Origin of the sequence: Streptomyces sp. NPDC059668, assembly GCF_042734135.1 — a bacterium.
GTDB lineage: Bacteria > Actinomycetota > Actinomycetes > Streptomycetales > Streptomycetaceae > Streptomyces.
The window spans coordinates 107,338-158,685 of the sequence record NZ_JBHWEL010000006.1; the positions used below are offsets into that span (position 1 = coordinate 107,338).

Annotated in this window: 44 protein-coding genes and 1 riboswitch; of the genes, 21 read left to right on the forward strand and 23 right to left on the reverse strand. The window is 69.4% G+C overall.

Going from position 1 to position 51,348, the window contains the following annotated elements:
• Positions 1-305: 305 nt before the first annotated feature.
• The 5 genes from ACFV2J_RS07385 to hisC all read right to left on the reverse strand — a co-directional run bounded on the left by ACFV2J_RS07385 (position 306) and on the right by hisC (position 9,490).
• Positions 306-1,997 carry a GAF domain-containing protein gene (locus ACFV2J_RS07385; protein ID WP_385083876.1) on the reverse strand — a complete coding sequence of 564 codons (1,692 nt, stop codon included), beginning with the start codon at positions 1,995-1,997 and terminating at the stop codon, positions 306-308.
• Positions 1,998-2,023: 26 nt separating this feature from the next.
• Complete coding sequence (gene cydD / locus ACFV2J_RS07390) at positions 2,024-5,593, reverse strand: thiol reductant ABC exporter subunit CydD (RefSeq protein WP_385437659.1); 3,570 nt, start codon at positions 5,591-5,593, stop codon at positions 2,024-2,026.
• A 60-nt stretch (positions 5,594-5,653) separates the two neighbouring features.
• On the reverse strand, positions 5,654-6,661 hold the full coding sequence (gene cydB, locus ACFV2J_RS07395; protein ID WP_385095782.1) for a cytochrome d ubiquinol oxidase subunit II: 1,008 nt from the start codon (positions 6,659-6,661) through the stop codon (positions 5,654-5,656).
• A 20-nt stretch (positions 6,662-6,681) separates the two neighbouring features.
• Complete coding sequence (locus tag ACFV2J_RS07400; protein ID WP_385095785.1) at positions 6,682-8,199, reverse strand: cytochrome ubiquinol oxidase subunit I; 1,518 nt, start codon at positions 8,197-8,199, stop codon at positions 6,682-6,684.
• 214 nt (positions 8,200-8,413) lie between these two features.
• A complete protein-coding gene (hisC, locus tag ACFV2J_RS07405; protein WP_385083703.1) occupies positions 8,414-9,490 on the reverse strand; it encodes a histidinol-phosphate transaminase in 1,077 nt (358 codons plus the stop codon).
• 538 nt (positions 9,491-10,028) lie between these two features.
• On the opposite strand from hisC, the gene ACFV2J_RS07410 reads away from it, so the two are divergent.
• The 3 genes from ACFV2J_RS07410 (at position 10,029) to ACFV2J_RS07420 (ending at position 13,576) form a co-directional block, all read left to right on the forward strand.
• The gene (locus ACFV2J_RS07410) at positions 10,029-11,141 is read left to right on the forward strand and encodes a LacI family DNA-binding transcriptional regulator (RefSeq protein WP_385083704.1); all 1,113 of its coding nucleotides are present in this window, start codon (positions 10,029-10,031) and stop codon (positions 11,139-11,141) included.
• 301 nt (positions 11,142-11,442) lie between these two features.
• The gene (locus ACFV2J_RS07415; RefSeq protein ID WP_385083705.1) at positions 11,443-12,525 is read left to right on the forward strand and encodes a metallophosphoesterase; all 1,083 of its coding nucleotides are present in this window, start codon (positions 11,443-11,445) and stop codon (positions 12,523-12,525) included.
• 181 nt (positions 12,526-12,706) lie between these two features.
• The gene (locus ACFV2J_RS07420) at positions 12,707-13,576 is read left to right on the forward strand and encodes a hypothetical protein (RefSeq protein WP_385083706.1); all 870 of its coding nucleotides are present in this window, start codon (positions 12,707-12,709) and stop codon (positions 13,574-13,576) included.
• Positions 13,577-13,691: 115 nt separating this feature from the next.
• Here ACFV2J_RS07420 and ACFV2J_RS07425 read toward each other — a convergent pair whose 3' ends face one another.
• Both ACFV2J_RS07425 and thiC read right to left on the reverse strand, forming a co-directional pair.
• On the reverse strand, positions 13,692-15,137 hold the full coding sequence (locus tag ACFV2J_RS07425) for a VWA domain-containing protein (protein ID WP_385083707.1): 1,446 nt from the start codon (positions 15,135-15,137) through the stop codon (positions 13,692-13,694).
• 155 nt (positions 15,138-15,292) lie between these two features.
• The gene (thiC, locus tag ACFV2J_RS07430) at positions 15,293-17,122 is read right to left on the reverse strand and encodes a phosphomethylpyrimidine synthase ThiC (protein WP_385083708.1); all 1,830 of its coding nucleotides are present in this window, start codon (positions 17,120-17,122) and stop codon (positions 15,293-15,295) included.
• Positions 17,115-17,271, reverse strand: a riboswitch (TPP riboswitch). (Overlaps the previous gene by 8 nt.)
• Before the next feature lie 71 nt (positions 17,272-17,342).
• Here thiC and ACFV2J_RS07435 point away from each other — a divergent pair.
• Positions 17,343-18,887, forward strand: coding sequence for a YibE/F family protein (locus tag ACFV2J_RS07435; protein ID WP_385083709.1), 1,545 nt, complete (start codon positions 17,343-17,345; stop codon positions 18,885-18,887).
• 87 nt (positions 18,888-18,974) lie between these two features.
• Here the strand turns inward: ACFV2J_RS07435 and ACFV2J_RS07440 are convergent, their stop codons facing one another.
• The 4 genes from ACFV2J_RS07440 to ACFV2J_RS07455 all read right to left on the reverse strand — a co-directional run bounded on the left by ACFV2J_RS07440 (position 18,975) and on the right by ACFV2J_RS07455 (position 21,341).
• Positions 18,975-19,412, reverse strand: coding sequence for an SsgA family sporulation/cell division regulator (locus tag ACFV2J_RS07440; RefSeq protein ID WP_168529012.1), 438 nt, complete (start codon positions 19,410-19,412; stop codon positions 18,975-18,977).
• A 99-nt stretch (positions 19,413-19,511) separates the two neighbouring features.
• A complete protein-coding gene (locus tag ACFV2J_RS07445) occupies positions 19,512-20,309 on the reverse strand; it encodes an IclR family transcriptional regulator (protein ID WP_385083725.1) in 798 nt (265 codons plus the stop codon).
• Between the two features lie 335 nt (positions 20,310-20,644).
• On the reverse strand, positions 20,645-20,857 hold the full coding sequence (locus ACFV2J_RS07450) for a DUF5326 family protein (protein ID WP_148009254.1): 213 nt from the start codon (positions 20,855-20,857) through the stop codon (positions 20,645-20,647).
• A 166-nt stretch (positions 20,858-21,023) separates the two neighbouring features.
• A complete protein-coding gene (locus tag ACFV2J_RS07455; RefSeq protein ID WP_385083710.1) occupies positions 21,024-21,341 on the reverse strand; it encodes a cupin domain-containing protein in 318 nt (105 codons plus the stop codon).
• A 79-nt stretch (positions 21,342-21,420) separates the two neighbouring features.
• Here ACFV2J_RS07455 and ACFV2J_RS07460 point away from each other — a divergent pair, with 79 nt between their 5' ends.
• From ACFV2J_RS07460 to ACFV2J_RS07480, 5 genes are all read left to right on the forward strand, one after another.
• Positions 21,421-21,804, forward strand: a complete 384-nt coding sequence (locus ACFV2J_RS07460) for a phage holin family protein (protein WP_385083711.1) — start codon at positions 21,421-21,423, stop codon at positions 21,802-21,804.
• Positions 21,805-21,813: 9 nt separating this feature from the next.
• Positions 21,814-22,305, forward strand: coding sequence for a low molecular weight protein-tyrosine-phosphatase (locus tag ACFV2J_RS07465; protein WP_385437665.1), 492 nt, complete (start codon positions 21,814-21,816; stop codon positions 22,303-22,305).
• Complete coding sequence (locus ACFV2J_RS07470; RefSeq protein WP_385083712.1) at positions 22,302-23,447, forward strand: cystathionine gamma-lyase; 1,146 nt, start codon at positions 22,302-22,304, stop codon at positions 23,445-23,447. The genes ACFV2J_RS07465 and ACFV2J_RS07470 overlap by 4 nt, the downstream gene beginning before the upstream one ends.
• A 270-nt stretch (positions 23,448-23,717) precedes the next feature.
• Complete coding sequence (locus ACFV2J_RS07475; protein WP_385083713.1) at positions 23,718-24,623, forward strand: LysR family transcriptional regulator; 906 nt, start codon at positions 23,718-23,720, stop codon at positions 24,621-24,623.
• Between the two features lie 151 nt (positions 24,624-24,774).
• Positions 24,775-25,257: an NUDIX domain-containing protein gene (locus ACFV2J_RS07480; protein ID WP_385083714.1), complete on the forward strand. Its 483-nt coding sequence runs from the start codon at positions 24,775-24,777 to the stop codon at positions 25,255-25,257.
• Between the two features lie 53 nt (positions 25,258-25,310).
• On the opposite strand, the gene ACFV2J_RS07485 is transcribed toward ACFV2J_RS07480, so the two are convergent.
• Both ACFV2J_RS07485 and ACFV2J_RS07490 read right to left on the reverse strand, forming a co-directional pair.
• Positions 25,311-26,891, reverse strand: coding sequence for a globin domain-containing protein (locus ACFV2J_RS07485; protein WP_385083715.1), 1,581 nt, complete (start codon positions 26,889-26,891; stop codon positions 25,311-25,313).
• 415 nt (positions 26,892-27,306) lie between these two features.
• Positions 27,307-27,939, reverse strand: coding sequence for an HAD family hydrolase (locus tag ACFV2J_RS07490; protein WP_385083716.1), 633 nt, complete (start codon positions 27,937-27,939; stop codon positions 27,307-27,309).
• Positions 27,940-28,090: 151 nt separating this feature from the next.
• Here ACFV2J_RS07490 and ACFV2J_RS07495 point away from each other — a divergent pair, with 151 nt between their 5' ends.
• Positions 28,091-28,957 carry a GNAT family N-acetyltransferase gene (locus ACFV2J_RS07495; protein ID WP_385083717.1) on the forward strand — a complete coding sequence of 289 codons (867 nt, stop codon included), beginning with the start codon at positions 28,091-28,093 and terminating at the stop codon, positions 28,955-28,957.
• A gap of 89 nt (positions 28,958-29,046) precedes the next feature.
• Here ACFV2J_RS07495 and ACFV2J_RS07500 read toward each other — a convergent pair whose 3' ends face one another.
• Positions 29,047-29,478, reverse strand: a complete 432-nt coding sequence (locus ACFV2J_RS07500) for a heme-binding protein (RefSeq protein WP_385083718.1) — start codon at positions 29,476-29,478, stop codon at positions 29,047-29,049.
• A 104-nt stretch (positions 29,479-29,582) separates the two neighbouring features.
• Entirely contained in the window at positions 29,583-30,791 is a 1,209-nt protein-coding gene (locus ACFV2J_RS07505) for an MFS transporter (RefSeq protein WP_385083719.1), read from the reverse strand.
• A 142-nt stretch (positions 30,792-30,933) separates the two neighbouring features.
• Between ACFV2J_RS07505 and ACFV2J_RS07510 the strand changes: the two genes are divergently transcribed.
• Both ACFV2J_RS07510 and ACFV2J_RS07515 read left to right on the forward strand, forming a co-directional pair.
• Positions 30,934-31,392, forward strand: coding sequence for a MarR family winged helix-turn-helix transcriptional regulator (locus ACFV2J_RS07510; RefSeq protein ID WP_266700257.1), 459 nt, complete (start codon positions 30,934-30,936; stop codon positions 31,390-31,392).
• A gap of 41 nt (positions 31,393-31,433) precedes the next feature.
• Positions 31,434-31,886: a GNAT family N-acetyltransferase gene (locus ACFV2J_RS07515; protein WP_385083720.1), complete on the forward strand. Its 453-nt coding sequence runs from the start codon at positions 31,434-31,436 to the stop codon at positions 31,884-31,886.
• An 87-nt stretch (positions 31,887-31,973) separates the two neighbouring features.
• Here the strand turns inward: ACFV2J_RS07515 and ACFV2J_RS07520 are convergent, their stop codons facing one another.
• A complete protein-coding gene (locus ACFV2J_RS07520; protein ID WP_385083721.1) occupies positions 31,974-33,359 on the reverse strand; it encodes a serine hydrolase domain-containing protein in 1,386 nt (461 codons plus the stop codon).
• Between the two features lie 174 nt (positions 33,360-33,533).
• Between ACFV2J_RS07520 and ACFV2J_RS07525 the strand changes: the two genes are divergently transcribed.
• On the forward strand, positions 33,534-34,100 hold the full coding sequence (locus ACFV2J_RS07525; protein ID WP_385083722.1) for a dihydrofolate reductase family protein: 567 nt from the start codon (positions 33,534-33,536) through the stop codon (positions 34,098-34,100).
• Between the two features lie 35 nt (positions 34,101-34,135).
• On the opposite strand, the gene dnaB is transcribed toward ACFV2J_RS07525, so the two are convergent.
• The gene (gene dnaB / locus ACFV2J_RS07530; RefSeq protein WP_385083723.1) at positions 34,136-35,611 is read right to left on the reverse strand and encodes a replicative DNA helicase; all 1,476 of its coding nucleotides are present in this window, start codon (positions 35,609-35,611) and stop codon (positions 34,136-34,138) included.
• Positions 35,612-36,070: 459 nt separating this feature from the next.
• On the opposite strand from dnaB, the gene ACFV2J_RS07535 reads away from it, so the two are divergent.
• Complete coding sequence (locus ACFV2J_RS07535) at positions 36,071-37,408, forward strand: MATE family efflux transporter (RefSeq protein WP_385083724.1); 1,338 nt, start codon at positions 36,071-36,073, stop codon at positions 37,406-37,408.
• Between the two features lie 230 nt (positions 37,409-37,638).
• On the opposite strand, the gene rplI is transcribed toward ACFV2J_RS07535, so the two are convergent.
• From rplI to rpsF, 4 genes are all read right to left on the reverse strand, one after another.
• Entirely contained in the window at positions 37,639-38,085 is a 447-nt protein-coding gene (rplI, locus tag ACFV2J_RS07540; protein WP_148009270.1) for a 50S ribosomal protein L9, read from the reverse strand.
• An 18-nt stretch (positions 38,086-38,103) separates the two neighbouring features.
• Complete coding sequence (gene rpsR, locus ACFV2J_RS07545) at positions 38,104-38,340, reverse strand: 30S ribosomal protein S18 (RefSeq protein WP_003949403.1); 237 nt, start codon at positions 38,338-38,340, stop codon at positions 38,104-38,106.
• 57 nt (positions 38,341-38,397) lie between these two features.
• Positions 38,398-39,000: a single-stranded DNA-binding protein gene (locus ACFV2J_RS07550; protein ID WP_385088993.1), complete on the reverse strand. Its 603-nt coding sequence runs from the start codon at positions 38,998-39,000 to the stop codon at positions 38,398-38,400.
• A gap of 77 nt (positions 39,001-39,077) precedes the next feature.
• On the reverse strand, positions 39,078-39,368 hold the full coding sequence (gene rpsF, locus ACFV2J_RS07555) for a 30S ribosomal protein S6 (RefSeq protein ID WP_005482942.1): 291 nt from the start codon (positions 39,366-39,368) through the stop codon (positions 39,078-39,080).
• Positions 39,369-39,669: 301 nt separating this feature from the next.
• Here rpsF and ACFV2J_RS07560 point away from each other — a divergent pair, with 301 nt between their 5' ends.
• The 3 genes from ACFV2J_RS07560 (at position 39,670) to ACFV2J_RS07570 (ending at position 42,496) form a co-directional block, all read left to right on the forward strand.
• Complete coding sequence (locus tag ACFV2J_RS07560) at positions 39,670-39,984, forward strand: hypothetical protein (protein WP_385088989.1); 315 nt, start codon at positions 39,670-39,672, stop codon at positions 39,982-39,984.
• 215 nt (positions 39,985-40,199) lie between these two features.
• Positions 40,200-41,321: a peptidoglycan bridge formation glycyltransferase FemA/FemB family protein gene (locus ACFV2J_RS07565; RefSeq protein WP_168529031.1), complete on the forward strand. Its 1,122-nt coding sequence runs from the start codon at positions 40,200-40,202 to the stop codon at positions 41,319-41,321.
• A gap of 143 nt (positions 41,322-41,464) precedes the next feature.
• Complete coding sequence (locus tag ACFV2J_RS07570) at positions 41,465-42,496, forward strand: alanine racemase (protein ID WP_266700264.1); 1,032 nt, start codon at positions 41,465-41,467, stop codon at positions 42,494-42,496.
• Positions 42,497-42,597: 101 nt separating this feature from the next.
• Here ACFV2J_RS07570 and ACFV2J_RS07575 read toward each other — a convergent pair whose 3' ends face one another.
• A complete protein-coding gene (locus ACFV2J_RS07575; protein ID WP_385088986.1) occupies positions 42,598-44,103 on the reverse strand; it encodes a glycosyltransferase family 87 protein in 1,506 nt (501 codons plus the stop codon).
• Between the two features lie 183 nt (positions 44,104-44,286).
• Positions 44,287-46,977 carry a transglycosylase domain-containing protein gene (locus ACFV2J_RS07580; protein WP_385088982.1) on the reverse strand — a complete coding sequence of 897 codons (2,691 nt, stop codon included), beginning with the start codon at positions 46,975-46,977 and terminating at the stop codon, positions 44,287-44,289.
• 374 nt (positions 46,978-47,351) lie between these two features.
• On the opposite strand from ACFV2J_RS07580, the gene ACFV2J_RS07585 reads away from it, so the two are divergent.
• The 4 genes from ACFV2J_RS07585 (at position 47,352) to ACFV2J_RS07600 (ending at position 51,210) form a co-directional block, all read left to right on the forward strand.
• Positions 47,352-48,056, forward strand: coding sequence for a helix-turn-helix transcriptional regulator (locus ACFV2J_RS07585; protein ID WP_385088979.1), 705 nt, complete (start codon positions 47,352-47,354; stop codon positions 48,054-48,056).
• 44 nt (positions 48,057-48,100) lie between these two features.
• Entirely contained in the window at positions 48,101-49,183 is a 1,083-nt protein-coding gene (locus tag ACFV2J_RS07590) for an inositol-3-phosphate synthase (RefSeq protein WP_351721465.1), read from the forward strand.
• A 169-nt stretch (positions 49,184-49,352) separates the two neighbouring features.
• Positions 49,353-50,630, forward strand: coding sequence for an MFS transporter (locus tag ACFV2J_RS07595; RefSeq protein WP_385088975.1), 1,278 nt, complete (start codon positions 49,353-49,355; stop codon positions 50,628-50,630).
• 100 nt (positions 50,631-50,730) lie between these two features.
• Entirely contained in the window at positions 50,731-51,210 is a 480-nt protein-coding gene (locus ACFV2J_RS07600; protein ID WP_385088972.1) for a hypothetical protein, read from the forward strand.
• The last annotated feature ends 138 nt before the right edge of the window (positions 51,211-51,348 follow it).

Genomic DNA, 51,348 nt, shown 5'->3' on the forward strand with positions numbered 1-51,348 from the left:
TCTCTCTCGCGGGCCGGGCTGCGCGCCCCGCCGCGCCCCCCCCCCCCCCCCCGCGGCGGGGGCGGGGGGGGGCCGGCCCCGCCCCCCCCCCCCCCGCCCCGCCCCGGGTGGTCTCACCTCGAAGCGCGGATGCGGTCCCGGGCCCCGGAGCGCGGATGCGGTCCCGGAGCGCGGATGCGGATGCGGGCCTCGAAGCGCGGATGCGGTCCGCGGGGGTCGCCGGTCTTGCCCGGCCGCCCGACCGCCCGGTCCTCCGTCTCACATCCCGCGCCCGGAAGACGCACCTCCCCGACCGGCCGTCGCCTCTACACCGAACCGGCCCGCGGCTCGTACGGCGCCTGCCACACCACCGTCGTACCGCCGCCGTCATCGCCGAGCCCCGGCCCGTACCAGCTGTCGCCGCCCAGCGCCTCCGCCCGCCGCTTGAGGTTCGTCAGGCCGCTGCGCCGGCCGCTGTCGGGGATGCCGACACCGTCGTCCGCGACACTCAGCCGTACCCCGCGCCGCCCGTCCCGCAGCGTGGCGGTCGCATCGACGACGACATCGATGCGGGAGGCCCCGGAATGCCGGAAGGCGTTGGAGAGTGCCTCGCGCAGCGCGGCGATGAGGTTCTTCCCGGTGAGTTCGCCGACGGCCGTGTCGACGGGCCCGACGAAGTGGTGAACGGGCTTGAAGCCGAGGGGCACCGCGGCCATGTTGATCTCGCGCAGCACGCGGGTACGCAGTCCGGACGGCGCCTCCGTGGGCCCCTGCTGAAGCGCGAAGATCGCGGTGCGGATCTCCTGGATGGTGACGTCGAGCTCGTCGACCGCCTTGCCCACGCCCTCCCGCACCTCGGGCACACCCGAGCGCCGCTGGGCGCTCTCCAGCGTCATCCCGGTCGCGAACAGCCGCTGGATGACGAGATCGTGCAGGTCGCGGGCGATCCGGTCGCGGTCCTCGTAGACCGCGAGCCGCTCCCGGTCGCGCTGCGCCTCGGCCATCATCAGGGCGAGCGCGGCCTGCGAGGCGAAACGCGCGGCCAGGATGTGCTCGGCCTCGGTGAACGGGCGGCCACCCCGTTCCCGATGAGTGACGAGGGCCCCCAGCAGGCGGCCCTCGCTCTGCAGGGGGAGCATCATCGTCGGACCGTAGTCGCAGCCGAACCCGGCGGGAATGCGCGGATCGGTGGCCGCGTCGTCGAGGAACACGGCCTTCCCGCCGAGGAGTTCGTCGACCAGTTCACTCTCCGGGGGAATGACGACGCCGAGCGCATGGGACGGGCTGTCCTTCGCGACCGCGGTGATCTCCAGCCCGCCCACGTCCGCGGGCAGCAGCACGATCGCGGCCGCCGCGCGGGAGAGCCTGCGCGCCTGTTCGGCGACGACCTGGAGCGCGTCCTCGGCGTCGCCGCCCGCCAGCAGTGCCGTGGTGACGGCCACCGACCCGTCGATCCAGCACTCGCGCTGCTGGGCCGCCTCGTACAGCCGGGCGTTGCCGATCGCGATGCCCGCCTCCGCGGCCAGCACACGGACCATGTCGAGATCGCTGTCGCCGAACGGGCAGCCGTCGCGTTTCTCGGCCAGGTAGAGGTTCCCGAAGATCTCGCCCTGCACGCGGATCGGGACCCCGAGGAAGCTGCGCATCGGCGGATGGTGATCGGGGAATCCGGACGCGCGCCCGTCCTCGTCCAGCTGTGTGAGCCGTACCGGCTCCGGCTCGTGGATGAGCGCCCCCAGCAGCCCTCTGTGCCCGTCGGGCAGTCGCCCGATCCGCTGGGCGGTCTCCTCGTCGATCCCGTGGTACGCGAAGTCCACGAGCCCCTCGCCGTCCTCCTCGACGACCCCGATCGCCGCGTACCGCGCGTCCGTCAGCGCCGCCGCGGTCTCGCAGACCCGGTCCAGCGCCGCATGCAGCTCCAGCTCCGCCCCGACCGCCCGCATCGCGTCCAGCAGACGCGGTACGTCCGGACCGCCGTCCGGATCGGGCGAGGCGGAAGCCTCGGAAGCCACTGCCATGCCTTGAGCGTAGTGAGTCGCTTTTGCTACCGAAAGTCGGGTACGGAACCCACGGCGGCCCGCACACCGCCGGCCCCGGGGTCGAACCCGGCCCCGACCGGCGCCGCCCCGCCCGTCAGATCCCCCGCCGCCTCCCGCTCCACCATCTCCCGCAGTGGACCCTCCACCGCGGACAGCTCGGCGTACGCACCCCGCTGCGCCACCCGGCCCCGGGCCAGCACGATCACCTCGTCCACCGCTTCCAGCCCAGCCAGACGGTGGGTGATCAGCAGCGTCGTACGGCCCTCGGTCGCGGCCAGCAGGTCCGCGGTGAGCGCGTCGGCCGTCGGCAGGTCGAGATGTTCCGCCGGCTCGTCCAGGACGAGGACGGGGAAGTCGGCGAGCAGCGCGCGGGCGAGTGCCAGCCGCTGGCGCTGGCCCCCGGACAGGCGCGCCCCGTGCTCGCCGATCAGTGTGTCGAGTCCGTCGGGCAGATCGTCCGTCCACTCCAGGAGCCGGGCTCGGGCCAGTGCGTCACGCAGCTCGGTCTCCGTGGCGTTCTTCCTGGCCAGCAGCAGGTTCTCCCGGACGCTGCTGTCGAAGAGGTGCGCGTCCTGGGCGCAGAGCCCGACCAGACGGCGCACGTCGTCCCCGTCCATGCCGTACGCGTCGGCGCCGGCCAGCGTGTACGTCCCCGCATCCGCGTCCAGGAAGCGCAGCAGTACCTGTGCCAGCGTGGTCTTGCCGGAGCCGGAGAGGCCGACGACGGCGATCCTGCGGCCCCGTTCGAGGGTCAGGTCGACGCCGGCGAGCGCGTCCCGGTCCTGACCCGGGTGACGGGTCGTGAGCCCGCGCACCCGTAGCGGGAAGGGCGAAACGGGCGCGGGCCGCGGCCGCTCCGGTTCGCGTACGGGATCGGGGGCGTCCAGGATCTCGTACACACGTCCCGCGCTCTCCCGCACCCGCTGCCGGTGCTGGACGGCGAGCGGCATCCCCAGGACGGCTTCGAACGCGGCCAGCGGGGTGAGGACGACCACGGCCATCGCCACGCCGCTCAGTCGCCCGCTCGCGACCGCCTGGGCCCCCACGAGAGCGGTCGCGGCGACGGTCAGGCCGGTCACCAGCGCGGTGAGCCCGTCGCCGAGCGCGGTCGCGGTGGCGGACCGCGAGGCGATGCGGGTGAGTACGGTGTCGGCCCGGCGGGCCTCGGCGGTACGGGCGGCCAGCGCGCCCGCGACCGTCAGCTCGGCCGTGCCCGTGAGGAGATCGGTGACGCGGGTCGCCAGGGCACCGCGGGCGGGGGCCAGCCGCCGCTGCGCGCGGCGCGCGACGGCCCCGGTCACGAGCGGGACGCCGACCCCGGCCGCCAGCAGCCCGGCCGCGAGGGCGGCCCCGGCCTCGGGCAGCAGCCAGGCCGTGAAGCCGACGGAGGCGGTGGACACCAGGACCGCCGCCCCGGCGGGCAGCAGCCACCGCAGCCAGTAGTCCTGAAGCGCGTCCACGTCGGCGACGAGCCGCGAGAGCAGATCCCCGCGCCGGGTCGTGCGCAGCCCCGCCGGTGCGAGACGCTCCAGGCGCCGGTAGACGGCGACGCGGGTGTCGGCCAGCATCCGCAGCACCGCGTCGTGCGACACGAGCCGCTCGGCGTAGCGGAAGACGGCCCGGCCGATCCCGAACGCCCGCGTGGCCGTCACCGCCAGCATCAGATACATGACCGGCGGCTGCTGGGACGCCCGTGAGATGAGCCATCCCGAGGTGGCCATCAGGCCGACGGCGCAGGCGAGCGCGAGACTGCCGAGCAGGAGCGCGAGCGCGAAGCGGCCGCTGCGGGGACCGGCCATGGCACGGATCCGGGCGAGGACGTCGCCGCGCCCCGGGGGGACACCGAGGGACTCCTCCGCGCCGTCCGCGGGCACACCCTCCGGCTCGACCGGCCGGGGCCGCGTCGTGCTCTCGGTGTGTGCGCGGTGGGACGCCGTGGTGGGGGTCCCGGGCTCCAGCCGCACCACCCGGTCCGCCACTCCCAGGAGCGCGGGCCGGTGCACGACGAGCAGGACCGTCCGTCCGACGGCAAGTCTGCGCACCGCCGCCACGACCTCCGCCTCGGTCGCGCCGTCGAGCGAGGCCGTCGGTTCGTCGAGGAGCAGCACCGGGCGGTCCGCGAGGAACGCCCGGGCCAGGGCGAGGCGTTGGCGTTGCCCCGCGGAGAGACCGCTGCCGTCCTCGCCGAGCATCGTGCGGGCTCCGTCGGGCAGCGCGTCCACGAACTCCAGCGCCCCCGCGTCGGCCAGCGCCCGCCGTACCGCCGCGTCGTCGGCGCCGGGTCGTGCCAGCCGCACGTTCTCCGCGATCGAGCCGGCGAAGAGGTGGGGCCGCTGGGGCACCCAGGCCACTCGTGAGCGCCACTCCGCCAGGTCGCTTCCGGCGAGATCGGCTCCCCCGACCCGCACCCGGCCCGCGGTGGGTTCCACGAACCCCAGCAGGACGTTCAGCAGGGTCGACTTGCCCACGCCGCTCGGTCCGACGAGTGCCACCGTCTCACCGGGCGCGACCACGAAGGAGGCGTCGCGGACCGCTTCCCCGGAACGTCCCGGATAGCGGACCGTCACCGCGTCGAAGGCGATCTCGCCTTCCGGCAGGGGGAGCGAACCCCCGGCCGGCAGCGGGGTCTCCAGCACCGAGAAGATCTCCTCGGCCGCGGCGACCCCCTCGGCGGCGGCGTGGTACTGCGCCCCCACCTGGCGCAGCGGCAGGTAGGCCTCGGGGGCGAGGACGAGGATGACGATCCCCACGTACAGATCCATGTCGCCGTGGACGAGCCGCATCCCGATGGTCACGGCGACCAGCGCGACCGAGATCGTGGCGAGCAGTTCCAGCGCGAAGGAGGACAGGAAGGCGATCTGTAGGGTCCGCACGGTCGCCTGCCGGTACTCGCCGGTGATCCGTCGGATCGACTCGGCCTGGGCCTTGGCCCGGCCGAAGACCTTGAGGGTGGGCAGTCCGGCGACCACGTCCAGGAAGTGCCCGGAAAGCCGTGACAGGAGGCGCCACTGACGGTCCATCCGGGACCGCGTGACCCATCCGATCAGGACCATGAAGAGGGGGATGAGCGGCAGGGTGACGACGATGATCGCCGCCGACACCCAGTCCTCGGTGACGATCCGCGCGAGGAGCGCCACGGGCACCACGATCGCGAGGCCCAACTGCGGGAGATAGCGCGAGAAGTAGTCGTCGAGCGCGTCCACCCCCCTCGTGGCGAGAGCGACCAGCGACCCGGTGCGCTGTCCGCCCAGCCACCCGGGACCGAGCGCGACGGCCCGGTCCAGCAGCCTTCCCCGCAGTTCCGATTTCACGGACGCGCTCGCCCGGTGCGCGGCGAGTTCGGTGAGCCATGCGACGAGCGCCCGCCCCGCGGCGACCGCGACCAGCAGGAGCAGGGGAGTGCGGAGCTCCGGGGCCGAGTGGCCCTGCTGGAAGGCGCCGACCACGACTTCGGCGACGAGCATCGCCTGGGCGATGACCAGCACCGCGCCGACCACACCCAGCCCCACGACCGTCAGCAGGAAGACGCGGGTGGCACGGGCGTACCGCAGGAGACGCGGATCGATTGGTTTCACGTGAAACACACCCCTGGCTCATCCGGCATGTTTCACGTGAAACATGCCTTGACGTCTAATTCAGTGCGTGATGTCCGCAGCGATGTGATGCGTACCGATTCGCTTGCGGAAGACCCAGTAGGTCCAGCCCTGATAGAGCAGCACGATCGGCGTGGCGATCCCGGCGCACCAGGTCATGATCTTCAGGGTGTACGGACTCGACGAGGCGTTCGTGACCGTCAGGCTCCAGTCCTCGTCGAGCGAGGAGGGCATGACGTTCGGGAAGAGGGTCAGGAAGAGCATCGCGACGGCGGCCACGATGGTCAGCCCCGACAGGGCGAACGCCCAGCCCTCGCGGCCCGCGCGGGCCGCCACCAGGGCGGCGACCAGGGCGGCCACGGCCACGATCATCGCGGCCAGGGACTTCCCGTCACCGTTGTCCACCTGGGTCCAGGTCAGGAAGACGAGCGCCAGCACGGCGGTGACCAGACCCACCTGGAGCGAGAGGCCGCGCGCCCGCTCCCGGATGTCCCCCACGGTCTTGAGCCCGACGAACACGGTCCCGTGGAAGGTGAACAGCGTCAGGGTGACGAGACCGCCGAGGATCGCGTACGGATTGAGCAGGTCGCCGAGCCCGCCCACGTACTCGAAGCTCTTGTCGATCTTCACTCCGTGCACGATGTTGCCGAAGGCCACGCCCCACAGGAAGGCGGGGATCAGCGAGGTCCAGAAGATCGCCCTCTCCCAGTTGCGCTGCCAGGTCTCCTCGGGCCGCTTCGCGCGGTACTCGAAGGCGACACCGCGCACGATCAGGCAGACCAGGATGAGCAGCAGCGGCAGATAGAAGCCGGAGAAGAGCGTGGCGTACCACTCGGGGAACGCGGCGAAGGTCGCGCCGCCCGCGGAGAGCAGCCACACCTCGTTGCCGTCCCAGACCGGGCCGATGGTGTTGATGAGGACGCGCTTCTCGGCACGGTCGTGAGCCAGCAGTCCGGTGAGGATGCCGACCCCGAAGTCGAAGCCCTCCAGGAAGAAGTAGCCGGTCCACAGGACCGCTATGAGGACGAACCAGACGTCGTGAAGTTCCATGACTCAGCAGCTCCCTGGGCCTAGTAGGAGAAGGCCATCGGCTTGTCGGCGTCATGGGAGTCGCCGCCGATCCTGGTGGGCGGGTTGAGGTCGGCCTCGGTGAGCTCGGGCGGGCCCTGCCTGACGTACTTGAGCATCAGCTTCACCTCGATGACGGCAAGGACCGCGTAGATGAGGGTGAACACGATCAGCGAGGTCAGCACCTCGCCTTGGGAGACTCCCGGCGAGACCGCGTCCTTGGTCCTCAGCAGGCCGTAGACCACCCAGGGCTGACGCCCCGTCTCGGTGAAGATCCAGCCCCAGGAGATACCGATGAGCGGGAAGATCAGCGTCCACTGGGACAGCCGCCACCACCAGGCGCCCAGCCTCGGCGTCAGCTCCATGGTCTTGGTGAGCATGAGCTTCGGCACCTCCTCGTCCCCGGTGCGGTGTTCCGGCGCCAGCCAGAGCTTGCGCCGGGTCAGCCAGAGGCCGGCCGTGCACAGCGCCATCGAGACCCCGCCGAAGCCGATCATCCAGCGGTACGCCCAGTAGGCGGTGGGGATGTTGGGGCGGTAGTCGCCGGGGCCGAACTTCTCCTGCTCGGCCTTGTTGATGTCGTTGATGCCGGGGATCTTGGCGTTGAGGTCGTTCTTCGCGAGGAAGGAAAGGACCCCCGGGATCTCGATGGCGACCGTGTTGTGTCCCTTGGCGACGTCGCCGTACGCGAAGAGCGAGAAGGGCGCGGGCTGCTGCGAGTCCCAGAGGGCCTCGGCGGCCGACATCTTCATCGGCTGCTGCTCGTACATCACCTTGCCGAGGGTGTCGGCGCTGACGACGGTGAGGAGCGTGCCGACCAGAGCGGTGACCAGGCCGAGGCGCAGCGACATCCGCATGGTGCGGATGTGCCGCTTCTTGCGGAGGTGGAAGACGGCGATGCCGGTCATGAAGGCACCGCCGACCAGGATGGAGGCGCTGATGACGTGCCAGAAGTTGACGAGCGCCGTCTCCTGGAAGAGCACCTTGGGGAAGTCCGTGAGCTCGGCCCGCATCGAACCGTCCGCCTTCTTCACGAGCCGATAGCCGACCGGATGCTGCATGAAGGAGTTGGCGGCCATGATGAAGTACGCCGACAGGACGGTGCCTATGGAGACCATCCAGATGCAGGCGAGGTGGATCTTCTTCGGCAGTTTGTCCCAGCCGAAGATCCACAGCCCGATGAAGGTGGACTCGAAGAAGAAGGCGATCAGGGCCTCGAAGGCGAGCGGGGCACCGAAGACGTCACCGACGAAGCGCGAGTAGTCCGACCAGTTCATGCCGAACTGGAACTCCTGCACGATGCCGGTGACGACACCCATGGCGATGTTGATCAGGAACAGCTTTCCCCAGAACTTGGTCGCCCTGAGGTAGTGCTCCTTGCCCGTCCGCACCCAGGCGGTCTCCAGGATCGCCGTGAGGGCGGCGAGCGAGATCGTCAGCGGGACGAAGAGGAAGTGGTAGACGGTGGTGATGCCGAACTGCCATCGCGCCAGGGTCTCCGGCGCCAAAGCCAATTCCACGTCGTCAGTCTCCTAACGCCGCCTCGCTGAAGCGGCAGTTTGCCCCTTTTGTCACACGCATCACGGGGCAACCGGGACACGCTTGTGAACGCGTTCACATTCACAAGCAATTATGACGCATGGCTGTTCGAGACGGGACAGGCGGGGGGTCCCTAAACGAGAACCGACCGGCTCCCCCTGCACGGGAGCCGGTCGGAACCTTGATCGGAAAGGGCTAGAGCTCCTTGTGGAAGCCCTCGGTCACCTTCAGGAAGATGTCGTTCGCCTCGGTCTCGCCGATCGTCACGCGCACCCCTTCGCCGGCGAAGGGCCGCACGACGACGCCGGCCTGCTCACAGACCGCCGCGAAGTCGAGCGTGCGCTCCCCCAGCCTGAGCCAGACGAAGTTGGCCTGGGTCTCGGGCACCGTCCAGCCCTGGTCCCGGAGCGTCTCGACCACCCGGGCCCGCTCGCACACCAGCGAGCCGACCCGGCCGAGCAGCTCGTCCTCGGCGCGCAGCGAGGCGACCGCCGCGTCCTGGGCGAGCTGGCTCACGCCGAAGGGCACGGCCGTCTTGCGCAGCGCCGCCGCCACCGGCTCATGGGCGATCGCGAAGCCGACCCGCAGGCCCGCCAGTCCGTACGCCTTGGAGAAGGTGCGCAGCACACAGACGTTGGGCCGGTCACGGTAGATCGCCACACCGTCCGGCACCTCGACGTCCCGGATGAACTCGCGGTAGGCCTCGTCCAGGACCACCAGCACATCACTGGGCACCCGGTCGAGGAACCGCTCCAGCTCGGCCCGGCGCACCACGGTGCCGGTCGGGTTGTTCGGGTTGCAGACGAAGATCAGCCGGGTCCTGTCGGTGATCGCGTCGGCCATGGCGTCCAGGTCGTGCACCTCGTCCGGGGTCAGCGGCACACGCACCGAGGTGGCTCCGCTGACCTGGGTGATGATCGGGTACGCCTCGAAGGACCGCCAGGCGTAGATGACCTCGTCCCCGGGACCGCTGGTCGCCTGCAGCAGCTGCTGGGCGACCCCGACCGATCCGGTGCCGGTGGCCAGATGCGCGAGAGGGACCGCGAAGCGCTCCGACAGCTCGTTCATCAGGCCCGTGCACGCCATGTCGGGGTAGCGGTTGAACGAGGCCGCCGCCGCGGTCACGCTCTCGATGACGCCGGGCAGGGGCGGGTAGGGGTTCTCGTTCGAGGACAGCTTGTACGCCACCGCACCGGCCGCGGCGGGCTTGCCGGGCTTGTAGGTGGGGATACCCTCCAGCTCGGCACGCAGCTTGGGGCTCGTCTCGCTCACCGCAGTCCTCCTCGCGACCACCGCTGGTTCATGACCACCACCGGCTACCAATACTTCTCACCTTATGAGGATTCGGCGCCGCTGCGAATGGGCTGTGGACAACCTCGTACGACCTCACACGGCCGACGGCCGGACCCGTACACCCCGGTGATCATCGCCGTATGCCCCGCCGACCGCTCCGGGATGCCCCGATGTGCTCGCCGCGCGGTTTGCGACGAGTGTCACACCCACGCGGCGGTCATCTTCGTACGAAGGCGTATGAAGGCGTACGAATTGGGGGGCGCGCTGTCCAGAACGGCATGCGCCGGTGGCTCACGCCGTAGCGCGCATCACCCGTGAAGGTGAGTTGAGACCTCTTCGAAACATGGCCCACTTGGCAGGCCCATGCGCGCCGACAAGTCACGTAGTGCCATTGTATCGTTCAACTTCCTTTGTTTCCAAGGCACTTGCGGCGTTTTGATCATGCAGAAACGTGCCTGTCAACGCGTGCATATGCGTCCGCACTACCCCACCGCATGAGCCCTACTATCGGCTCGCCATGACAGCAGCAGGGAAGCACCAGGTGAGCCGGGCGGAGACCACCCGCCGAGGCGGTCGACCGGGCCGGGCGGGTATCAGAGACGTGGCCGCGGCCGCGGGGGTCTCCATCACGACCGTGTCCGACGCCCTCAACGGCAAGGGCCGGCTCCCGGACGCCACCCGACGCCACGTCCGCGAAGTCGCCGACCGACTGGGATATCGCCCATCGGCCGCGGCCCGAACCCTCCGTACGGGAAAGTCAGGGCTCATCGGCCTGACCGTGACGACATACGGGGATGAACCTTTCACCTTCACGGAGTTCGCGTACTTCGCGGAGATGGCCAGAGCCGCCACCTCGGCCGCACTCGCCCGGGGCTACGCCCTGGTCATCCTTCCGGCGACCTCGCGCCACGACGTGTGGTCGAACGTCGCCCTGGACGGAACCGTGGTCATCGACCCCTCGGACCACGACCCGGTCGTCAGTGAGCTCGTCCGCCAGGGCTTACCGGTCGTCTCCGACGGCCGCCCGGCGGGCACGCTCCCGGTCACCGCCTGGGTGGACAACGACCACGAGGCCGCGGTCCTCGGCATCCTCGACCACCTCGCGGACGCCGGAGCCCGCCGGATCGGCCTCCTGACCGGCACCTCCACGGACACCTACACCCATCTCTCCACCACCGCCTATCTGCGCTGGTGCGAGCGGGTCGGACAGGATCCGGTGTACGAGGCCTACCCCGCCCACGACCCGTGTGCGGGCGCCGTGGCGGCCGACCGCTTACTGGCCCGGCCCGACCGGCCCGACGCCGTCTACGGCCTCTTCGACCCGAACGGCACCGATCTGCTGGCCGCGGCGCGGCGCTACGGCCTGCGTGTACCGGACGACCTGCTGCTGGTCTGCTGCAGCGAGTCCACCGTCTACGCCAGCACCGAACCGCCCATCACCACGCTCTCGCTCAAGCCGCGCCGGATCGGCACCGCCGTGGTCCAGCTGCTCATCGACGCCATCGAAGGGGTCGACTCGGACCAGCCGGTCGAGCAGGTGATACCGACGGAGCTGATCGTGCGGACGTCCTCCGAGCGGCGGTCGCCCCGCACGACGGTCAGCCCACCCCGGTCACCCGAACAGGGGTGAGCGTCGGGCCGGTGAGCCCCGCGCCGGCGCGACAGGCCGAGCCCGGCGGCGGCGCGCGGGGGTAACCCGGGGGGCCGCCGGGGTTGACGTCCGATGGAGGCGCCACGAGGCGGCCACCTGCGAAAGCCCTGCCCAATTCGGGCGAAAACCGTGGCGAACAGGGCTCCCGCTCCGATTCACCACCCCTGGGTCATCACATGGCGCGATCCGCATTCCTATGATGGGCCCACGACACCGCGGGCCGCTGCGACCAGGCAGTCCGATCCGGTGCAGATGCGGCGCGATGGTGGTGGAGGGGTCGATGACTCAGGGGGCCGGTCAGGGACCCGAGGTGTTGCGCACGGAGACGTTGCGCGACTTCCGGGTGCCCGCGTACGTCCACGAGACCGGTCCGTACGTGCCGAGCACGCCCCCGGGCGAGCCCCTCGGCGCGGTCGAGGGGCCGGCCGACGAACCCGACGGCTACACGCCGACCCAGCGCGACCTGCCCGTCATCAATCGCGGTGACACGGTTCAGGTCGCCGTGGACCCCGAGACGGGGCCGGCTCCGCAGCCGGCCGAGGGCCCGGGACCGCTGTACGTGGTCGGCGACGTCCACGGCTATCTCGACCAGCTGATCGCCGCGCTCCAGGAGCAGGGCCTCCTCGACGCCGCGGGCAACTGGTCCGCCGGGACCGCCCGTCTGTGGTTCCTCGGCGACTTCACCGACCGCGGCCCGGACGGCATCGGTGTGATCGACCTCGTCATGCGGCTGTCCGCCGAGGCCGCCGCGGTCGGCGGCTACTGCAAGGCGCTGATGGGCAACCACGAGCTGCTGCTGCTCGGCGCCAAGCGGTTCGGCGACACGCCGGTGAACTCGGGCGCGGGCACGGCCACCTTCCAGGCGGCCTGGCTGCTCAACGGCGGCCAGAAGACCGACATGGACCGTCTCCAGGACCATCACCTGCAGTGGATGGCCCGCCTCGACGCCATGGAGGAGGTCGACGGCCACCTCCTGGTGCACTCCGACACCACCGCCTATCTCGACTACGGCGACTCCATCGAAGCGGTCAACGACACCATCCGCGAGACCCTCACCCGCAACGACGCCGACGAGTGCTGGGACCTCTTCCGGAAGCTGACCAGGCGCTTCGCCTTCCGCGACGACGGGGGCGCCGAAGCCGTGCTCTCCCTGTTGGACACCTACGGCGGCACCCGGATCGTCCACGGCCACAGCCCCATTCCGTATCTGCTGGGCGAGGTCGGCTCGGAGGAGGGCGAGGACAGCCCGAGCCCCGTGGTCGAGGAACCCCATCTTTACGCCGACGGACTGGCCATCGCGATGGACGGCGGAGTGACCATGGCCGGAAAGCTGCTGGTCCGGCAGCTGCCCCTGGCCGGCTGAGCGGTCACCGGGCAGGCGTCCGCCACGAAGGACCACGCCGGCCAGGGGGCAATTTCTTGAAACCCCCTGTCACGGCGTGCCGTCACCGCTCTACCATCGGCTTATCCGTAGCAGGCTCCCCTCCGTTTCTGCCCAACGGCTCGTCAGCGTGCGAGCCATCAGCCCTACGGAGCATCGGGGGATGCAGATGAACAGCGTTCCGCAGCACCTGCTGAGTGAGGACCGCCAGGAATACGAGCGGATCCTCGACGAGGCGCTGCGCTCCGCCCCGTACCGCCCGGAACTCGCCGCTGTCGGCCAGCGGCTCAACCCCGAGCAACTGCGCACCATGGCGCTCAACGCCACCGCACTGATCACGGCGGCCGCGACGACCGAGTACGCGCACTACGTGAAGGTCCGCGAGGAACTGCGCCACCCGGCGCCGTCCACCCCAGCCGTCAGCGAGGAGATCGGCTCCGCGGAGCCGGGTGCCGCCGCGGTGGGGCTCGCCACCACCATGGGAGAGGTCACCGAGACCGCCGGAGCCGGCGCCATCGCCGTCATCGCGGTGCTCGCTCCCGTTCTCGCCGGAACAGCAGCGGTGATCTTCCTGCTCGTCGGCTACCTGCTGAAGGTCCTCGACCCGGAGCAGACGTTCGCCCGGACCCTCCTGACCACCGGGTGGGTCTTCGGCGCGGTCACGGCGGCCGCGATACTGGTCGCCGCGGTCGGGCTGCTGCTGACCGCACTGCGCAACGGCTCGTCCTCGCTCCAGGCGGGGGCGCACGGCGAGCTCGACGAGGAGGTCGACCGCGCCAGGGAAGCCTGGCGGGACGCGCTGCTGGAGCGCGGCATCATGCCGTTCCTCCGGCACGCCCTCGCCGATCCCGGCGCGGCGGTGATGGACCGTCCGTCACCGACGCCCACGACCGGCCGCATGCCGCATCTCGGGTACAACCGGCCGGGGTTCAGCAGTCCGGACGGGGGACCCGCGGCGGGCCCACGGCCGAGCTTCTCCAGCCCGGACTTCACGAGCCCGGACTTCGGGGGGCCCGAACACCAGCCGGAGTGACCCCCGGCGGGCCGACACCGGGGTGGCAGAAGGACCGGGCCCGCGCCTGCCGAAGCGCGGGCCCCGATCGGTGCCCGGCATGCCCGCGTACGGGCCGCCGGCCCGGCAGACCGGATCAGAGGATGCCCAGCCGACGGGCCGCCGTGACCCAGGCGGGGAACTCGGAGAGCAGCCGGTCGTACAGCTCCGGGTCCGGGAGGGCGCCGATGTCGTCCACGGCGAAGAAACCGACGTTGTCGACGCGCCGGTCCGGCAGTGTGTCGAACCGTTCCAGCACGCCGTAGTCGGACCGGCCCAGGCCCACGAACTGCCAGAAGATCGGCTCCTCCACCGCTTCGCGCAGTTGCCGCTCGATCTCGTTGTTGCGATAGACCCCTCCGTCGGAGAAGAACAGCACCAGGGTGGGATCGGCGGCCGGATTCTCCCTGACGTACGTACGCACCTCGGCGATCGCCTTCTGCTCCTCGTTCTGGATGCCGACCGTCCGCATGTCCACCTGCCCCGGCAGCAGTCCCTTCCGCGGCTTCCTGCTCCGCCGGAACAGGCTCAGCTCACCGACCCGGACGTGGAGCCTGAGCCACTCGGGCAACTCACCGAGGGTCAGGTCCGGCAGCCGGGCCGCATGGGAGGCGAACGTCCACGCCTGCATCGCGCCGTCGTCGTCCAACTGCGCGGCCACGGCGGCCATCCGCTCCACCACGTCCGCCACGACGCCCTTCGCGTACAGGAACGACATGGAGCCGGAGGCGTCCAGGATCAGCACCACACGCGCCGTGACGCCCTGCGCGCCGTGCTTCCGCAGGCTGACCGCCACCTGCTCCTTGCGCAGGGAGAGCCGCTTGCGCATGTCCACGGGAAGCCGCTCCTCGCCCGTGCCCGGACGTGCCGCGGGGGCCGGGAGAGTCGGGGGTGGCGGGGGTGCCGGAGGCATCTCGGGGGCCGGGGGAGCATGCGGGGGCGGAGGGGGCGGTACGGCGGCGGGCGGAACCACGGGTGGCGCCACCGGCGCCGAGGTGGCGAGGCCTGGTTCCTCGTCCACGCTGATGCCGAAGTCCGTGGCGAGTCCGGCGAGTCCCGACGCGTACCCCTGCCCGATCGCCCGGAACTTCCACTGTCCGCCGCGCCGGTACAACTCGCCGCCGATGAACGCCGTCTCCGTCGTCGCCTCCATCTCGAAGCGCGCGAACTCCCGCTGCGTCCCGGCGTCGAGCAGCCGCAGCGTCAGCCCGGACAGCTGACCGAAGGTGCCGCCGTCGGCCGAGGCGCCCAGCACGACCCGCTCGATCCCCGGTTCCAGCGAGCGGAGGTCCACCTCGACCGTGTCGGTCGTGACACCGGCGTCCCGTCGCTTGCCCAGGTGGCGTACGGCACCGGAGACGTGCCGTGGCTGGTTGTAGAAGACGAAGTCCCCGTCGCCCCGCACGCGACCGTCCGCACCGAGCAGCAGGGCCGAGGCGTCCGCGTCCGGCGCGCCGGCCCCTCCCGTCCAGACGAGCACGGCCCGTACGGCCCCGACGGCCACCGGCAGGTTGGCGCCCTTGCTCATGGATGTCGATGTCATGGTCCCAGTCTGCCGACAGAACCCGGCCGTCCGTGGTGGCGGACTCCCGCACGTGGCGGTCCGACGGGGTGGTGCCGTCCCCTCCGCGGTCTTCGGGGAGGACGGTGTCCAGGGTCCACCGGACCCTGAACACCCTTCGACGGACCGTCGGAGCGTCAGTCCGCCAACGGCAGGTACACCCGGTTCCCGCTCGCCGCGAACTCCTTCGACTTCTGGAGCATCCCCTCGGCGATCTCCTCGGGCGAGGCTCCCTCGGCCGCGGAACCACCGAACTGCTCGGCGATGTTCTGGCTGATCTTCATGCTGCAGAACTTCGGGCCGCACATGGAGCAGAAGTGCGCCGTCTTGGCGGGCTCGGCCGGCAGTGTCTCGTCGTGGAACTCGCGTGCCGTGTCGGGGTCGAGGGCCAGATTGAACTGGTCCTCCCAGCGGAACTCGAAGCGGGCGTCGGACAGCGCGTCGTCCCATTCCTGCGCGCCCGGGTGCCCCTTGGCGAGGTCCGCCGCGTGGGCCGCGATCTTGTAGGTGATGACGCCGGTCTTGACGTCGTCACGGTTGGGCAGACCCAGGTGCTCCTTGGGTGTGACGTAGCAGAGCATGGCCGTGCCCCACCAGGCGATCATCGCGGCACCGATGCCGGAGGTGATGTGGTCGTACGCCGGCGCGACGTCCGTCGTCAGCGGGCCGAGCGTATAGAACGGAGCTTCATCACAGATCTCCTGCTGAAGGTCGATGTTCTCCTTGATCTTGTGCATCGGGACATGTCCCGGGCCCTCGATCATCGTCTGTACCTGAAAACGCTTCGCGATCGTGTTGAGTTCCCCGAGCGTCCTCAACTCGGCGAACTGAGCGGCGTCGTTGGCGTCCGCGATCGAACCGGGCCGGAGCCCGTCGCCGAGCGAGTACGTGACGTCGTACGCGGCGAGGATCTCGCAGAGCTCCTCGAAGTTCTCGTAGAGGAACGACTCCCGGTGGTGGGCCAGGCACCAGGCCGCCATGATCGAGCCGCCGCGCGAGACGATGCCGGTCTTGCGGTTGGCGGTGAGCGGTACGTACGGCAGTCGCACGCCCGCGTGGACCGTCATGTAGTCCACACCCTGTTCGGCCTGTTCGATGACCGTGTCCTTGTAGATCTCCCAGGTCAGCTCCTCGGCACGGCCGTCGACCTTCTCCAGTGCCTGGTAGAGGGGCACCGTGCCGATGGGGACGGGGGAGTTGCGCAGGACCCATTCCCGCGTGGTGTGGATGTTGCGGCCGGTGGACAGGTCCATGACCGTGTCGGCGCCCCAGCGGGTCGCCCAGGTCATCTTCTCGACCTCTTCCTCGATGGAGGAGGTGACCGCGGAGTTGCCGATGTTGGCGTTGACCTTCACCAGGAACCGCTTGCCGATGATCATCGGCTCGATCTCGGGGTGGTTGACGTTTGCGGGCAGCACCGCACGGCCCGCGGCGATCTCCTCGCGGACGACCTCGGGGTCGACGTTCTCGCGGACCGCCACGAACTCCATCTCCGGTGTGATCTCTCCGCGGCGTGCGTACCCGAGCTGGGTGACCGCCGTTCCGGGGCGACCCCGGCGCGGCTGGCGCGGACGGCCCGGGAAGACCGCGTCGAGGTTGCGGAGGCCGCCTCGCGGCGCGGTGTGCTTGATCCCGTCGTCCTCGGGGCGGACCGGACGGCCCGCGTACTCCTCGGTGTCGCCCCGGGCGACGATCCAGTGCTCGCGCAGTGGAGCGAGTCCCCTGCGCACGTCCGTGTCGACGGTCGGATCCGTGTACGGGCCGGAGGTGTCGTACAGCGTGACGGACCGCCCGTTGGTGAGGTGCACCTGACGGACCGGCACCCGCAGGTCGGGGCGCGAACCCCCGACGTATGCCTTGTGCCACCCGATGGACTGCCCGGTCCCCGGGGGCTGTTCGCCCAGGGACGCGGCCGACGGCTCGTCCGTCTGGCTGGAGGCAGGCGTGCGAACGTCCTTGTTGGTCATGAGACCTACTCCCTACGCCGGCATTACCCGGTAACAGGTTCAGCGGTCGACGCAGCGGCTTCCGTCCGCCGATGTTTCATGTGAAACATCGCTGAGACGAAGGTCAGCGCCCTCTCAGCCCGGTGCTCCGAGCTCCCGCGTGTGCAAAGGTGCTTCCACGCTAGCGTCATGTCTGGCGCGGTGAACAGAGGGCCCTCGCCGTTCTTGCGATGATCGGTCGGTGACCACGATGCAGCAGCCCCCGTTCCCGCCGTCCGAGCCGCGGCGCGGCCCCGGCGACGGCCATGGCTCCGGAGACGGCCACGGGTACGGGCCGGGGGACGCCAACGGACCGGGCGGTGGGCACGGATGGGCCGACACCGACGGGTCCGGCGGCGCCAACGGATCGGGGGAGGGGCACGGGCACGGACCGGGCCCCCTTCCCGGGCAAGGGCACTCGCACAGTCACAGTCACGGCCCCGCCACACCCGTCTCCAAGCATCTGCGCAAGGTCATCGCGGCCGTGCTGATCCCCTTCGCCGCGGCGGTCGTCGTGGGCCTCGTGGTGCTCTGGCCCGGCGGCGCCCCGTCGCACGAGCGCACCGGTGTCGGCTTCGACCGGCAGAGCCAGCAGGCCACGGTCACCAAGATCGACCAGGTGGACTGCAAGTCGGTGAACGCCTCGGGGGAGACCCCGACCGGCGACACCTCCACCGCCGAGGGTTCCTCCGCCCAGCAGCAGGCGACGGGCGAGTGCAAGAAGGCGACGGTCCGGGTGGACACCGGCAAGGACAAGGGCCGTACGTTCACGGAGATCGTCCAGCCGGACCAGTCACGGCAGTTGCACCAGGGCGAGAAGGTCGTGGTCGCGTACGAGCCCTCGGCGCCCAAGGATCTGCAGTACTCGGTCACCGACGTGAACCGGAAGTTCCCGATGGCGCTGCTCGCCGGGATCTTCGCACTGGCCGTCGTGGTGGTGGGCCGGATGCGCGGCCTCATGGCACTGATCGCGCTGGCCGTCAGTTTCCTCATCCTGACGTTCTTCATCCTGCCCGCCATCCTGGAGGGGGCGAACCCCCTGGTCGTGGCGGTGGTCGGGGCGAGCGCCATCATGCTGATCGCCCTCTACATGTGCCATGGTCTGTCCGCCCGTACGTCGGTGGCCGTGCTCGGCACACTGCTCTCGCTGGTGCTGATCGGTGTACTCGGTTCGGTGTTCATCGGCTGGGCGGCCCTGACCGGCAACACCGACGACAACACCGGTCTGATCCACGGCCTGTACCCGTCCATCGACATGAGCGGTCTGCTGCTCGCGGGCGTGATCATCGGCTCGCTCGGTGTGCTCGACGATGTGACGGTGACACAGACCTCGGCGGTCTGGGAGCTGCACGAGGCGAATCCCACCATGGGCTGGCGGGGCCTGTACCGCGCGGGCATCCGGATCGGCCGTGACCACATCGCCTCGGTCGTGAACACGCTCGTCCTGGCGTACGCGGGTGCCGCGCTGCCGCTGCTGTTGCTCTTCTCGATCGCGCAGAGCAGCGTCGGCGCGGTCGCCAACAGCGAACTGGTCGCCGAGGAGATCGTGCGCACCCTGGTCGGCTCGATCGGTCTGGTCGCCTCGGTGCCCGTCACCACCGCGCTGGCGGCCCTGGTGGTCTCGGCGGACCGTCCCGGGGCCCGGATCGCCCCCACGGCGGCCACAGGGCCGCCGGCGCCCGTACAGGAGCCCTCGGGGGGCCGGGGGCCGGTGCGGGGCGGCAAGGGCCGTCGCCGCAAGCACTGAGGCCTCCGCGCACCCGCCACGGGTGTGCGGAGGAGTTTCCCCAGGGATGTGCGGAAGCGTTCCTCCACGGGGGCGCGGGTCGTTTTTTCAGCCCGCGCTCTGCTCCTCCGCCAGGATGCGGTCCAGCGCCTCGTCGAGGTGGGTGTCGAAATCCGCGAGGGAGCGTTCCTGTCCCAGCGGTACGAGTTTGTCGGTGCGGTCGAGGAAGGCCACCAGGGGCGCCGCGCCGGACCGGAACAGGGCGTGGTCACCGCCCACCTGAAGCCGGATCAGCACCTCGCCGAACGCGTCCGGATCGGCGGGCGCGATGTGCACATCGCCGTCACCGCACGGCCGGCCCACGCCGTCGATCAGCAACTCCCGCCCGAAGGCCCAGGTCACGGGCGCGTCACCGGGCAAGTGGAAGGTCAGCCGCACGGCGTAGGGATCACAGGTCTCGTAGCGCAGCTCCACCGGGATGCGGAAGGACAGCTCCTCCGACACGAGGAAGCTCATCATGACCTCTGCCTGTACCGACTCGCGCATCGCCTACCCCGTCGTTTGCCGTCGACTGGCCAGGAATCGTCCCCCTGACACTGCTGAAATCTTGCTCAACGTACACAACAGATCACAAGGAGTGAGTTTTCAGATGCTGATAGAGATCGCGAGTGACCCCAGTAGTCTGCCGATCTCACCTTGCAATTGTCGTGCCGCCGGTAGCAGTCGGTCGGCCTGGTGGACAGGGAGAGAAATGGCCATCGTCGCGGCGGTCGTCCCCGCGGTGATGGGCAGCGCGGCACACACCGTCCCCAGCGCGTACTCCTGCCGCTCGGTGACGGGATCCATCCGTCCCGTCCGCTCCAGACGTCGCAACAGACCGGCCTCGTCACGCACCGTGTACGGGGTGAGCGACCGCACGGGATAGCGGTCGAGGTGGTCCCGGCGGGCCCGCTCGTCGAGCTGGGACAGCAGACACTTGCCGATCGCGTGGGCGTGCCCGGTCTCCCTGAAGTCGGCCCACTCCTCCACCGCCGGACTCCCTGGGGTGGCCGCGACGCACATGACCTCGATCTCGCCGTCGCGGTAGACCGCGTAGTACACGGGCGCACCGATCGAGTCCCGGAACCGGGCGAGCGCGTCGCTCACCGTGCTGCGACGTTTCTGCTGGGCTCCGCTGCTGCTCAACCGCTCGGCTGCCTCACCGAGGAAGAACAGACCCTTCTCCCGGCACAGATAGCCCTCGTGGACCAGGGTGCGCAGCAGGTGGTACGCCGTGGGCAGCGCGAGTCCGGCCTCCCGGGCGAGCTGTTTCGCGGGGGCTCCGTGCTCACGCGCGGCGACGGCCTCCAGGAGACGCATCGCCCGTTGCACGGACCCGATCAGGGTCGTGGGGTGCGGCTCCGCGGGCGCGGCCTCCAGGCGGCCGGTCCGCGCGGCCGGCAACGGTGCGCGGATCTCCGCGGGCGAGGAGCGCGGCTGGGCCGGCGGGGCGTAGGAGGCGGCGGAGGCACTGGACCGCTGGACGGGTGGAGTGAGTGATTCTGCGGGTGCGGTGTCGACCGTGGCCAAGGGGCACTCCCGAAGCGCGAGGGGAACCGCCCGTGCGGGGGGACACGGGAGGGGGCGCTGCCCGCGGGGAGTCGGCCCCGCGTCGAATTCCGGACTTTAACCGCCTGCCACCGCTCACAGACGGCCCCGCCGGAAAACTTCCCTCGGCCGAGGGAACCTGGAGTTCCCTTTGCCCACCTGCCGTTACCCGCGACTCACCCGGTGGTGCGTCACCAGTCGCCGCGTGAGGACGAACTCGACGTGAACTTGCGCACCACGTAGATCAGGCCGCCGACGAGCGCGACGAACACCAGCGCCTTGAAGAGCAGGCCGATCACCACGGTGAGCACACTCACTATCACCGTGCCGAACACGACCAGAGCGATGACCGGCACCGCGATCCACTTCACCCACCACGGCATCCCGTTGAAGATCTCTCGCATCGCCCTTGTCCTTGCCTCTCTTCGCCCGTCGTCCCAAGTCCGGGACTCCGATTCCGGGTTCTCCGACTGTCCTGCGTTCGATGCTAGGGCCCAGAGGGGCGGCTGCGGGCGTCTCGCACCCCTTGTCCTCCCCTGACCGTTCCCCTAGGGAACCCTGAGACCGGGCTCAGCTCTCCGGTGGAGAGAACATCACCAGCACCCGCAGGTCCTCGGTGATGTGGTGGAACTTGTGGGCGACGCCCGCGGGGACGTAGACGACGCTGCCGCGCGCCACCTGGGTGGTCTCCAGGCCGACCGTGATCGCGGCCCGGCCGCTCGCCACGAAGTACACCTCGTCCTGCTGGTGGGGCTGCTGGGAGTCGCGCTCGCCCGCGTCGAGGGCGTACAGGCCGACCGACATGTTCCGCTCGCGCAGGAACTGCAGATAGGCGCCGTCGTTGGCGGCGCGCTCCGCCTCCAGTTCGTCCAGCCGGAATGCCTTCATCGTCCTCGTCCGCTCCCGTGCTCAGCGGGCTGTCCACAGCCCTGCTCGCCAGTCGATCTCTTCTGCCACGATCAGACACATGAAGAATTTCGTAGTCAAGACGATCGCCAACGCCGGGGCCCTGGCCGTGGCCGTATGGGTACTCGACAAGATCACCCTGACAGGTGACAGCACCGGCAAGAAGGTCGGCACACTGCTGCTCGTCGCACTGGTCTTCGGGCTGGTGAACTTCCTGGTCAAGCCGATAGTAAAGATCCTGACCTTCCCGCTGTTCATTCTCACGCTCGGTCTGATCACCCTCGTGGTCAACGCCCTGATGCTGCTGCTCACCTCGTGGCTGGCCGACAAACTGGACCTGAGCTTCCACGTCGAGGGCTTCTGGACGGCCGTCCTGGGCGGCCTGATCATCTCGGTGGTGTCCTGGGCGCTCAATGTGGTCCTTCCCGACGGCGACGACGACTGAGAGAGCCCGATGTCCTATCGCGTCTGCTTCGTCTGTACCGGCAACATCTGCCGCTCCCCCATGGCCGAGTCCGTTTTCCGTGCTCGCGTCGAGGAGGCCGGACTCGACGGCGTGATCGAGGTCGACAGCGCGGGCACGGGCGGCTGGCACGAGGGCGACGGTGCGGACTCCCGCACCGTCGCCGTGCTGGAGGCGGCCGGCTACGGGAGCGACCACACGGCCCGTCAGTTCCGCGCCGCGTGGTTCTCCCGTCTCGACCTCGTCATCGCCCTGGACTCCGGCCACCTGCGGGACCTGCGCCGTCTCGCGTCCACTCCGGAGGACGCGGACAAGGTCCGTCTGCTGCGGTCGTACGACCCCGCGGCGGGCGACGATCCGGACGTCCCCGATCCGTATTACGGACGTCTGAGCGATTTCGAGGAGTGTCTTGAGATGGTGGAGGCGGCGAGCCATGGACTGCTCGCCGCTGTTCAGCAGGAACTGAAGGGACGGGCGGCATGACGTCAGGGGATTTCGTCACAGGTAGCGGCGACGGCACACGCGCGGTGCGGGCGGGGCTGCCCGAGCCCGTCAAACACGAGCCGACCCTGCCGGGTCCGGTCTTCGCCGCGCATTTCCATCTGCCGGGCGATCCGACCGGCCCGTACACCTACGGCCGTGACGAGAACCCGACCTGGACGCTTCTGGAGCGTGCCATCGGCGAGCTGGAGGCACCGGGCCAGGAGGGCGTGACCACACTCGCCTTCCCCTCCGGGATGGCCGCCATCTCCGCGGTGCTCTTCTCGCAGCTGCGGGCCGGGGACGTGGTGGTCCTGCCCGACGACGGCTACCAGGTGCTGCCACTGGTCCGCGAGCAGCTCACCGCGTACGGCATCGAGGTGCGTACCGCGCCGACCGGCGGTGACGCACAGCTCGGCGTCCTCGACGGCGCCAAGCTCCTGTGGATCGAGACCCCTTCGAACCCGGGTCTCGACGTGTGCGACGTACGACGGCTCGTCGAGGCGGCCCACGCCCAGGGCACCCTCGTCGCCGTCGACAACACCCTGGCCACGCCGCTCGGACAGCGGCCGCTGGAGCTGGGAGCCGACTTCTCGGTGGCCAGCGGAACGAAGATGCTCACCGGGCACGGCGACATCCTCCTGGGATACGTCACCGCGCTCGACGCCGGTGCGATGGCGCCCGTGCGGCGCTGGCGGAAGATCGTCGGGGCGATCCCCGGCCCCATGGAGGCCTGGCTGGCCCACCGCTCACTGGCCACCCTCCAGTTGCGCGCCGACCGGCAGAACGCCAACGCACTGGTCATCGCCGAGGCACTGCGGGGCAGGCCCGAGGTGACCGGGCTGCGCTATCCGGGCCTGCCCGACGACCCCTCGCACAAGATCGCCTCGCAGCAGATGCGGCGCTTCGGATGCGTGGTCTCCTTCACGCTGTCCACGCGCGCACGTGCCGACCGGTTCCTCGACGCGCTGCGTCTGGTGGACGACGCGACGAGCTTCGGAGGGGTGCGGTCCACCGCGGAGCGGCGCGGCCGATGGGGCGGCGACGCGGTGCCGGAGGGCTTCATCCGCTTCTCGGCCGGCGCCGAGGACCCGGAGGACCTGGTGGCGGACGTGCTCCGCGCACTCGACGAGTCCGCGGATTGACCTCATGCTGAGCGGTCATTGACCTCTTGCTGAGCGGTCGGTGACTAGGCTGCGCCCTGCGTCCGACCGTCCGCTCGGCGCCTCGCTCCGTACGACGGACGGTCCGAGCCTCCCCCCTCGTGGCTCGGACCGTCCCGGTTCTTTGCGCTAAGAACCGCGCGAACAAGGCTAGTTGACTCTGTGTCAGTGTCCAATCACAGTAGCGACAGCGACCTATCGACTTATTTATAGTTGGGGCCCGGTCGGGAGTGCTGGGAAAGGAGGGGCAGCATGGATTTGGCCCTGCTGCGGACGTTCGTGACCGTGCACCGGGCCGGTTCCTTCACTCGTGCCGCCGCGCTGCTCGGCCTCTCCCAGCCTGCGGTCACCTCGCAGATACGCACCCTGGAACGGCAGTTGGGGAGGCCGCTCTTTCTGCGCCAGGCCCGCGGTGTGACGCCCACGACGATCGGGGACGAGCTCGCGCACAAGGCCGCGCCCCATCTCGACGCCCTGGTGGAGATCGCCGAGGCAGGGCTCGACGAGGACTCGTCGCTGCGTACCCTCCATCTCGCCGGGCCCCCGGAGTTCACCGCAGAGCGGGCGCTGCCCGCCCTGACCGAGCTGACGGGCGACGACGGGCAGGGATTCGCGCTGCGTGCCTCGTTCGGCAACGCCGAGGAGACGTTGGAGGGGCTGGCCGCCGGGCACCATGATCTGGCCATCACCACGGCCCGTCCGCGTGGGGCTCTGCTCACCGCGACCCCGCTCTGCGACGAGGAGCACGTCCTGGTGGCGGCTCCGCGCTGGGCCGCCCGCATCAGTCCCGGAAGGCTCCGCCGCAAGGGCTCGCCGGTCCTGGACAACTTCCCCGTGGTCGAGGTCCACGAGTCGCTGCCGCTGGTGGCCCGCTACTGGGCCGCCGTCTTCGACTCCCGTCCGGCCGCCTCGGGCACGGTGGTCGTCCCCGATCTGCGCGCCGTGCTCGCCTGTGCCGTCACCGGCGCGGGACTCGCGGTGCTGCCGCGATACCTGTGCGCCGAATCCCTGGAGCGCGGAGACGTCGTGGCGCTCCTCGACCCGGTGGTGCCTCCGCTGCGTACGTACTTTCTGGTGGTCCGCACCGGCACGCTGGCCATGCCGCACATCGCTCGGGCCTACGAATGGCTGCTGCGGGCCGCGGCGGACTGGAGCTGAGGTGACCGGCCCCGGGCGCCTTCCGCGGTGCGAGGAGACCCGGCCCCGGGCGCCTTCCACGGTGCTCGGATGGCGCTCCTCGAACGGTTCTTCCGAAGCCCTCGAGGGTCCAGGATGTTTCACGTGGAACCTGCCGGGCCACATTCCTCCCATGACCGTCCGACCCGTGGTCAAGCGCACCGCCCGTGCCATCCTGCTCGATGGCGACGACCTGATTCTGATCAAACGCACCAAGCCTGGTGTCGATCCCTACTGGCTCACACCGGGCGGTGGGGTCGAACCGGAGGACACGACCGTCATCGACGCACTTCACCGTGAGGTCCACGAGGAACTCGGCGCGAAGGTCACCGACGTGGTGCCCTGCTTCGTCGACACGGTCGAGCACATCGGCGACGACGGCGGCTCCACCGGCGTGAAGGTGCAGCACTTCTTCGTCTGCCGTCTGGAATCCATGGATCCGGCCCTGCGGCACGGCCCCGAGATGGACGAGCCCTGCGGCGAGTACGAGATCGTGCGGGTGCCCTTCACCCGGGTCGGTATCGCCTCCGTCCACCTCGTACCGCTTTCCCTGCGCCACTATCTCGACGGGAACATCGAAGGCGTACGGGCCATGCACGCGCCCGACCTGGGCTGACGTCCTCTGGCCGCACGACTTCGCGCTCGCCCCCGGCAGTGCGCGCTCTCGGATCAGTCCCCGGCCCCGACGAGTTCCTCGACCGAGTCGTGGCGGATGCGGTCCGACGGGATGCCGGCGTCCCTCAGCGCGTCCATCCCGCTGCGGATCATGCCCGGCGGCCCGGAGAGATAGGCGTCGTACTCGTTCCACGGTCCGTACTCACGCACGGCGTCGGGCAGGTGGAGATGGGCCTGGTGGTCCACGATCGGACGGACGGCGAGCCAGGGGTGGCTCTGCTGAAGCCGCAGCATCGTGTCGATGTCGTACAGGTCGTGATCGGTGCGGGCACCGTAGAAGACCTCGACCGGGCGCCGCTCCCCGTGCTCGGCGACGTCCTCGACCAGCGCCTTGATGGGCGCGATGCCGGTACCGCCGCCTAGACAGAGCAACCCGCTGTCGCTGCTGTGGTCGACGGTCATCGATCCGGCCGGCGGCCCGAGACGGATGATGTCGCCGGGACGCGCACGGTGCACCAAGGCGTTGGACACCCACCCCGCCGGAACCGCCTTCACATGGAACGACAGCAGTCCGTCGGACCGGGGCGCGGAGGCGAACGAGTAGTGCCGCCAGATCCGGGGCCACCACGGTGTCTCCAGGCTCGTGTACTGCCCGGCGAGGAAAGGATACGGCTGGTCCGGTCGCACGGTGATGACGGCGACGTCAGGGGTCCTGAGATCGTGCGCGACCACCTCGGCGTACCACCAGGCCGGGGCCCTCAGCTCGTCCGAGGCCGCCGCGTCGATCATGACCTGGGAGATGGTCGTGTACGCGCGCACCCAGGCCGCCTCGGTCTCGGCGTCCCAGATCGCCGAGGCGAACCGGCTGAGCGAGCCGATGAGGCACTCGCCGACGGCCGGGTAGTGCTCGGGCCGGGTGCCGTACTTGCGGTGACCACGCCCGAGGTTCTGCAGATAGTCGACGAGCACCGGCGTGTTGTCGATGTGCTCGGCGGCGGTCAGCAGCGCCTTGAGCAGACGGTCCCGCTGGGTGTCCATCGCGGCGGGGAACAGCGACCGGAGATCCGGGTGCCGTACGAAGAGCAGCGCGTAGAAGTAGGAGGTGACCTTGTCGGCGACGGGGCCGACCTCGGCCATGGTCCGGCGGATGAGTACGGCGTCGGGGGACGGCTCCGCGACGGCCGCGGGCCTTCCCGCGGGCACCGACGGACGGATCGGTCCCGGTTGCGTGGGGACGGGAGGCCGGACCGCGGCGGGTTCCGCCGGCGGCACGCTCCCCGGTCCCCGCATCGCCGGTGCCTGGAAGGCCGTGGCAGCGTCCCGGACGGGCTCCGGAGCCCCCTGAGCCGCGACTCGCTGCACCGCGTCCTCAAGAGCGGATATTCGCCTCTGTGCGCCCGTCTCCTCGCCTGGGCGACCGGCTTGGGCCACGGGGCTGTCGGAGCTTCCCTCCGCCGCCCCGGGCTCGGTGGAGCGGCCCACGGGGCGCAACGCGGCCAGCCGGCTGGCTCCTTCGGCCTCCCGCTCTCTGTCGGCGGGGGTCGGTGCGGGTTCCTTGCGCGGCGTGAACCAGCCGCTCCCGCCATTTCCTCCGGAAGTGCCGTTGTCGGCCGACGTGGTGGTCGGAGCGTCCATACTGTGCCTCGCCTCGAACATCTTTCGGTCGGTCTATGCACTTCCGCGTTCGGAAAATGCCTGCTTTCCCCCGTAGACGGCTTGCTCTCCTGCCCCGTTCAGTCCTCTGACCAATGCGGCCACATTCAATCCAGGCTTTCGCACGGCGCGGACAAGTAAGGCGAGAACGTGACATTGACCGCATCGCCCTCACCGCAGCATCCCACTCCGCGTCAACGCCCGTCCGCATAACGGAAAATTCGGGTCTCGATCTTTCCGTCCCGTTACGCTGCATTGGCCTGCGTTCACGCCCCACGACATGCCCGCACATCGCGGCACCGCGAACCGGAGTCGACCATACCGGCAGTCGCCCCACAGACAAGTCGGCTCTTCCCTCGAAGTGATCGAACGAGGTACCGCCCATCAATTCCTTTGATTACAGGGCCTGTCGGACCAATTCATAGGCGTCCCGCAGACTCCGTCCCATGTAGGAGTGCGTGGCGAGGCCGGCCAGATGCCGGTCCGCGTTGATGGCCACGGACACCGGCACCGTCTCGAACAGGTCCTTGTCCGAGAGCGAGTCGCCGTAGGCGACGCAGTCGGCCCGCCTCACCCCGAACTCTTCACAGAGCCGGTTCGCGATCTGCACCTTCGCCGCCGCGCTGAGAATGCCGGCGAGGTCGACGGGCTCCGTGAAGGGCAGGGCCGGGTAGCGCGAGCCGTAGGCCGCGTGCGCGCCCCACGTCGTCAGCCGCTCGACGAAGAAGGAGGGCGAGAGCGAGATCACGGCGCAGTAGTCCCCGTTGTCCCTGATCTCGTCCCAGACCTCCTCGATGCCGGACAGCCAGGGCGCTTGTTCGAAGGCCGTGGCCACATGCGCGTCCGTGAGCTGTGCCCACAGGGCGTACACCCGCGTGGCGTATTCCGGAGGGTCGATGTGTCCTGCCGAGATCGCTTGCTCGATCGCGATGGTCTCGGCCTCCAGACCGATCTGCCGCGAGATCTCCAGGGGTGCGGAACTCCCGTACAACAGTGTTCCGTCGAGGTCGAAGAGATGAAGGCGTGCCATGCGAGCCGAGGCTAGTGGCAGAGCCGTCTTCGCTGTTTCACGTGAAACGTCCGTACGCGCCCGGTAGCGAGGGGACGACGTGGCCAAAAGCGCATGCGTCCGCGCGCAAACAGGTGGACGTCAGGGGTCCGTGTCGGACAGCCTGACCTGCGTGTCGACACCTTCCCCCCTTGCTCTGCCCATCCGTCGCCTGACGCTCCGCGATCTCACCGCCTGCGCCGACTTGTCCGAGGACCGGGGGTGGGCCCGCGAAGAACACAAATGGGGTCTGCTTCTGACAGCGGGGAAGGGATACGGCATCGACGCTCCGGACGGCGGCCTGGTCACCGCGTGCGTGGTGACCGAGTACGGCACGCCGGGCCGGCCCGATCTGGGGGCGATCGGAATGGTGCTGGTGGCGAAGCGATATGCCCGCCAGGGCGTCGGCCGACGGTTGATGCGCCATGTGGTGGCGGGGACGGGCCTCACCTCACTGACCCTGCACGCGACGCCTTATGGGCAGCCGCTCTACGAGGAGCTCGGCTTCAAGGTCACGGGCCGCGCCGAGATGGTCCTCGGACCGTTCGTCCTCGACGGACCGGCCCCAGAGGTCTCCACACGCCCGGCGGGCGCCGAGGACCTTACCGGGATCCTCCGGCTCGACGCGGAGGTCTTCGGCCTCGACCGCACGCACATGATCACGCGTCTTCCCGCCTTCTCCGACCAGCTGCGCGTCGCCGAGGAGAACGGCCGGATCACCGGCTACGCGGCCGCCTGGCCCAACATGGACACCCATGTCGTAGGTCCCCTGATCGCCCGCGACACGGAGACCGCGAAGGCACTCGTCACCTCACTGGCCGCCCGTACCGACCGGCATCTGCGTACGGACATCGACGTACGGCACGAAGAACTGCTGTCCTGGGTGAAGGCGTGCGGCCTGGAAACCGTCGGATTCAACGCCGTGATGGCGTACGGGATCTCGGAGCTGCCCGGCGACTGGACGCGGCGCTTCGCGCCGTTGACCGTCGCGGCCGGCTGAGGAACCACCTGACGCGGCAGGGCGCTTCCCCGGCGCGGAAGTGCCGTCCCCCGCATCTGCTGGGGACGGCACTTAGGCGAGGGGCGCGATCAGGCGAGAGCGTCCACGGCGGCGACGGCGAACCCGTGGTCCTGCTCCGGCGCTCCACCGCCGACACCGATGGCACCGATCAGACGCCCGTCACGGTGGACCGGCACACCGCCGGCTATGAACAGCAACGGGCGGTCGAGCGCGGTGGGCAGCGTGTGGAAGAGGCCGCCGGGCTGGACCGCGTCGACGAGGTCGGCGGTGGCCGAGTCCAGCTGGAGGGCCGTGTAGGCCTTGCGGGTGCTGGTCTCGCCGGAGATCAGGACGGCCCGGTCGTCGCGCCGGAAGGCGAGCAGATGACCGCCCGCGTCGAGGACGGTGACACTGACCGTGACTCCGGCCTCCTCGGCGGCCCGGCGGGCCGCGGAGAGGAGAACCTCGGCGTCCTCGATGGTCAGGGGGGCGACAGCGGTGACGGTGGTGGTGGCGCTCATGAAGGGCTTTCTCCTTGTGGGGGTGTACTCGGCCTGGGCCTGCCGGGGGACCGGGTCGGTCGTCGCCGGTGGCCGTCTGGCGGTGAGTGGGCGAGCCGGTGGGCTCAGTGGTGGACGGCGGTCCGCCGCTCGGCGGACGCGCCTTCGGTGACGACGGCGCCGGGGGCGGCCGACCGGCGCTCCAGCGCGGCCGAGAGGATCGCGAGGACCAGGGCGCCGCCGGCCAGCGCGGCGCCGACCCAGTTGGGGGCCGTGTAGCCCAGGCCTCCCGCGATGACGATGCCGCCGAGCCAGGCCGAGAGGGCGTTGCCGAGGTTGAAGGCGCCGATGTTCACGGCCGAGGCCAGCGTGGGGGCGCCGTGCGCCTGGTCCAGGACACGCTTCTGGAGCGGTGGCACGGTCGCGAACCCGAGGGCGCCGATCAGAGCGATGGTGACCGCCGCGAGGATCTTGTTGTGCGCCGTCACGGTGAACAGCGCGAGCACGACGGCGAGGCCGCCCAGGGACGTGTACAGCATCGGCATCAGGGCCCGGTCGGCGAACCTGCCGCCGACGAGGTTCCCGCCGACCATGCCGAGGCCGAAGAGGACCAGCAGCCAGGTGACGGAGCTGTCGGCGAATCCGGCCACGTGGGTCATCATCGGCGCGATGTACGTGATGGCCGCGAAGACACCGCCGAAACCGAGCACGGTCATCGCCATGGCCAGCAGGACCTGGACGTTCTTGAAGGCGGCGAGTTCATGGCGCAGGCGGACGCCTTCGGGCTTCGGCATCTCGGGGACCAGCTTGGCGACGCCCAGCAGACCGATCACGCCGAGCGCCGCCACGCCCGCAAAGGTGACCCGCCAGCCCGCGGACTGACCGACCAGCGTGCCCAGCGGGACACCCACGACATTGGCGATGGTGAGCCCGCTGAACATCATGGCGATCGCGCCGGCCTTCTTCTCGGGCGCGACCAGCTCGGCGGCGACGACCGATCCGATGCCGAAGAACGCGCCGTGGGCGAGAGAGGCGACCACCCGGCCCACCAGCATCAGTCCGAAGACCGGCGCCACGGCGGAGAGCAGGTTGCCGAGGACGAAGAGCCCCATCAGCAGCATCAGCATCCGCTTGCGGGACACCTTCGTGCCGAGCGCGGTCATGATCGGGGCGCCGATCACGACGCCGAGGGCGTAGCCGGTCACCAGGAGCCCGGCGGTGGGGATGGAGACACCGAAATCGCCGGCGACCTCAGGCAGCACACCCATGATCACGAACTCGGTGGTTCCGATTCCGAAGGCCCCGATCGCGAGGGCCAGAAGCGCGAGAGGCATGGTGGGGTACACCTTCCCAGAAGATTGCAGGAGCGCTTTGCGTGCGTTCACAATAGTTGCAGGCGCGGGTTAAATGCAACAGCGGACTATTGCACCCGTGCCCTACCCTGGTGTCAGCCGCTCCGGGACGGAGGAACACGCCATGACAGCCACGGACCCCGCACTCACCGCCCTCGCGCAAGGGTGGTGCGCCCTCTCACTGCTGCACGGGAGGATCGAGGCCCACATCGAGCGCGCCCTGCAGGCCGGGCACGACCTGAGCGTGCGGGAGTACTCCCTGCTCGACGTGCTCAGCCGGCAGCACGACGGCGAGGGCGGCCATCTGCAGATGAAGCAGGTCGCGGATGCGGTCGTGCTCAGCCAGAGCGCCACCACCCGGCTCGTCACCCGGCTCGAGGACCGTGGGCTCCTGTCCCGCTATCTCTGCCCGACCGACCGCCGCGGCATCTACACGAACGTCAGCGAGGCAGGCCTCAAGCTGCTCGACGAGGCACGGCCCACCAATGACGCCGCCCTGCGCGAGGCACTCGACGAAGCGGCCGAGAACCCCGCGCTGGCACCGCTGGTCCGGGTCGTGGAATCGGCGAGCGTGCCCGCATAGGCCCTGCAGAGACGGCTTCCACCGCTGTATAGGCTGCGGCCATGGGAGATCTTGAGATCCGGCCGGCCGTCGCGGAAGACGTTCCCGCCATCGTCGCGATGCTCGCCGACGACATGCTCGGGGCGCAGCGGGAGTCGCCCGACGATCTGACCCCCTATCTGGCCGCGCTCGAACGGCTCAGCAAGGACCCCAACCAGCACCTGGTCGTGGCCGTGCGCGCGGGACAGGTCGTCGGCACCCTGCAACTCACCATCATTCCCGGACTGTCCCGCAAGGGCTCGACCCGTGCCCTCATCGAAGGGGTGCGGGTGCATACCGACGAACGCGGCAGCGGCCTCGGCACCCGGATCATCGAGTGGGCCGTCGACGAATCCCGGCGTCAGGAATGCCGGTTGGTCGAGCTGACCTCCGACGCCACTCGCACCGACGCCCACCGCTTCTACGAGCGGCTCGGCTTCACCGCCTCGCACGTAGGTTTCAAACTGGCGCTCTGAACGCAGCCGACCGCGACGCCCCGGGTCCCGTCTGCGCCAAGGCGCCCTGTTTCACGTGAAACAGGGCGCCACTCGATGCATCGCCGCCTACGGGATCCCGCGCCACCCCTCGGGGTCCACCCCGCCGGGCACAGGAGCGCTCTGGTCGTACGGCTGACGCGTGAAGACGAACGACCCTAGGTCCAGGTGGCTCAGGGACCCGTCGGGGCGCCGTACCGCCCTCAGCGGCTCCCCCGTGTAGTAGCCGTCGAGTCCCGTCCAGGTGCCGTCGCCGTTCGGCCTGAAGCGTGAACGGCGCCCGGCACCCGCCGGCGGGCCCAGCTCGACCATGCCGTCGGCGGTGAGGCGCAGCGCATACCCCTGGGTCCCCCAGTACCAGGGGCCCGCCAACTCCAGTACCGCCGGTTCGATCGCGGAGGCCGGACGCCACGGTTCAGGAATCCGCGGCTCGGCGTCGGCGACGATCCGTACGAGATCGGCGGCCAGCGTCAACGGTCGCGGACCGGAGGTGCAGTTGGTCAGGACCACGGCCGACACGTCGTCCCGTACGCCGATGAGGAGGGCCGCCATGAAGCCGGGCAGCGAACCCGAATGCCCGGCGAGAATCCGGCCCGACCGGTGGAGCACCTGCAGTCCCAGACCGTAGGCGTCGCCCGAGGCCAACTCCTCGGCCTCCGGAGGAGCCGCGGGCCTCCGCATCTCCCGCAGGGACTCCACGCCGAGCACCCGGTCGTCCCCCTCGGCCAGGAAGACCGCGAAGCGCGCCAGGTCGCCTGTGGTGGACCACAGTTGCCCGGCGGGTGCCATCCGGCCGAGGTCCTCGGCGGGCTCCGGCATCATGACGTCCGCCCACGGGTGCACGGCCCAGCCGCCCGCGTGAGGTGCCTGCGGTGTCCCACTCGTGCGGTGCAGACCCAGGGGTTCGAGGACCTCGCGTCGCAGGACCTCCTCCCAGGGTGCCCCGCGAACTTCCTCGACCAGAGCGCCCAGCAGGGTGTAGCCGGGGTTCGAGTAGTGATGGAGCCGCCCGGCCGGGTGCAGGAACGGCTGTTCGCCGAGGACATCGGCCAGCTCCGGCCGCAGGAATCCGGGGGTGCGTTCCCACCAGGAGCCGGGTGTCTCGGCCGCCAGGCCTGCGGTGTGCGCGAGGAGTTGGGCGATGGTCGCCTCCCCCGCATCCGTCCCCGGCAGATGCTTCTCCAGCGGGTCGCCCAGATCCAGCAGCCCTTCGTCCCGCAGCCGCAGCACCAGCACGGCCGTGAAGGTCTTGGTGATCGAGCCGATCCGGTACTGCACGTTCTCGTCGGGGCCGTGCCCGTCCACCGAGGTCCGCGATCCGTGCCACACCGTCTGCCCACCCCGGACCACCGCGGCGACCAGCGACGGCGCCCTGCCGTCGGCCTGAGCGACGGCGATGCGATGCGACAGAGCCCGGCGCGTGGCGGGAAGCAGCTCTTCCTGAGGCGTTGTCATACCCCCAGTCCACCCGGGCCGGCGCCCCACGTCGAGTCCATTTGCCCGGACGCCGGCGGATGTCCACGCTGAGCCCCCTGCACCAGAGCTACCAGCGAGCCCAGTTCGCGCACCGATGAGTTTCCCGCGCCGCGCTGGTCTACACGCCGACACCCGCGGACGGAAGGCTGAGCCATGCGGAAACTGATCTACGGCATGAACCTGACCCTGGACGGCTACATCGCCACGGCCGGCGACGACATCGGCTGGAGCGGACCGCCGAGCGACGAGCTGTTCCAGTGGTGGCTCGACCACGAGCGGGCGAGTGGCCTGTCGCTGTACGGACGGAAGCTGTGGGAGACGATGAGCTCCTACTGGCCGACCGGTGACCAGCAGCCCGACGCCACCCCGGCGGAGATCGAGTTCGCGCGGAACTGGCGGGACACGCCGAAGGTGGTGTTCTCCTCGACGCTCGACAAGGTCGACTGGAACACCCGCCTGGTCACCGGCGACGCGCTCGCCGAGATCACCCGGCTCAAGGCCGAGGACGGCGGCCCGATGAACATCGGCGGCGCGACGCTTGCCGGAGCGGCCATGCGCGCCGGGCTGATCGACGAGTACGTGATCGCCACTCATCCGGTCCTGGTGGGCAGCGGCACGCCGTTCTTCGCCGCGCTGGACGGCTGGGTGAACCTGAACCTGGTGGAGACACGGACACTGCCCGGCGGCGTGGTCCTGACCAGGTACGAGACGAGGCGCTGAGCGGCATCACCCGGGAGCCGCCACAGGGCACCGGATCAGGTCTGGGCCATGTCCACGAAGCGGGAGTAGTGGCCCTGGAAGGCCACCGTGATCGTGGCCGTCGGGCCGTTACGGTGCTTGCCGACGATGATGTCCGCCTCGCCCGCCCGGGGTGACTCCTTCTCGTACGCGTCCTCGCGGTGGAGCAGGATCACCATGTCCGCGTCCTGCTCGATCGAGCCGGACTCACGCAGGTCGGAGACCATCGGCTTCTTGTCCGTGCGCTGCTCGGGGCCACGGTTGAGCTGCGACAGCGCGATCACGGGCAGTTCCAGCTCCTTGGCCAGCAGCTTCAGGTTTCGCGACATGTCGGAGACCTCCTGCTGGCGGCTCTCGGAACGCTTGCCGCCCGACTGCATCAGCTGCAGATAGTCGATCACGACGAGCTTCAGGTCGCTGCGCTGCTTGAGGCGGCGGCACTTGGCGCGGATCTCCATCATCGACAGGTTCGGGGAGTCGTCGATGTAGAGCGGCGCGGCCGAGACGTCCGGCATCCGGCGCGCGAGCCGGGTCCAGTCCTCGTCGGTCATCGTGCCGGACCGCATGTGGTGCAACGCCACACGTGCCTCGGCGGACAGCAGGCGCATCGCGATCTCGTTGCGCCCCATTTCGAGGGAGAAGATCACGCTGGGCATGTTGTGCTTGATGGAGCAGGCCCGAGCGAAGTCCAGCGCGAGCGTCGACTTACCCATGGCGGGACGGGCCGCGATGATGATCATCTGGCCCGGATGCAGCCCGTTGGTGAGCGAGTCGAGGTCGGTGAAGCCGGTCGGAACACCGGTCATCTCCCCCGACCGCGAACCGATCGCCTCGATCTCGTCGAGGGCGCCCTCCATGATGTCGCCGAGCGGGAGATAGTCCTCGGTGGTGCGCTGCTCGGTGACGGCGTAGATCTCGGCCTGGGCGCTGTTGACGATCTCGTCGACGTCGCCGTCGGCCGCGTATCCCATCTGTGTGATGCGCGTGCCGGCCTCGACCAGCCGGCGCAGCACCGCGCGCTCGTGGACGATCTCCGCGTAGTACTCGGCGTTGGCCGCGGTCGGGACCGTCTGGACGAGGGTGTGGAGGTAGGACGCGCCGCCGACCTTGGTGATCTCGCCGCGTTTGGTGAGCTCGGCCGCGACGGTGATCGGGTCGGCCGGCTCGCCCTTGGCGTACAGGTCGAGGATCGCGGTGTAGATCGTCTCGTGCGCGGGCCGGTAGAAGTCGTGGCCCTTGATGACCTCGACGACATCGGCGATCGCGTCCTTGGACAGGAGCATGCCACCGAGGACGGACTGTTCGGCGTCCAGGTCCTGGGGCGGTACGCGCTCGAAGGACGAGCCGCCGCCCTCCCACGGCCCGTTGTCCCGTTCGCGGTCGTGCTGCTCGTCACGGGCACGCCCGGTGTCCCGGCGCTGACGGGATGCGGGCAGACGATCACTGGGACCGCTGTCGGCCCACGGGTCGTCCAAGGGCTCGGAAATACTCACCGAGCCACCTCCTCCCGTCCGCCGAGCGGACCTAGCCGTGCCCAATATTTCTACGGCACGGCACTGACAAATAAGGGGCCCAACTCCGGTTCTGTCGCGTCGGTTTTGCGAGGTTTCCGAAGGCGGAGGAGAGAGCGGGCGCCGCACCACGTTAGGCCCGCGGGCACCGTCAGCCAATCTGGTTATCCACAGGCCATGTGGACGACGGCCCAGATGCTGTGGAGAACTCCGCAAAACCTGTGCACGACCCGGTGGACAGGCCTGTGAACAAGCCCTCAGCAAGGTCTCGCCAACTGCTCTGACCTGCACTTTCACCGTCCACCGGCTGTGCAGAAGAAAAACTTTCCCAGCCGGACCAAGATCCCTTCAAACAGGGCCCGACGACACGCCCGGCGGCCAGGCGAGTAAGGGTCATGGCAGCATTGCATCTCTTACCTGTGGAAGATTAGATTGGTGCCCATGACACAGGCTCCCGCGGCGCCCAGGGCCGCCCGACGCCGGCACGACCGAGAGATCGTCGCGCTGGCCGTTCCGGCCTTCGGCGCACTCGTCGCCGAGCCTCTCTTCGTGATGGCGGACAGCGCCATCGTCGGCCATCTCGGCACCGCGCAACTGGCCGGTCTCGGTATCGCCTCCGCCCTCCTCGTGACCGCCGTGAGCGTCTTCGTCTTCCTCGCCTACGCCACCACCGCCGCCGTCGCCCGACGGGTCGGCGCGGGTGATCTGCGAGCCGCGATCCGTCAGGGCATGGACGGCATCTGGCTCGCGCTGCTGCTCGGCATCGCCGTCATCGTCACCGTCCTGCCCACGGCCCCCGCCCTGGTCGACGTCTTCGGCGCCTCATCGACCGCGGCCCCGTACGCGACCACGTATCTGCGTATCTCCTCACTCGGCATCCCCGCGATGCTCATCGTCCTCGCGTCCACCGGTGTCCTGCGCGGGCTGCAAGACACCAGGACTCCGCTCTATGTCGCCGTCGCGGGCTTCGTGGCGAACGCCGCCCTCAACGCCGGGATCGTCTACGGCGCCGGACTGGGAATCGCGGGATCCGCCTGGGGCACCGTCATCGCCCAGTTCGGCATGGCCGCGGTCTATCTCCTCGTCGTCGTACGCGGAGCCCGGAAACACGGGGCCTCGCTACGACCGGACGCCGCCGGCATCCGGGCCTGCGCGCAGGCCGGTGCGCCCCTGCTGGTGCGGACGCTGTCGCTGCGGGCGATCCTCATGATCGCTACTGCCGTCGCGGCCCGTCTCGGGGACGCTGACATCGCCGCCCACCAGATCATCATGAGCCTGTGGAGCCTGCTCGCCTTCGCTCTCGACGCGATCGCCATCGCCGGACAGGCCATCATCGGGCGCTATCTCGGCGCGAACGACGCTCAGGGTGCTCGCGAGGCCTGCCGCCGGATGGTGCAGTGGGGCATCGTCTCCGGTGTCGTTCTCGGCCTGCTGGTCTTCGTCGCCCGGCCGCTGTTCCTTCCGCTGTTCACCAGCGACCCGGCCGTCCAGCACACCGCGTTGCCCGCTCTGGTCCTGGTGGCCCTCTCCCAGCCCATCAGCGGAATCGTCTTCGTCCTGGACGGAGTCCTCATGGGCGCGGGAGACGGACCGTATCTGGCGTGGGCCATGCTGCTGATCCTCGCGGTCTTCGCGCCCGTCGCGTTGCTGGTGCCCGCGCTCGGCGGGGGGCTCACGGCACTGTGGGGAGCGATGACACTGATGATGGCGCTGAGAATGCTGACCCTCTGGCTGCGCTCCCGTTCGGGACTCTGGATCGTCACGGGCGCCACCCGCTGATCGAGCCCTGGTCGAGCGAGCACGCGGAACGCGGAACGCACGCCTGCGCGTACCCGTCCGGCTCGCCGAGCGCTTCACGTGACCCCGTTTCACGTGAAACCCAGCGCGTACGAAGCCTGCGTTTCACGTGAAACCGCCGATTCCGGGGAAGTCTCTCGTTTCACGTGAAACGAAGAAGGGCCGCACCCCCAGGGATGCGGCCCTTCTCTCAGCTATGCCGAGCGCTGCACTCAGGCAGCGACAACCTCGATGTTGACCTTGGCGGCAACCTCGGGGTGCAGACGCACGGACGTCTCGTGGGCGCCCAGGGTCTTGATGGGCGAGCCCAGCTCGATGCGGCGCTTGTCGACCTCGGGGCCACCGGAAGCCTTGATCGCCGAAGCGATGTCGGCCGGGGTGACGGAGCCGAAGAGACGACCGGCGTCGCCGGAGCGAACGGCCAGGCGAACCCTGACGCCTTCGAGGCGGGCCTTGATCTCGTTGGCCTGCTCGATGGTCGCGATCTCGTGGATCTTGCGAGCACGACGAATCTGCTCGACGTCCTTCTCGCCGCCCTTGGTCCAGCGGATCGCAAAGTTCCGCGGGATCAGGTAGTTGCGAGCGTAGCCGTCCTTGACGTCGACGACGTCGCCCGCGGCACCGAGGCCAGAGACCTCGTGGGTGAGGATGATCTTCATGTTTCGGTCACCCTTCCCTTATCGCGCGGTGGAGGTGTAGGGCAGCAGCGCCATCTCACGGCTGTTCTTCACGGCCGTGGCGACGTCACGCTGGTGCTGCGTGCAGTTGCCGGTCACGCGGCGGGCACGGATCTTGCCGCGGTCGGAAATGAACTTCCGCAGCATGTTCGTGTCCTTGTAGTCCACGTACGTGACCTTGTCCTTGCAGAAAGCGCAGACCTTCTTCTTAGGCTTGCGCACAGGCGGCTTCGCCATGGTGTTTCTCCTGTGTGATCAAGAAGTGGGGGTACGGCCCACCCTCGGCCCGAAGGCCTAGAAGGGGGGCTCGTCCGAGTAGCCGCCGCCGGAACCGCCGGAGCTTCCGCCCCAGCCGCCACCACCGCCGCCGCCGCCCTGGTTGCCGCCACCGGCAGGAGTGCCGGTCGCCCAGGGGTCGTCCGCGGGGGCACCGCCGCCGCCCTGCTGGCCGCCGCCGGAGCCTCCGCCCCAGCTGCCGCCCTGCTGGCCGCCGCCACCGCCACCGCCGGCGTAACCACCCTGACCGCCTCGGCCGGTGGTCTTGGTGACCTTGGCCGTGGCGTTCTTCAGGCTGGCGCCGACTTCCTCCACGTCCAGTTCGTAGACCGTGCGCTTGACGCCCTCACGGTCCTCGTAGGACCGCTGCTTCAGCCGGCCCTGCACGATGACGCGCATGCCTCGCTGGAGCGACTCGGCGACGTTCTCCGCCGCCTGACGCCAGACCGAGCAGGTCAGGAACAGGCTCTCGCCGTCCTTCCACTCATTGGTCTGACGGTCGAAGGTGCGGGGGGTGGACGCGACACGGAACTTCGCGACCGCCGCACCGGAAGGGGTGAAGCGCAGCTCGGGGTCGTCTACAAGATTGCCGACGACCGTGATGACGGTCTCGCCTGCCATGGGGGAACCTCTCGGCGGGTTTGCTGCTGGCTGCTGGTGCTGCTACTCGATGCCCGAGATCAGCTGAGCTGGAGAGCTCAGTGGGTCTCGGGACGGAGGACCTTGGTCCGGAGGACCGACTCGTTCAGGTTCATCTGGCGGTCGAGCTCCTTGACGACCGCAGGCTCGGCCTGCAGGTCGATGACCGAGTAGATGCCCTCGGGCTTCTTCTTGATCTCGTACGAGAGACGACGACGGCCCCAGGTGTCGACCTTCTCGACCTTTCCGTTGCCCTCACGGACGACAGAGAGGAAGTTCTCGATCAGGGGGGCGACAGCGCGCTCCTCCAGATCGGGGTCGAGGATGACCATCACTTCGTAGTGACGCATGTGGAACCCACCTCCTTTGGACTCAACGGCCACGGTCGTTCCGTGGCAGGAGGGTTGTGATGCGTACGCAACGGTATCGGCCGCCACTGACAATCGGGCTCCGTTCGACATACCGAGTGATCGGTGGGCCGAACGGGAATCCTTGTCGTGACCTGGCCACAGCCTGGGCAGACACCGGTGCAGAGGGTACAGAGTACCCGCACACCCGCTTCGGGTTGAAATCCGGCCGGGGTCACCGTCAATCTGTACACATCGGGTGTGTATGGCGCTACGATGCGCCGCCTTCCGCAGGAGGTGCCTTATGGCACAGACAGTGCGAACCAACACCGCCGGATCCCTGCTCGCCACCGACCACAAGCCCCATCCGCTCCAGGACACCCTGCTCGCCGTGACCCTGGTGCTCGGAGTGACGGCGTTCATCACGGCACAGTTCGACAGCCTGCACCTGATCAGTTCCTGGACGGGGCTGATCGGCATCTTCACCGGCGCGAGCGGACAGTTCATCTCGGAGACGACCCGGCAGCGCTTCGGGTTGATCCTCGGGCTCGGCGCCGCCGCCGTCGGCTTCTTCCTCGGCATGGCGCACGGCGGCCTCTTCGGCGGTGTCATCGGCTGAGGGGCGGAGCGGCCGGGCGGCCCGGACACCGCACCCCGCGGCCGCCACACGGCCCACGACAGGTGACACATCACCTCATAACGTCCCGACCGGGCATCGGTCAGGACGCAGGTTCCATACGGCCAGACGGGGCGCTCGCGGGGCGCAGTAGGCTTCGGCGCGAGAGCCGGAGCCCCTGTACCCATGGGGACACACCAGCCCGAGGAGCGCCCCGAATGAGCCTGACCCTGAGGACCATCAGCAGAGAGCAGCATCTGGCATACATCCAGAGCCTGCCCTCGGCTAGCCACATGCAGGTCCCGGCCTGGGCCGACGTGAAGGCCGAGTGGCGCTCGGAGAGCCTGGGCTGGTTCGACGGCAGAAGCGGCGAGATGGTCGGCGCCGGGCTGGTGCTGTACCGCCAGCTGCCCAAGATCAAGCGCTATCTCGCTTATCTGCCCGAGGGTCCGGTCATCAACTGGTACGCGCCGAACCTCGACGAGTGGCTCCAGCCGATGCTCGCGCACCTCAAGCACCAGGGCGCCTTCTCCGTGAAGATGGGCCCGCCGGTGATCATCCGGCGCTGGGAGGCCACCTCCATCAAGGGCGGCATCCAGAACCCGGACGTGAAGCGTCTGCGCGACATCGAGGCCGACTTCATCGAGCCGCGTGCCTTCGAGGTGGCCGACAAGCTGCGCCGCATGGGCTGGCAGCAGGGCGAGGACGGCGGCGCCGGCTTCGGCGACGTACAGCCCCGCTACGTCTTCCAGGTGCCGCTGGCCAACCGCTCCCTGGAAGAGGTCCACAAGAACTTCAACCAGCTGTGGCGCCGCAACATCAAGAAGGCCGAGAAGGAGGGCGTCGAGGTCGTCCAGGGCGGCTATCACGACCTCGAGGAGTGGCAGCGGCTGTACGAGATCACGGCGATCCGCGACCACTTCCGGCCTCGACCGCTGTCGTACTTCCAGCGCATGTGGACGGCCCTCAACACCGAGGACCCCAACCGGATGCGGCTCTACTTCGCCCGGCGCGGCGGCGTGAACCTGTCGGCGGCGACGATGCTGGTGGTCGGCGGGCACGTCTGGTACTCGTACGGCGCCTCGGACAACATCGGCCGTGAGTTCCGTCCCTCGAACGCGATGCAGTGGCGCATGCTGCGCGACTCGTACGCCCTGGGGGCGACGGTGTACGACCTGCGCGGCATCTCCGACTCGCTGGACGAGACCGACCACCTCTTCGGTCTGATCCAGTTCAAGGTGGGCACGGGCGGCCAGGCCGCCGAGTACCTCGGAGAGTGGGACTTCCCGCTCAACAAGCTGCTGCACAAGGCGCTCGACATCTACATGTCCCGCCGCTGAGGGTTCGGCCGCCGAGCCGGCCCGAACGGCATCCCGAGCCACTGATCCGGCCCGGTGCCGCTCCGTCGGTCCGGCGCGTAAGCCACACTTTCCTTCCATACCTCTGATACACCGCAGCCACGAGAAAGGTTCCGGGACCGGCCATGGCGCTCACGCTCTACGTCGACACCGCGCGCTGGCGGGCACACCACAAGCAGGTGTCCGAGCAGTTCCCGGGGCTCGTCCCCGTCTGCAAGGGCAACGGCTACGGCTTCGGCCACGAACGGCTCGCGGACGAGGCCACCCGCCTCGGCTCCGACATCCTCGCCGTCGGCACCACGTACGAGGCCGCCCGGATCAAGGACTGGTTCGGCGGCGACCTGCTGGTCCTGACGCCGTTCAGGCGGGGCGAGGAGCCCGTACCGCTGCCCGACCGTGTCATCCGCTCGGTGTCGTCCATCGACGGCGTGTACGGCCTCGTGGGCGCCCGTGTCGTCATCGAGGTGATGTCCTCGATGAAGCGGCACGGTGTCAGCGAGCAGGATCTGCCGCATCTGCACTCCGCCATCGAGAACGTGCGGCTGGAGGGCTTCGCCATCCACCTGCCGCTGGACCGTACCGACGGCTCGGACGCCGTCGAGGAGGTCATCGGCTGGATGGACCGCCTGCGCGCGGCCCGCCTGCCGCTGCACACGATGTTCGTCAGCCATCTGAAGGCCCAGGAACTCGCGCGGCTTCAGCAGCAGTTCCCGCAGACCCGGTTCCGCGCCCGTATCGGCACGAGGCTGTGGCTGGGCGACCACGACGCGACCGAGTACCGCGGGGCCGTCCTGGACGTCACGCCCGTCGCCAAGGGCGACCGTTTCGGCTACCGGCAGCAGAAGGCGGCCTCGGACGGCTGGCTCGTCGTCGTGGCGGGCGGTACGTCGCACGGGGTGGGCCTGGAGGCCCCGAAGGCGCTGCACGGCGTCATGCCGCGCGCCAAGGGCGTCGCCCGGGCCGGTCTGGCGACGGTCAACCGGAACCTTTCGCCGTTCGTCTGGGCGGGCAAGCAGCGCTGGTTCGCCGAGCCTCCGCACATGCAGGTCTCGATCCTCTTCGTGCCCTCCGACGCCACCGAGCCGAGGGTCGGCGACGAACTGGTGGCCCATCTGCGGCACACGACCACCCAGTTCGACCGCGTCGTCGAGCGCTGACGGGGCCGCCGGCCTCCCTCACCGGAGCGGCGGGAAGCCGAAAGGCCGTACACGATCACCGTGTACGGCCTTTTCGCATGCCCTGTGGACGCGCTGTTCGCTCAGGGCGAACGCTCCTCCATGGCCGCGCCCTCGTTGCCCCACTGCACCGGCGGCCCCTCGAAGTGCGCCGCGTGCCGGGGCGGATGGGCCGCGGCCCCGAGGACGAAGGCGTCCTCCGCCCCGTCGAGGACTCCGCCCGAGGGATCGTCGTCGCCCGCCCTGCGGACCGGGTCCCGCTCCGGCATGAAGATGTCGCGCACCACCACGGCGCACAGGTACAGCGTGCCCAGGAGGTGGACGGCGATGGCGACCTGGTAGCCCTGCGAGGAGAGGCCCTTGTGGGCGTCCCCGCTGGTCGTGTACGCGAGGTACATCCAGATCCCCAGGAAGTACGCGACCTCGCACGCCTGCCAGATCAGGAAGTCCCGCCAGCGCGGCCGGGCGAGCGCGGCGAGGGGGACCAGCCACAGTACGTACTGGGGCGAGTAGACCTTGTTGGTGAGGACGAAGGCCGCGACGATCAGGAACGCGAGCTGGGCGAAGCGGGGGCGGCGCGGGGCGGTGAGGGTGAGGGCGGTGAGGGCCACGCAGACGAGCACCATGAGGACCAGCGCCCAGGCGTTCGCGGTGTCGGAGGTGATCGTGATCTTGAACCAGGTCGAGAGGAACAGGAAGACCGAACCGAAGTCGACCCCCCGGTCGTGGCTGAAGCTGTAGAACTTCGCCCAGCCCTCCGGGGCGAGGTACATGACCGGCAGGTTCACGACCAGCCAGGCGCCCACGGCGCCCATCAGCGCGGTCCCGAACTCCCGCCACCTGCCGGCCCGCCAGCAGAGCACGAGCAGCGGCCCCATCACCAGGAACGGGTAGAACTTCGCGGCGGTGGCGAGTCCGATCAGGATGCCGAAGGCGAGGGCGCGGCCCCGCGACCACATGAGCATCGCGGCCGCCAGCAGGGCCACCGCGAGGAGGTCCCAGTTGATGGTGGCCGTGAGCGCGAAGGCGGGCGCGAGGGCGACCAGGAGGCCGTCCCAGGGGCGCCTGCGGTGGGTGCGCGCGGTGCTCACGGCGATGACCGCCGCGCACACCATGAGCATCCCCGCGTTGACCATCCAGTAGATCTGCTCCTGGTCCTGGATGCTGCCGCCGCCCGGCGTGAGCCAGGCCGCGACCTCCATGAACACACCGGTGAGGACGGGGTACTCGAGGTAGTCCATGTCGCCGGGGAGCTTGTCGAAGTACGGCACCAGACCGTCGGCGAAACCGCGCCCCTGGTAGAGGTGCGGGATGTCCGAGTAGCACGCGTGCGTGTACTGGGTGCTCGCCCCGAAGAACCAGCCGCCGTCGTAGCAGGGCAGCTTCTGGACCATGCCGAGGGCGAACATGGCGATCGCGACGAGCGCGACGACCCGTACGGGCGTCCACCAGGACGTCCCCAGCAGGGCCCTCCGTCCGATGGGGCCGCCGATCAGCTCGCTGCCGGCCGCGGCGACCTCGTCCTCCTGGGTCGGCCGTACCGGCTCCGGCTCGCGCACGCTCGCTCGCGTCGTCTCTGCACTGGGCATGGCGCACATCCTGCCGTACGGACCTGGGAGCGCGGTGGTCGGCGACGGATGCCGCCTCCCGCTCCCGCCCGCTTGTGATCAACGACACACCGGACGCCGCCCATGCGAAAGGGGGCCGCCGGCGTGTGCCGACGGCCCCCTTTCGTCAGGCTCGCGTCCGTCGCGCGGCCCGGTGTCCCTCACTCAGCCGTTCGGGCCTCGGACGAAGCCGCCTCCGTTGCCGTTGGCGCCGTTGGCGGCGGTGTCGGTCGCCGAGGGACTGTCGGTGACTCCTCCGTCCGTCCCGCCGTTGTTACCGCCTCCCGCGTCCGTGCCGCCGTTGCCGTTGCACGTCCAGTCGAACTTCCTGCAGGTCTCGCTCGTCGTGGGCGACGGAGAGTTGCTCAGGGTCGGGCTGGGGGTGTCGCTCGGCGTGGGGCTCGACGACGGCGACGCGGTCTCCGACGGGGTCGCGGACGGGCTCGGGGTGTCGTTGAGGATCTCACCGATGGGCTGCGGCACCGGGAAGGGCTCCGACTTCTCACCCTTGAGCGCGTTCTCCATGTAGTCGTGCCAGATCTGGGCCGGGAACGAGGCGCCGTGGATCTTCTTCTCGCCACCCGTGCCGTACATCTCCAGGAACGTACGGTTCTTGCTGCTCGCGTTGTCGTCCAGGCGGTACATGCCGATCGAGGTCGACAGCTGCGGGGTGTATCCGACGAACCAGGCCGACTTGTTGCCGTCGGTGGTACCGGTCTTGCCGGCCACCTGGCGGCCGGTCAGCCGCGCGGCGGTACCGGTTCCCTTGTCGACGACCGTCCTCAGCACGTCGGTGACGTTGTCCGCGACCTCCGGGCTGAAGGCTTCCTTCACCTTGGCGACGGTCCGGTGCTCGAACACCACGCCGTCCTTGCTGGTGATCTTGTCTACCGAGTACGGGTCCCGCTGGTGCCCGCTGTTCGCGAAGGTCGCGTACGCGCCGGCCATACGGATCGCGCTGGGGTCGGAGGTACCGATGGAGAACGAGGGGAAGGCGGAGCTCGCCAGGCTGGTCTTGAGGATGCCCGCGTTGAGCGCGGCCTGCTCCACCTTGTCCGTACCCACGTCCATGCCGAGCTGGACGTAGGCGGAGTTCACGGACTCCCGCATCGCCTCACGCAGGTCGATCATGTAGTTCGGCGGGTTGTACGACTTGTAGCCGTCGTTGGTCTGCAGCCACTCCTTGCCGTCCTTGTCGGTCCACACGGAGCCGTCGTACTGCTTGATCTTGAGCTTGTTCTTGCCGCTGTACAGGCTCTTCGGAGAGGCGATCTTGCGCTGCGGCGACCCCGACGGGTCCTTGACGCCCCACTGCATGGCGGCCGCGAGCACGAACGGCTTGAACGTCGATCCCACCTGGGCACCGGTCTGGTCGGCGTTGTTGGTGAAGTGCTTGGTCGCGTCCTCACCGCCGTAGATGGCCTTGATCGCTCCCGTGGTCGGATCGACGGAGGCCCCGCCGAACTGGACGAACTTGTCCGTGTCCGGCCGCGCCTTGGGGTTGATCTTCTTGCTGCGGACTTCCTTCACGGCGTTCTCGAGAGCCTCGACCTTCTTCCTCTCGAAGGTCGTGTGGATCGAGTAGCCGCCCTGCTGGAGTTCGTTCTCAGTGATCTTGGTGTTGTGGACGACGTACGCCTTGGCGAGGTCGACGAGATAGCCGATCTGCCCGCTGAGTGCGGTGTTCGACCGCGGGTTCTGCGGCTTGGGGAGCTTCGTGAACTTGGCCCGGTCCGTGGCGCTCAGGTGCCCGTACTTGACCTCTTTGTCCAGTGTGTCCGACCACTGGGCCGTGGCCCGCCTGGTGTTGGCGTCGGGGCTGGCCGCCGGGTCGAGCGAGGAGCCGGCCGGGTCGTAGTAGGTCGCGCCCTTGAGCATCGCCGCCAGGAAGGCACACTCGCTCGGGTCGAGCTTGATGGCGTCCTTGTCGAAGTACGCGCGCGCGGCCGCCTGGAGTCCGTACGCTCCGCGACCGTAGTACGCGGAGTTCAGGTAGCCCTCCATGATCTTTTCCTTCTTGACCGTGGCACCCACCTTGATCGAGACGAAGATCTCCTTGAACTTCCGGGAGATCGTCTGCGACTGGTCGTCCAGCATCGCGTTCTTGACGTACTGCTGGGTGATGGTGGAGCCACCCTGCGTCTGACCGCCCTTGGCCATGTTCAGGAAGGCACGCGCGATGCCCTTCGGGTCGACGCCGCTGTCGGTCTCGAAGGTCTTGTTCTCCTGCGAGATGACGGCGTAGCGCATCGCCGCGGGGATCTGCGAGTAGTTGATGATCTGTCGGTTCGTCTCACCACCGGTGGCGACCATCTGGGTGCCGTCGGCCCAGTAGTAGACGTTGTTCTGCGCCTTGGCGGTGCGCGCCACGTCGGGGACGCTCACCATGGCGTACCCGATGCCGGCCACGGCCACCAGGCTCCCGACGAAGCCGATGAACAGGCCCGACACCAGCTTCCATGACGGCACCCAGCGGGCACCCCCCGACCGGCCCGCGCGCGGGTAGTCGATGAAGCGTTTCTTGACAGGTCCCGTTGGACGGCCACGGCCGGGCCCGTTCGGACCCCCGGGACCGCCTCGGCGGCCACCGGATCCGGCGGCCTCCGCGCCTCGGCGGCGTCCGCCGCCGCCACTCCTCTGTGCCGCGCGCCGGGCCTCGGCGCGGCCACCGTACGGGCGCTCCTCCTCACCCCCTGACCCAGCGGAGCCGGAGGGTGACTCATAGGAGTCGGAAGGTGACCCGGTGGCGCCTCGCGGTGTCGCGCGGCGGCCGGCGGACGGGCCGGGCTGGCCGCGCCGGGCCGCGGCACGTCCGCCGCCCTGCTGCTGCGGCGGTTTGCGACGGTGCTCGCTCATCGAACGACTACTCCTAGGGCAGGCGCACCCTTGCGCGCCTGGAAACGGCGGCTGGTTTCCGGTCCCCCCGAAGTACGGATGCGGTCGATCACACATTCACCCGTACTGCACCGAGGACGAAGACGTCCTCAGGCGTCACTCGGTTCCCGGTGGTTTTGCATGGCGCACAGACTACGCACCGTCAAAACCCACCTAGCTCCGAAGTTCACCTCAAATCAGGCAACTTGCTTCGTATGAATCGGTGATGTGACGCCGTTCACCGTGGTCCCTCTTGTCGCAGACGCATGGCCGTTCTATCGTGCTGATGTATCGAGTCGATACATCAGCTCGGCATAAAGAACGTGCCGAGGAGGCCGCGACAGACAGGAGGCGACATGAGCCGGCGCTCCGGGATCCTCGAGTTCGCCGTTCTCGGTCTGCTCCGCGAGTCCCCGATGCACGGCTATGAGCTGCGCAAACGACTCAATACGTCACTCGGTGTGTTCCGGGCGTTCAGCTACGGGACGCTCTACCCCTGCCTCAAGACGCTGGTCGCCAGCGGCTGGTTGATCGAGGAATCGGGGAACACCCCGGAGGACGCCCTCGCCGCACCACTCGCAGGGCGTCGCGCCAAGATCGTCTACCGGTTGACGGCAGAAGGTAAGGAACACTTCGAGGAGCTGCTCTCGCAGACGGGTCCCGACGCGTACGAGGACGAACACTTCGCCGCTCGTTTCGCCTTCTTCGGGCAGACGTCACGTGATGTACGCATGCGCGTACTGGAGGGCCGCCGCAGCCGGCTCGAGGAGCGCCTGGAGAAGATGCGCGCCTCTCTGGCACGCACCCGGGAGCGCCTCGACGACTACACCCTTGAGCTCCAGCGCCACGGAATGGAGTCCGTGGAGCGCGAAGTGCGCTGGCTGAACGAGCTCATCGAAAGCGAGCGGGCGGGACGGGACGTCAGTTCCGCCACCGAAGACACCTCCCGAGGTGCCTCCGACGGTCCCGCTCCGCAGCACAGCACATCTGGAGAGACGGGCGGCCTGCCCCGGCACCGGGATGACTCCCGACCGGATCCGTCCGACGACACCACCACGTGAGGTCCAGTCGGGGCTTCACCTCGTACACACAGGGAGCAACCGGAATGGGTTCGGTTCGCGTAGCCATCGTCGGCGTGGGCAACTGCGCCGCCTCGCTGGTTCAGGGCGTCGAGTACTACAAGGACGCCGACCCGGCGACCAAGGTCCCCGGCCTGATGCACGTCAAGTTCGGCGACTACCACGTCGGTGACGTCGAGTTCGTCGCCGCGTTCGACGTCGACGCGAAGAAGGTCGGCCTCGACCTCTCCGACGCCATCGGTGCCAGCGAGAACAACACCATCAAGATCTGCGACGTCCCGAACAAGGGCGTCACGGTCCAGCGCGGTCACACCCTGGACGGTCTCGGTAAGTACTACCGCATGACCATCGAGGAGTCCGCCGAGGCGCCGGTCGACGTGGTCCAGGTCCTCAAGGACAAGCAGGTCGACGTCCTCATCTGCTACCTGCCCGTCGGTTCCGAGGCCGCGGCGAAGTTCTACGCCCAGTGCGCCATCGACGCCAAGGTCGCCTTCGTCAACGCCCTCCCGGTCTTCATCGCCGGCACCAAGGAGTGGGCGGACAAGTTCACCGAGGCCGGTGTCCCGATCGTCGGCGACGACATCAAGTCGCAGGTCGGCGCGACCATCACGCACCGTGTGATGGCGAAGCTGTTCGAGGACCGCGGTGTCCGTCTTGAGCGCACCATGCAGCTCAACGTCGGCGGCAACATGGACTTCAAGAACATGCTGGAGCGCGACCGCCTCGAGTCCAAGAAGATCTCGAAGACGCAGGCCGTCACCTCGCAGATCCCGGACCGCGACCTGGGCGAGAAGAACGTCCACATCGGTCCCTCGGACTACGTGGCCTGGCTCGACGACCGCAAGTGGGCGTACGTCCGCCTCGAGGGCCGTGCCTTCGGTGACGTTCCGCTGAACCTGGAGTACAAGCTCGAGGTCTGGGACTCCCCGAACTCGGCGGGTGTCATCATCGACGCCCTGCGCGCCGCGAAGATCGCCAAGGACCGCGGCATCGGCGGCCCGATCCTGTCGGCGTCGTCCTACTTCATGAAGTCCCCGCCGGTCCAGTACTTCGACGACGAGGCCTACGCCAACGTCGAGAAGTTCATCCAGGGCGAGGTCGAGCGCTAGATAGACAGGCGCCGAGCGTCGGCCGACACGGTTCGTGGTGCCCGTAGGACAGGGGCACCACGGGCCGGCGGGACGCCGCGCACAGCGCCGAGGGGCTCTTCGCTCCTGCCCGTCGAGGGTCCCCGGGTCAGTGACCCGGGGACCTTCCTCGTATGTGAGGCTGTGCCCCATGGCCGTCGTGCGTGACCTGCGCGTCCTCCTGCGCTTCCGGAACTTCAGACGTCTGCTCGGGATCCGCCTGCTGTCCCAGGGCGCCGACGGGGTCTACCAGGTCGCGCTCGCCACCTACGTCGTCTTCTCCCCGGAGAAACAGACCTCGGCCGCCTCGATCGCGTCGGCGATGGCCGTCCTGCTCCTCCCGTACTCCCTCATCGGGCCCTTCGCGGGCGTCCTGCTGGACCGCTGGCGGCGCCGCCAGGTCTTCCTCCACGGCAACCTGCTGCGGTCCGCGCTGGCGTGCGTGACGGCCGTACTGATGCTGAGCCACGTTCCCTCCTGGCTCTTCTACGCCTCCGCGCTGTGCGTCACCGCGGTCAACCGTTTCGTCCTCGCGGGTCTCTCGGCCGCGCTGCCCCGCGTCGTCGACTCGGACCGGCTGGTCATCGCCAACTCCCTCTCACCCACCGCCGGGACACTCGCCGCGACCGCGGGCGGTGGCCTCGCCTTCGTCGTGCGGCTGGTCGCCTCGGACTCGGACGCGGCGGTCGTGCTCGTCGGGGCGTCCCTCTATCTGTGCGCGGCGCTCGCCTCGCTGCGCATCCCGCCGGAACTGCTCGGCCCGGAGCAGCAATGGGTGCGGCCGAGCCTGCGCGCGGCACTCTCCGGCACCGCGCGCGGTCTGGTGGCGGGCGTCCGCCATCTCACCGAGCCCGCGCGACGGGAGGCCGCCTGGGCGCTGCTGGCCATGACGCTGATGCGCTTCTGCTACGGCGCCCTGACGGTCATGATGCTGATGCTCTGCCGGTACGCCTGGTCGTCCGACTCGGACGACGGGCTCGCTCTGCTGGGGCTGGCCGTCGGCATCTCGGGGGCGGGCTTCTTCGCCGCGGCCGTGGTCACTCCCTGGACGGTGGGACGGCTGGGCCCCGGGGGCTGGATCGCCGTGTGCGCCGGTACGGCCGCGGTCCTCGAACCCGCTCTCGGCCTGTCCTTCGCCCCGCCCCCGGTACTGGCCGCCGCCTTCGTCCTGGGCCTGACCACACAGGGCGCGAAGATCGCCACCGACACCGTGGTGCAGTCCTCGGTCGACGACGGCTACCGCGGCCGGATCTTCTCCGTCTACGACGTCCTGTTCAACGTCGCCTTCGTCGGCGCGGCCGCAGTGGCCGCCCTGATACTGCCTTCTGACGGACGCTCGGTTCCGCTCGTGGCCACCGTTGCCCTGGTCTACGCGGCAATTGCTGTTTCTATGGCCCGTTTTGAGCGCCGGAGAGTGTCACATCAATGACACAGAGCCCCTCCCGGCTACTGCGTTGTCAGAGGCTCCGGATAACTTACGTGCGTCTTATTTCGCGCCACGCGCATCTAGGTTCCAGGGGGGACCCCTCATGACTACTCCGCCGCCCCACGGCCAGAACCCGTACGCCCAGCAGCCCACCGCTCCCATGGGGCAGCAGCCCGTCCAGCCGGGGGTTCCCCCGCAGCAGCCCTACGCGCCGTTCCCCCAGCAGGGCGCCCCGGTGCCTCCGCCGGCGCCCGCACCGGCCAAGCGGGGCGGCAAGAAGGCTCTGCGCATCGTCGCGCTGATACTCGTCGCCGTGGCCCTGTACGGGGTGAAGTGGTACCTCGGCCAGAGCGACGCGGAGACGACGTCGGTGGGTAGCTGCATGCACAACGACGGCACGGACTCCAACGCCGACCTCAAGACGGTCGACTGCACCTCGGGTGACGCCCAGTACAAGGTCGTCGAGAAGTTCGACAACACCAGCGACGACACCAAGTGCAAGGACGTCACGGACGCGACGATCTCGTACATCCAGTCGGGCGGGGGCCACGACGTGGTGCTGTGCCTGAAGGAGAACAAGTAGCGGCGCCGATCGCATGCGGTGAGGGGTGGTGTTTCACGTGAAACACCAACCCCCACCCCGTGACGCCCCGGACCCGTGGGGGTGGTTGTTATATGTCAATATAGCCCCCGCCGAGTGGCCCAGAGCGCGGACCCGCCC

What these genes read in the sequence shown, in the direction of transcription:
- ACFV2J_RS07385 (WP_385083876.1), bottom strand. Translation starts at nt 1,997, where the DNA reads ATGGCAGTGGCTTCCGAGGCTTCCGCCTCGCCCGATCCGGACGGCGGT.
- cydB (WP_385095782.1), bottom strand. Translation starts at nt 6,661, where the DNA reads ATGGAACTTCACGACGTCTGGTTCGTCCTCATAGCGGTCCTGTGGACC.
- ACFV2J_RS07410 (WP_385083704.1), top strand. Translation starts at nt 10,029, where the DNA reads ATGACAGCAGCAGGGAAGCACCAGGTGAGCCGGGCGGAGACCACCCGC.
- ACFV2J_RS07415 (WP_385083705.1), top strand. Translation starts at nt 11,443, where the DNA reads ATGACTCAGGGGGCCGGTCAGGGACCCGAGGTGTTGCGCACGGAGACG.
- ACFV2J_RS07420 (WP_385083706.1), top strand. Translation starts at nt 12,707, where the DNA reads ATGCAGATGAACAGCGTTCCGCAGCACCTGCTGAGTGAGGACCGCCAG.
- ACFV2J_RS07425 (WP_385083707.1), bottom strand. Translation starts at nt 15,137, where the DNA reads ATGACATCGACATCCATGAGCAAGGGCGCCAACCTGCCGGTGGCCGTC.
- thiC (WP_385083708.1), bottom strand. Translation starts at nt 17,122, where the DNA reads ATGACCAACAAGGACGTTCGCACGCCTGCCTCCAGCCAGACGGACGAG.
- ACFV2J_RS07440 (WP_168529012.1), bottom strand. Translation starts at nt 19,412, where the DNA reads ATGCGCGAGTCGGTACAGGCAGAGGTCATGATGAGCTTCCTCGTGTCG.
- ACFV2J_RS07450 (WP_148009254.1), bottom strand. Translation starts at nt 20,857, where the DNA reads ATGCGAGAGATCTTCAACGGGATGCCGTGGTGGGTGAAGTGGATCGCG.
- ACFV2J_RS07455 (WP_385083710.1), bottom strand. Translation starts at nt 21,341, where the DNA reads ATGAAGGCATTCCGGCTGGACGAACTGGAGGCGGAGCGCGCCGCCAAC.
- ACFV2J_RS07460 (WP_385083711.1), top strand. Translation starts at nt 21,421, where the DNA reads ATGAAGAATTTCGTAGTCAAGACGATCGCCAACGCCGGGGCCCTGGCC.
- ACFV2J_RS07465 (WP_385437665.1), top strand. Translation starts at nt 21,814, where the DNA reads ATGTCCTATCGCGTCTGCTTCGTCTGTACCGGCAACATCTGCCGCTCC.
- ACFV2J_RS07470 (WP_385083712.1), top strand. Translation starts at nt 22,302, where the DNA reads ATGACGTCAGGGGATTTCGTCACAGGTAGCGGCGACGGCACACGCGCG.
- ACFV2J_RS07475 (WP_385083713.1), top strand. Translation starts at nt 23,718, where the DNA reads ATGGATTTGGCCCTGCTGCGGACGTTCGTGACCGTGCACCGGGCCGGT.
- ACFV2J_RS07480 (WP_385083714.1), top strand. Translation starts at nt 24,775, where the DNA reads ATGACCGTCCGACCCGTGGTCAAGCGCACCGCCCGTGCCATCCTGCTC.
- ACFV2J_RS07485 (WP_385083715.1), bottom strand. Translation starts at nt 26,891, where the DNA reads ATGGACGCTCCGACCACCACGTCGGCCGACAACGGCACTTCCGGAGGA.
- ACFV2J_RS07490 (WP_385083716.1), bottom strand. Translation starts at nt 27,939, where the DNA reads ATGGCACGCCTTCATCTCTTCGACCTCGACGGAACACTGTTGTACGGG.
- ACFV2J_RS07500 (WP_385083718.1), bottom strand. Translation starts at nt 29,478, where the DNA reads ATGAGCGCCACCACCACCGTCACCGCTGTCGCCCCCCTGACCATCGAG.
- ACFV2J_RS07505 (WP_385083719.1), bottom strand. Translation starts at nt 30,791, where the DNA reads ATGCCTCTCGCGCTTCTGGCCCTCGCGATCGGGGCCTTCGGAATCGGA.
- ACFV2J_RS07510 (WP_266700257.1), top strand. Translation starts at nt 30,934, where the DNA reads ATGACAGCCACGGACCCCGCACTCACCGCCCTCGCGCAAGGGTGGTGC.
- ACFV2J_RS07515 (WP_385083720.1), top strand. Translation starts at nt 31,434, where the DNA reads ATGGGAGATCTTGAGATCCGGCCGGCCGTCGCGGAAGACGTTCCCGCC.
- ACFV2J_RS07520 (WP_385083721.1), bottom strand. Translation starts at nt 33,359, where the DNA reads ATGACAACGCCTCAGGAAGAGCTGCTTCCCGCCACGCGCCGGGCTCTG.
- ACFV2J_RS07525 (WP_385083722.1), top strand. Translation starts at nt 33,534, where the DNA reads ATGCGGAAACTGATCTACGGCATGAACCTGACCCTGGACGGCTACATC.
- ACFV2J_RS07535 (WP_385083724.1), top strand. Translation starts at nt 36,071, where the DNA reads ATGACACAGGCTCCCGCGGCGCCCAGGGCCGCCCGACGCCGGCACGAC.
- rplI (WP_148009270.1), bottom strand. Translation starts at nt 38,085, where the DNA reads ATGAAGATCATCCTCACCCACGAGGTCTCTGGCCTCGGTGCCGCGGGC.
- rpsR (WP_003949403.1), bottom strand. Translation starts at nt 38,340, where the DNA reads ATGGCGAAGCCGCCTGTGCGCAAGCCTAAGAAGAAGGTCTGCGCTTTC.
- ACFV2J_RS07550 (WP_385088993.1), bottom strand. Translation starts at nt 39,000, where the DNA reads ATGGCAGGCGAGACCGTCATCACGGTCGTCGGCAATCTTGTAGACGAC.
- rpsF (WP_005482942.1), bottom strand. Translation starts at nt 39,368, where the DNA reads ATGCGTCACTACGAAGTGATGGTCATCCTCGACCCCGATCTGGAGGAG.
- ACFV2J_RS07560 (WP_385088989.1), top strand. Translation starts at nt 39,670, where the DNA reads ATGGCACAGACAGTGCGAACCAACACCGCCGGATCCCTGCTCGCCACC.
- ACFV2J_RS07565 (WP_168529031.1), top strand. Translation starts at nt 40,200, where the DNA reads ATGAGCCTGACCCTGAGGACCATCAGCAGAGAGCAGCATCTGGCATAC.
- ACFV2J_RS07570 (WP_266700264.1), top strand. Translation starts at nt 41,465, where the DNA reads ATGGCGCTCACGCTCTACGTCGACACCGCGCGCTGGCGGGCACACCAC.
- ACFV2J_RS07575 (WP_385088986.1), bottom strand. Translation starts at nt 44,103, where the DNA reads ATGCCCAGTGCAGAGACGACGCGAGCGAGCGTGCGCGAGCCGGAGCCG.
- ACFV2J_RS07580 (WP_385088982.1), bottom strand. Translation starts at nt 46,977, where the DNA reads ATGAGCGAGCACCGTCGCAAACCGCCGCAGCAGCAGGGCGGCGGACGT.
- ACFV2J_RS07585 (WP_385088979.1), top strand. Translation starts at nt 47,352, where the DNA reads ATGAGCCGGCGCTCCGGGATCCTCGAGTTCGCCGTTCTCGGTCTGCTC.
- ACFV2J_RS07590 (WP_351721465.1), top strand. Translation starts at nt 48,101, where the DNA reads ATGGGTTCGGTTCGCGTAGCCATCGTCGGCGTGGGCAACTGCGCCGCC.
- ACFV2J_RS07595 (WP_385088975.1), top strand. Translation starts at nt 49,353, where the DNA reads ATGGCCGTCGTGCGTGACCTGCGCGTCCTCCTGCGCTTCCGGAACTTC.
- ACFV2J_RS07600 (WP_385088972.1), top strand. Translation starts at nt 50,731, where the DNA reads ATGACTACTCCGCCGCCCCACGGCCAGAACCCGTACGCCCAGCAGCCC.